The organism is Snodgrassella sp. W8135 (assembly GCF_016101225.1).
In the GTDB taxonomy this organism is placed as follows: Bacteria; Pseudomonadota; Gammaproteobacteria; order Burkholderiales; family Neisseriaceae; genus Snodgrassella; species Snodgrassella alvi.
This window is the reverse complement of sequence record NZ_JACFQX010000006.1, coordinates 1-57,671: the sequence shown is the minus strand read 5'-3', so window position 1 is coordinate 57,671 and position 57,671 is coordinate 1. Positions and strand designations below refer to the sequence as shown.

The window sequence follows — 57,671 nt, the reverse complement described above, 5'->3', positions numbered from 1 at the left end:
CTATGCTTTCCGCGAGCGGGAAGACCTGATGGATATCTATGAGGCGGTATCAGGTGCGCGCATGCATGCAGCTTATTTCCGCCCGGGTGGTGTATACCGGGATTTACCGGATTTCATGCCTAAATACGAATCCAGTAAATACCGTAATGCCAAAGTTTTGCAAAAACTGAATGCCAGTCGTGAAGGTACCTTGCTGGACTTCATTGAAGACTTTACCAACCGCTTTCCCGCCTGTGTGGATGAATATGAAAATCTGCTCACGGATAACCGTATCTGGAAGCAGCGTACAGTCGGTATCGGTGTAGTATCCCCGGAGCGTGCTCTGCAAAAAGGATTTACCGGTGTGATGCTGCGCGGTTCCGGTATTGAGTGGGATGTGCGTAAGAAACAGCCTTATGATGCTTATGCTCAGGTAGATTTTGATATTCCGGTAGGGATTAATGGTGACTGCTATGACCGTTATCTGTGCCGTATTCATGAAATGCGTCAGGCCAACCGTATTATCCGTCAGTGTGTTGACTGGCTTAAAGCCAATCCCGGTCCGGTAATTATTGATGACCATACTGTGGCCCCGCCGCACCGTACCGCCATGAAAGACGGTATGGAAGAATTAATCCATCACTTTAAGCTGTTTACCGAAGGTATGCATGTACCTGAGGGTGAAGTTTATGTGCCCACCGAGCATCCTAAAGGCGAGTTCGGGGTATATCTGATTTCTGATGGTGCCAATAAACCTTACCGGATGAAGATTCGTGCTCCGGGGTTTGCTCATTTGCAAGGGATGGACGAAATGGCACGTGGTCACATGCTGGCTGATGTGGTGGCTATTATTGGTACACAGGATATCGTATTCGGGGAGGTGGATAGATAATGTTGTCCCCTAACAGCTTAAAACAAATTGATATAGAACTGGCAAAATATCCGGCCGATCAGCGCCGTAGTGCCATTATGTCTGCCTTACGTATTGCGCAGACCGAGCTGGGCTGGCTTCAGCCGGAAACTATTGAAGAAGTGGCTGATTACATTGGTATTCCGCCGGCGCAGGCGTTAGAAGTTGCTACTTTTTATAATATGTATAACCTTAAACCGGTAGGTAAATATAAACTTACTGTGTGTACAAATCTGCCCTGTGCCCTGCGTGGCGGAGTAAATGCAGGTGAGTATCTGCAAAAACGTCTGGGTATCCGCTATGGTGAAACCACAGCCGATGGTAAATATACTCTGGTTGAAGGCGAATGTATGGGTGCCTGTGGCGATGCGCCGGTAATATTAGTCAATAATCATAAAATGTGTAGCTTTATGAGCGAAGAAGCCATTGAAGCAAAACTGGCGGAGTTGAACTAATGGCAATGTACCAGAATGGCGTGATTTTTGATCAGGTTGATACTTCAGACTCTAATTGCTGGACACTGGAAGCTTATATTGCTCGCGGCGGATATCAGGCATTGAAAAAAATTATCAGCGAAAATGTATCGCAGGATGATGTAATTGCCGAGCTTAAAACTTCCGGTCTGCGCGGTCGTGGCGGTGCCGGTTTTCCTACCGGGCTGAAATGGAGCTTTATGCCACGTTCTTTTCCGGGTACCAAATATATCGTGTGCAATACGGATGAGGGTGAACCGGGTACATTCAAAGACCGCGATATAATCGACTACAATCCGCATGCCCTGATTGAAGGCATGATTATCGGCGGCTACGCTATGGGCGCTGCTGTAGGCTATAACTATATACACGGCGAAATCTTCGAGAGCTATCTGCGTTTTGAAACGGCTTTACAGCAGGCGCGCGAAGCAGGATTACTCGGACAAAATATTCTGGGCAGTAATTTCAGCTTTGAGTTGCATGCTCATCATGGTTATGGTGCCTATATCTGTGGTGAAGAAACTGCTCTGTTAGAGTCTCTGGAAGGTAAAAAAGGACAACCGCGTTTCAAACCGCCGTTTCCGGCTTCATATGGCTTATATGGTAAGCCGACAACAGTTAACAATACTGAAACTTTTTCTTCTGTACCGTTCATTATCCGCGACGGCGGTCAGCTGTTTGCTGATAAAGGTATTCCTAATAATGGTGGTACCAAGCTCTTTTCAGTATCCGGTCACGTAGAACGCCCGGGTAACTATGAAATTCCGCTGGGGACGCCGTTTAAGGATTTGCTGGAAATGTGTGGTGGTATGCGAAATGGCAAAAAACTTAAGGCGGTTATTCCCGGAGGTTCTTCTGCACCGGTATTACCGGCAGACATCATGATGGAACTAACCATGGATTATGATGCCATAGCCAAGGCAGGTTCTATGCTGGGTTCCGGTGCGGTCATTGTCATGGATGAAGATGTATGCATGGTCAGAGCACTGGAACGACTGAGCTATTTCTATTTTGAAGAATCATGCGGGCAATGTACGCCGTGCCGTGAAGGAACCGGCTGGCTGTATCGCATTATTCACCGTATTACCTCCGGCAAAGGCCGGCCGGAGGATCTGGATTTGCTGGAATCACTGGGTAGCAATATTTCGGGACGTACCATCTGTGCACTGGCAGATGCGGCTGTTATGCCGATACAGGGCTTTATGAAACATTTCCGCCCCGAATTTGAGCACTACATCGAACACGGCAAACCCATGAAAGAACATCGCTGGTGCTAAGGCACTATCTGCTTAGTTAGGATTGCGAACCTATGTTACAAATTCAAATTGACGGTAAACAACTTTCTGTCGAGCAGGGCAGTACGGTGATAGAAGCCGCCCATAAGGCCGGTACATTCATTCCGCACTTTTGCTATCACAAAAAATTGTCCATCGCCGCCAACTGTCGTATGTGTCTGGTTGAGGTAGAAAAATCGCGCAAGCCATTACCTGCCTGTGCTACGCCGGTCACCGATGGTATGGTTGTTAAAACCAATTCGCCCATGACTAAAGATGCCCAGAAAGGGGTAATGGAATTCCTGCTGATTAACCATCCGCTGGACTGTCCTATTTGTGATCAGGGTGGTGAATGCCTGTTGCAGGACTTGTCAATGGGCTATGGTAAAGGTGCCAGCCGTTATACTGAGGCTAAACATGCTGTGGCCGGTAAAGAAATGGGGCCACTGGTTTCTGCTGCTGAAATGAGCCGCTGTATTCACTGTACCCGCTGTATCCGCTTTACTGAAGAAATTGCCGGTAAGCAGGAGTTGGCCATGATGAATCGTGGTGAATGCTCTGAAATTACACCGTTTAACGGTAAAACACTGGAAACCGAATTGTCTGGTAACGTGATTGATTTGTGCCCGGTGGGCGCACTAACCAGCAAACCATTTCGTTATGACAGCCGTTCATGGGAATTAAGCCGGCGTAAATCTGTGTCTGCTCACGATGCACTGGGCAGTAATCTGATAGTGCAAACTAAAGACCATACCGTGCGCCGGGTACTGCCACTGGAAAACGAAGCCATCAATGAGTGCTGGCTCAGTGACCGTGACCGTTTTGCCTATGCAGGTTTGTATCAGCAGCGTTTAACTCAGCCGCAAATTAAACAGGACAACCAGTGGCATACAGTTGACTGGCAAACTGCGCTGGATTATGTGGCTAAAGGTTTGCACGGTGTCAGCCATGATTTTGGTACCGATGCAATTGGTATGTGGGTCAATCCGGCCAATACTGTTGAAGAAATGTACCTGACCCGTAAACTGGCTAATGCGCTGGGCATAAATGCCGTTGACAGTCGCCTGCGTCAGCTTGATGAACGTTTTGGTGCTGCTACTAAAGGCGCCCAGTGGCTGGGACAGAGTATTGAACAGCTGGCAGAAAATGAGGTGATTTTGCTGGTTGGCGCACGCTTACGGCAGGAACAGCCCTTATTAACAGCCCGTATCCGTCAGGCGGCTAAAAACGGAACTAAAGTAGCAGTGGTGGCTGCTGCTGATGAAGAACTGTTTATGCCGTTACTGGCGCAGCTTAGCCTGCATCCTTATCAATGGATTGACTGGCTTAGTGATGCGCTTAACAGCGAAGTAGGTCAGGCCTTATTAAAAGCTGAAAAAGCCAGCATTATTCTGGGTGCGGATGTTTTGAACCATCCGGATGCAGCGGCAGTTTATGCAGCGGCACAGGATCTGGCCGAAGCCACCGACAGTATACTGGGCGTCTTGCCACAGGCGGCCAACAGCATTGGAGCTGAAATCGTAGGCGTGGCTGCCGGAAAAGCAACAAATACCATTGCCGCACAAATTAAGCAGCCTAAACAGGCAGTAATGCTGCTCAATGTTGAACCGGATATGGATGTAGCCAACGGAGCTGCTGCCATTGCAGCCCTGAAACAGGCTCAGACAGTAATGGCATTCACTGCTTACGATAGTGACGTATTGCGTGAAGTTGCAGACGTATTATTGCCAATTACGCCATTCACAGAAACCTCAGGCAGTTTTATCAGCATGGAAGGGCGATTACAGTCTTTTCATGGTGTTGTACAAGCTTACAGAGAAGCCAGACCTTTATGGAAGGTATTACGCGTACTGGGTAATGTACTGGAATTGCCGGGCTTTGAATATGAAAATACCCAGCAGATTCTGGCTGATGCAGTTACCAAAGATCAGATACCGGCTTTGCTGAACAATCGTATACAACCGGTTGCTACCAGTGATCCCGATATCAGTCTGGTACGTGTTGGCGGCGTTAGTCTGTATGCAACTGATGCGATTGTGCGCCGTTCCGAACCCTTACAGAGTACAGTTCATGCCGCAGTACCGGTTGCACGTACCAACAGTGTGACACTGGCCCGGTTTGGTTTGAGTAATGGAGATACCGCACAGGCTAAACAAGGCAATAGTACCGTATCGATTACCATCACTACGGATGATACCTTGCCGGAAAATGTACTGTTTTTGCCATTACATCAGAGTAACTGGCACTTAGGCGCTTTATTGACCACTGTTGAATTGAGTAAAGGATAATCATGCAAGCGTGGTTTCAACAATTACTGGGCAACGACTTCGGTTTACTGGTGTCTGTCATCGTCAAGATTGTCATCATCATGCTGCCGCTGATTATTACCGTAGCCTATCTGACTTATTTCGAACGTAAAGTTATCGGTTATATGCAACTGCGGGTTGGGCCGAACGTTACCGGACCGTATGGCTTAATCCAGCCGTTTGCCGATGTATTAAAATTGCTGTTCAAGGAAGTTACCCGCCCGTCGCAGGCTAATAAGGCACTGTTCTATATCGGACCGATGATGTCACTGATGCCGGCTTTTGCTGCCTGGGCAGTTATCCCGTTCAGTGAAACATGGTTTCTTACCCGAATTAATGCCGGTTTACTTTATATTCTGATGATTACTTCACTGTCTGTATATGGTGTCATCATTGCCGGCTGGGCTTCCAATTCTAAATATGCTTTTCTCGGTGCCATGCGAGCTTCTGCGCAAACTATTTCCTATGAGATTGCCATGGGATTTGCGCTGATTGGTGTGATTATGGTTTCCGGAAGTATGGATTTTCATGACATTGTTATGTCTCAGGCAAAAGGTTATGCCGGTGGTTCCATTTTCTCATGGAACTGGCTGCCTTTATTTCCGCTGTTTGTGGTGTATCTGATTTCCGCTGTGGCCGAAACCAACCGTGCGCCATTTGACGTAGCCGAAGGTGAGTCGGAAATTGTTGCCGGTTTCCATGTAGAGTATTCCGGTTTTGCTTTCGCGTTATTCTTTCTGGCCGAATACATTTTCATGATTCTGGTGGCTGCTCTGACGGCTCTGCTGTTCTTTGGTGGCTGGTTATCTCCCTTTCCGCAAAGCTGGGGCTTTATTGGTACCCCGAGTGTATTGTGGATGTTTCTGAAAATGGCACTGGTGTTGTACTTTTATCTGTGGATACGTGCAACATTCCCGCGTTACCGTTATGACCAGATTATGCGTCTTGGCTGGAAAGTATTGATTCCGGTAACCATTGTGGCAGTAATTGTATTGGGTTTGTGGATGATTTCACCCCTGAATTTATGGCATTAAGCAGGGAAAGGCTCTGATATGGCAAATATAATTAAAACCTTTCTGATGACCGAGTTGCTTTCGGGTATGAAAGTAACTCTGAAAAACTTCTTTGCGCGCAAGGAAACCATATATTTTCCTGAAGAAAAAACTCCGCAATCAGTTCGCTTTCGTGGTTTGCATGCACAACGGCGCTATCCCAATGGTGAAGAACGCTGTATTGCCTGCAAACTGTGTGAAGCTGTCTGTCCGGCCATGGCAATCAATATAGAATCTGAAAAACGTGAGGATGGTACACGCAGAACCACACGCTACGATATTGATCTGACTAAATGTATTTTCTGTGGTTTCTGTGAGGAAGCTTGCCCGGTTGATGCTATTGTTGAAACCCGGATTTTCGAATATCACGGTGAAAAACGCGGTGATTTATATTTCACTAAACCCATGTTGCTGGCTATTGGCGATCGCTATGAAGAAGATATCGCTAAATGCAAAGCCGCAGATGCGCCATATCGTTAAGAGGTGGTCATGAATTTACCATTAATTCTGTTTTATGTATTTGCCGCTGTGATTTTGTTTGGCGCGATAAATACAGTTATTGCCAAAAATCCGGTACATGCGGTTTTGTTTCTGGTTCTGACATTCTGTGCCAGTGCCATGATGTGGATTCTGATGCAGGCTGAATTTCTCGGCATTGTACTGGTAGTGGTGTACGTGGGTGCGGTGATGGTACTGTTCCTGTTTGTCATCATGATGCTCAATATTGATGTTGAGCAGATGCGCGCTGGCTTCTGGCGGCATGCACCTGTTGCAGCACTGGTGGGTATCCTGACTGCTGCCTTGCTGATTGTTATTCTGGTAAATCCGCAGCTCAATCTGGCGAGTCTGGGTAAGGATTCTCCGCTGCCCGCAGACTACAGCAATGTGCATGATCTGGGGATGCAGATTTACACAACCTATCTGTTACCGTTTGAACTGGCGGCTGTATTGCTGGTGCTGGGGATGGTGGCCGCAATAGCTCTGGTTCACCGGCAGACATACAATCCTCGTCGTACCAATCCGGCCGAACAGGTTAAAGTACAGGCAAAAGATCGTTTCCGTATGGTGAAAATGCAGCCTGAAATCGCTACACCGGTAACTGAAGAAGCAAGTAAAGAAGCAACTGAAGGGGAGCAGAAAGCATGATTACCTTAACCCATTATCTGGTGCTCAGCGCAATACTGTTTGCTATTTCTGCCATGGGTATATTTATGAACCGCAAAAACGTACTCGTATTACTGATGTCAATCGAGTTAATGCTATTAGCGGTAAATTTTAACTTTGTGGCTTTTTCCCGTTATCTCGGCGACACCGCCGGACAGATTTTTGTCTTTTTTATTCTGACGGTTGCTGCGGCCGAATCTGCTATTGGTCTGGCAATTATGGTTCTGATTTTCCGTAACCGTCAGAGCATTAATGTACAGGATCTGGATAGCCTCAAAGGCTAACAGGTGAGAGGAACGAGAGAAAAATTATGAGTGTTTATCTGATTATTGCTTTGGCTCCGCTCATCGGTTCATTACTGGCCGGTTTATGCGGTAAGCTGATCGGCCGTAAAGGTGCGCATAGCGTTACCATAGCAGGCGTAGCCGTTTCGGCAGTACTGTCTGCCTGGGTACTCTATGGTTTTATGACCGGAACCCGTCAGCCCTTTGATGAAAATGTGTATACATGGCTGACTATGGGCGGTCTGGACTTCTCAGTAGGGTTTCTGATTGATACCCTTACTGCCACTATGCTGGTGATTGTGACCAGTGTATCGCTGATGGTGCATATCTATACTATCGGCTATATGAGTGATGATGACGGCTATCAGCGCTTTTTCAGCTATATCTCACTGTTTACTTTCTCTATGCTGATGCTGGTAATGAGTAATAACTTCATTCAGTTGTTCTTCGGCTGGGAGGCTGTAGGGCTGGTGTCTTACCTGCTGATTGGTTTTTACTTTAAACGTGACAGTGCTATTTTTGCCAATCTGAAAGCATTTCTGGTTAATCGTGTCGGCGACTTCGGTTTTGTACTGGGTATTGGTCTGGTACTGGCTTATTTCGGCGGCAGCCTTCGCTATGCTGATGTTTTTCAGCATATTGATCAGGTTAAAAATGCCACTATCGAACTGATTCCCGGTCATCCGTGGTCTTTGATTACCGTTACCTGCATTTTGCTGTTTGTGGGCGCAATGGGTAAATCGGCACAGTTTCCGTTGCATGTCTGGTTACCGGATTCAATGGAAGGTCCGACACCGATTTCAGCTCTGATTCATGCGGCAACCATGGTAACAGCCGGTATATTCATGGTATCTCGTATGTCACCCCTGTATGAGTTGTCTGATACTGCTCTGGGTGTGATTATGGTATCCGGTACCATTACTGCGCTGTTTATGGGCTTTCTGGGTATGATTCAGAATGACATTAAACGGGTGATTGCTTATTCAACCTTGTCACAGTTAGGTTATATGACGGTAGCCTTAGGTGCCTCTGCCTATAATATTGCTGTTTTCCATGTCATGACCCATGCTTTCTTCAAAGCACTGTTATTTCTGGCCGCCGGTAGTGTGATTATGGGTATGCACCATGATCAGGATATGCGTCATATGGGCGGATTGCGTAAATACATGCCGGTAACATGGATTTGTATGCTAATTGGTTCATTATCGCTGATTGGCACACCATTTTTCTCCGGTTTCTATTCCAAGGATTCAATTATTGAGGCAGTAAAAGCGTCAACGCTGCCATTCAGCAGTGTGGCCTATGTAGCGCTGGTAGCCAGTGTGTTTGTCACCGCATTTTACTCATTCCGATTGTATTTCTTGGTATTTCATGGCGAAGAAAAATGGCGCAAAGCCGAACATAGCGAACATCATCATGCAGAAGAACATCATGGTCTGAAACCACAGGATAATCCGCATGAGAGCCCGCTGGTGGTAACCATTCCGCTGATTCTGCTGGCTATCCCTTCAGTATTTGTAGGTATGTGGGCAATGAAGCCGATGCTGTTCAGTGATTTTTATCAGCATGTGATTTTTATTAACAGTGCTGCACATCCTGCACTGGCAACCGTAGAAGAAGAGTACCACGGCATATTTGCTATGGCTCTGCACAGTCTGACAACTCCTGTGTTATGGCTGGTGATTGCCGGTGTTGTACTGGCGTGGTTCTTCTATATGAAAAAACCACAGATTCCGGCCAGAATTGCTGCATCTATACGTCCGGTTTATACCCTGCTGGATAATAAATACTATCTGGATACTATTTACTATAACGTGTTTGCCAAAGGCAGCCGTCTGCTGGGAACGTTGTTCTGGAAAGTTGGCGACGTTTTCATTATTGATAAATTAATTGTTAATGGTGCTGCACGCGTTGTCGCTGCTGTAGCAGCGCTGATACGGCGTATTCAGACCGGATACATCTATACCTATGCTACAGCAATGGTTGTGGGTGTATTTGTACTGGTGGCATGGACTTTCTGGCCGTTGCTTAAAACAATGTTTGGCGGTTAATTGCGGGCATTCAACTTGGTATCTTTAGGCTATAAATATGTACGATAACTTACTCAGTTTGGCGATTTGGCTGCCTGTAGTGGCTGGCGTCGCAGTGCTGGCTACCGGCTCAGACAAGCACGCAGGTATAGCCAGAGTGCTGGCCTTAATCGGGGCGCTGGTTTCTTTTCTCATAACCTTACCGCTGTTTTTTAAATTCGACCGTTTAAATGGCGGATTTCAGTTTAAAGAATTTCATGTCTGGATTGAGAGTCTCAACATCAACTATGCATTAGGTGTGGATGGAATGTCAGTTCTGTTTGTGATTCTGAACAGTTTTACTACTTTACTGGTTGTTCTGGCCGGCTGGCAGGTAATCCAGAAACGGCCTGCGCAGTATATGGCCGCTTTCCTGATTATGTCAGGACTGATTAATGGCGCATTTGCAGCAATGGATGCCATCGTATTCTATGTATTCTTCGAAGGCATGCTGATTCCGATGTATCTGATTATCGGTATCTGGGGCGGTCCGAGACGGGTATATGCATCAATCAAATTCTTTCTGTATACCTTAATGGGTTCATTACTGATGCTGGTTGGTTTTGTCTATCTGTCTAATCAGACCGGCAGTTTTTCTATTGAAACATGGCACAATATCAAGCACCTTGCGATGACGGCGCAAATTCTGCTGTTTATCGCTTTCTTCCTGTCTTTTGCGGTTAAAGTGCCGATGTGGCCGGTGCATACATGGTTGCCGGATGCCCACGTAGAAGCGCCGACCGGTGGTTCAATGGTACTGGCGGCAATTACTCTGAAAATAGGTGGTTACGGATTCCTGCGCTTTATTCTGCCTATTTTGCCGGATGCAGCACGTTATATTGCGCCGGTAATCATCGTGCTCAGCCTGGTAGCGGTAATTTACATCGGTATGGTGGCACTGGTACAAACTGATATGAAAAAACTGGTGGCGTACTCTTCCATCAGCCATATGGGATTTGTCACTTTAGGCTTTTTCCTGTTTACCGGCGGCTATCTGAATGACTGGGCCTTTAAAGGTGCCATTATGCAGATGATTTCGCACGGTTTTGTTTCAGCCGCTATGTTTATGAGTATCGGTGTGATGTATGACCGGATGCACACCCGCGATATTTCAGCTTACGGCGGTGTCGTAAACAGTATGCCGGTATTTGCTTCTTTCATGCTGTTCTTTGCTATGGCTAATGCCGGTTTGCCCGGTACATCAGGATTTGTGGGCGAATTTATGGTCATTGTCGGTGCAGTAAAAACCAATTTCTGGGTTGGTGCACTGGCGGCGTTAACCCTGATTTATGGTGCAGCATATACCTTGTGGATGTTTAAACGGGTTGTTTTTGGTGCCATCAAAAATCCGGAAGTTGCGCAATTAAAAGATGTAAACAAACGCGAACTGCTAATTCTGGTGATTCTGGCTGTAGCGGTACTGGGATTTGGTTTGTATCCGGAACCGTTTATCGCTGTCGTGCATCAGGCAGCAAATGATTTGATAGTCCAAGCGGCACAAAGCAAACTGTAAGGAAATGTGAATGAACTGGACAGATTTAACAATATTTCCCGCTGCACCGGATATGGTGCTGACTGTAGTACTGTTTACAGTATTGCTGGTGGACTTATGGCTTAATGACCGGCAACGCTGGATAACCTGTACCCTGTCAGTTATTGGTCTGATACTGACCGCCGCAGTACAGTGTCTGGTATGGAAAGAACAGCCGCAATATGCCTTCCATGATATGTTTGTACTGGACGGCATGGCTCAACTGGCCAAGTTATGCATGTATGTACTGGTTATTGCCTTGTTTATTTACAGCCAGACTTATCTGCGTGCTAAACATATTTATCAGGGTGAATTCTATACGCTAACCCTATTTGCACTGCTGGGCATGAATATTATGGTTTCAGCCAGCCACTTCCTGACTTTATATGTCGGGCTGGAGCTGCTTTCGCTGGCGCTTTATGCTTTAATTGCCCTGCAGCGCGATAGTGGCCGTGCTGCTGAAGCTGCATTGAAGTATTTTGTGCTTGGTGCACTGGCCTCAGGTTTACTGTTATACGGTATTTCCCTGATATACGGTGCAACAGGTACATTACAGCTGCAGCAGGTGCTTGCTGCCAGCCAGGAAACAACCAATCCGTGGTTATTGAAACTCGGGCTTGTATTTATTGTTGCCGGTATTGTATTTAAACTGGGTGGTGTACCATTTCATATGTGGGTGCCGGATGTGTATCAGGGTGCGCCGACTGCAGTCGTTGCACTGGTGGGTACAGCACCGAAAATTGCGGCCACAGTCTTCGCTTTCCGTATCCTGGTTTACGGTTTGCTGACTCAGTGGGAAAGCTGGCGTGAATTACTGTTGCTGCTGGGTATCGCTTCGCTGTTTGTGGGTAATCTGGCTGCTATCATGCAAACCAACATTAAACGTATGCTTGGTTTTTCAACAGTAGCCCATATGGGTTTCATTATGCTGGCTCTTCTGTCCGGTCAGTCTGGCTGTGCTGCAGCTATGTATTATGCAATAACCTATGCTTTAATGGCCTCTGTAGCGTTTGCTATTCTGGTTCTGCTCTCCGGCAAGGATGTTGAATGCCAGAATATCAGTGATCTTGCCGGTCTGAACCAGAAAAATGCATGGTATGCATTTTTAATGCTGCTGGCGATGTTTTCAATGGCCGGTATTCCGCCATTGATGGGCTTTTATGCCAAGCTGGCCGTTATTAAAGCATTATTGGCCAGCGGCTATCTGTGGGTTTCTGTGTATGCAGTAATCATGTCGCTGATTGGCGCTTTCTATTATCTGCGTGTGGTTAAAACCATCTATTTCGATAATCCGGATTCTGTTGCCGAACCAGTATTCAATATGACTTTTCTCGGTAAAATCGTTTTATCTGTTAATGGTTTATTATTGCTGTTATGGGGTATTTTGCCTGATGGCGTAATGAACTGGTGTGTACAGGCATTACTGCATAGCTAATCTGAATTTATTCTTTCAACAGCAGCCACTACGGCTGCTGTTTTTATAACAGCCGTACACACTTATCAAAACAAATGCGCACAGGTAAAATAACTGTTCAACCGTTGACATAACAACTGCATAATAAGCATGAATAACTCAGAATTTGATATCTGCCAGACTGAATGTGTGGTAGTAAAAGTAGGTTCCAGTCTGGTGACCAATGGCGGACATGGGGTAGATCAGAATATTCTGAAAAACTGGGCACAGCAGATTGCGCAATTACGTGCAAATGGTATTCAGGTAGTACTGGTATCCAGTGGTGCTATTGCAGAAGGTATGAAACGGCTGGGCTGGCAGATACGTCCTAAAGCAATTAATGAATTACAGGCTGCCGCCGCAGTGGGGCAAATGGGACTGGCTCAGGCATACGAGATTGCGTTTGAATCACTGCATATCCGGACAGCACAGATTTTGCTGACACATGATGATTTGAGTCACCGTACCCGCTATTTAAATGCCCGTAGTACTATCCGCACTCTGCTGGAGCAGGGAGTAGTACCGATTATTAATGAAAATGATACAGTTACCATTGATGAAATCAAACTTGGCGATAATGATACCCTTGGTGCTCTGGTAACTAACCTGATTGAAGCTGATGTACTGATTATTCTGACAGATCAGAATGGTCTGTATGACAGAGATCCGCGTAAGCATACTGAAGCCAGACTGATTCATAAAATTGCTGCTAATCATCCAGACCTGGAAAGTATGGCCAGCGGAGCAGGCAGCAGCGTGGGCACCGGAGGTATGTATACCAAAGTACTGGCTGCAAGACGGGCTGCTTTAAGCGGTGCTGCAACCTGTATCGCCAACGGGTATGCTGAAAATGTATTAGTCCGGTTACTGGAAGGCGCACAAACGGGTACTTTATTTACCCCGGCCGGTAGCCGGTTGAGCGCACGCCAGCAATGGTTACTTGGGCAGGTACAACTGGCTGGTAAGTTAACCGTTGATGAGGGTGCGGAACAGGCACTGAAAACACAGCACTCCAGTCTGCTGGCTATCGGTTGTGTTGCTGTCAGTGGTCATTTTGATCGTGGCGCATTAGTGGCAGTATGTAATCAGGCCGGTAAAGAAATTGCCCGCGGACTGGTTAATTATAATGATCATGAAATTGGGCGTTTATTGCGGCAGCCGTCTCAGGCTATAGAAGAATTATTGGGCTATGTGGCAGAACAGGAACTGATCCATCGGGATAATATGGTATTACGTCGTGATTGAAGCGGATATTGAAAAATTCTGCCAAATCCGATAAAGAGATAATATTTACCAGCAGGCTGTAAGCTTAAACAGCAACCAATCTAAGATTTGTTTTTAATAAAGCAGATTAAAGTAGCCTGATAAATATATATACCATCATTAAATTTGTCTGTATTATCAAAAAGTGCCGTTTTCAGTATCAGGTAAATTTATAGATATCTGAGCATAATCTGCCATGTAGACAGATTGCCACTATAAAGGTAGTAAATATCTTCTCAGGCTATGGATGCTGAGTTTATCGCTATGGTGCGATTATTACATGACAGAATCATAATAACAAATGTCTCCAGTTTTTGAATCAATAATTTTCATGTAACCACCTGTAAGTATTTCTCCTTCTGTGAAAAAACTAGGTTTGCTTATTAACACCACTTTACCCTCGAGCTGATGTCTCCAATATAAATATCCATCTTTAGTAATTTTATAATTCTTATCGTCAAGTCCAATGATACCGTATTTGCAGGAACATTTTAATTTCGGTTCTCCAGAATGTGACTCACACCTATCGGGTCGCCAGGCAAACTTCACTAATATATTCTGATAAGTTGTATCATACAAATAATGTTTGGCAAATTTCCAGGCACATGTCAAAGGAAGAAATAAAATAAAAGCCATAAGCAGAATATAAAGTAACTTATTTATAATATACTTTTTTCTGTTAGATTTTTGCTTATTCATCTAGATTAGTAAGTTATTGTCAAATAGATAATATATCATTAATAAAAAATTATTAGTCATAACTACCATCAAAATTAATGTAGTGTTGCGCCTGATCAACTAAACCGGTGCTGATTTTATTAGTGCTATAAATAAATTATTTAGAATAAATTCATACTAACCAATTAATTTTTTCTTTCTACACTAAAAGAAAATCAGCGGATGCTGAAATTATGAGCTAGGAATTAATATTAAATCCGGAATAATGCATAGCATTGAATTGTTTTAAGTAATATAAAATGAAAAAGATGATAATAATGCATATTGGTTATTCTGCATATACCAGAATAACCAATATGATTTGTATTGTTTTTTTACAAAGAAAAAAGATTCAGTTTGGAAATAATTACCAGTTTCTTTATTTATTAAGCCTTACCAGTTAATCTTTAATCCGACAGAACCATTTACCGGCGCTTTGGTATGTGCATCACCACCATTAGACCATGTATGGCCGATTTCACCATAAGCTTTTACTTTGTTTGTAATATCGTAAGTACCGCCAATTGCCAGCTCAGTGCTGGCATGAGAGGCACCGGCATTTAATCTGGTTGTGGCTACATTAGTAATGTAACTAGTATGGTCGGCACCACCAGGTGAGTAAAAGAAATTTACCCGGGCATAGGGTCGCAGATTTCCTTTATTCAGTTGATAGCTGCCTTCGAGTCTTCCGCCAAGGCGGAAGAGCCAGGCATTATTGTGTGAGTGACTGACTGTAGTACGTCCGCTGATATCAGAATCATTTAAATCCAGCCACTGATGAATAATCTGAGCCTGCGGTTCAAGCTTCCAGTTGCTGCTGCCCAGAGTAAACGGCTGACCTATTTCTACTGAAGCCGTAACGCCATGACCTTTCTGTTTGCCGGTCGGATTGTTATCCGGTTTAATATCAACATGATGGCGGGCACCCTGTACTACAAAATCTGCATAAGCACCATTTTCACGGGTGTAATTACCATATGCGCCAATAAAGTAAGATTTGGTTGTGTTTTTACCTGCTCTGGTATCAATACCGCTGGTAAAGCCGTCAACATCGAGATTACCGTGCAGATAGCCGACATATCCGCCGGCACGCCAGCCGTTGCTGCTCCAGATATCACTGCCCAGTTGTAAACCGGCATAATTACCGGTAGTACGGGCATTGGCCGACCCGTTTTGCTGAATATCAGTACGGCTGGCAATCACTCTGCCCCAGCTCATACGTTCATCAGGCAGAGGAGTAGATCCGATACGCTGATGCATATTAGCGAGCATAAGGCTGTCAGCCTGTCGTAACTGAGAGGCAACTGCGGCAAATAATGGTACTTCTTTACGGTATAGCGGTCTGAGTTTTGATGGTTTAGTTGTCGTACCACTATTGCCAGAGCTGCCGTTACTGGCGTTATTGCCACCGGAGTTGTTACCACCAGAGTTATTGCCACCAGAGTTATTGCCACCAGAGTTATTGCCACCAGAGTTATTGCCACCAGAGTTATCGCCACCGGAATTATCATCACCAGGGTCTGTTTGCTTTTGAGAGCGTAAATACCAGTTATTCCCGTTTTGCTGCAAATCACCTTTAAACAAATGGTATTCATATGCACCTCTGTCTAAATGATCGCCTTCCAGTGCAAAAGCATCCCCAGTACTGTTACCGTTAACTTGGACTAATTCAATGCCATTAGTATTTCCGGTATCGCCGCCAAGACCATCAATGCTTGCAAACCTGATGGTGGTTTTACCTGTCACATTACCCTGAACAGTCAGTTTATCGGCAGTATTGTCAGCAATGCTGTCATTATCTTTTAAAGCAGAATTAAGTTTCAGATCCAGAGTCAGTTTACCGCCATTACCCTGATAATTTCCGTTAATCGTTAAATTGTCTCCGGTGAAATTACTATGGAGATTAATATTGCCTGAGTTAAACACATCGCCATTAATCTGTGCCTGTCTTAGAGAGTCGATAAGATTGACTGTGGTACCATTCCCGATATTAAGCTGATTAGTATTCAAATCTCCACTCAGGCTGAGGGTACTGTTTTGAGCCAGATTTATTTTTTCCCAGTTACGAATAGCAATATTTCCAGCAATACCATTATTATTACCCGTGGTAGAACCAGTCAGAGACTGATTAATATTCAGTATATCAGTCATTCCGTCATTACTGCTGGTATCGTCCCCGCCATCGACTACAGTAATATTACTGATAATGGCTCCGCGATTGATAGAAAGAGTGTCACTACCGTTACCCAGATCAATACTCCCGATGACGTTTGAACCGCTATTCAGCGTAACATTGGCATTACCATCACCATCACGAATAGCCCGACCAGAAGTTGCTGAAACACTGGTACCGGTATTAAGGGTAATAGTTGTTGTACTGTTTGGTTTATCCAGAACAACAATACCTGCTTCCGTACCTCCGCTTATTTGATTGGTCAGGGTAAGTGTAGTACTACCTGAACCAGAATTGTGTATCTCAATTGCGCTGATTCCTCCGCTAATTCTTCCATCTAACTGAGTAATTTTGACATCCGTGGCCTGTTCTCCGTTTTCAGCCCAGATTCCATATCCGTTTGTAGCTGTAATTGATCCGTTAGAAGTAATTTCTGTTGCACCATACGCATGATTCATTGCATAAATACCGTTAGTTCCGGCATTGATAACCGCTGATTCAATATTTAATCCCGTAGCCTGGTTTGCATTTACTACACTGATACCGGTATTACGGGTTGCTGTTACGGATGTCTTATTGTGGATTGTCGTTGCGCCTGTACCATTATTGGTTGCATATATGCCATTATCAGCACCTGATATAGCATGAGTGTTAATAGTCAGGTCTTTTGTATTATTGCCATTATTAACAAAGATTCCGTTACCGGATGTAGCGGAAATATTACCTTCAGACGTAATTTCAGTAGAATCTGTACCAGAATTGATAGCGAAAATACCGGTATTTGTACCTTGAACACTTTTACTGGTAACAGTTAATTTCTCACCATGATTTTCTGTATAAATACCATTACCATTATTTGCATATACATCGCCGTTAGTGGTAATGGTTGTAGAACCTTTACCACTATTGTATGCATAAATACCGTTGGTATTGCCTTTTACGGTATCTTTGGTTGTAATAGCTATGTTTTTGGCTGATACATTCGCATTATTAACCCAGATAGCATCGGTAGTGCCTGATTCAATAACTTGGTTAACGATAAGTGTCGCTGATCCTGTACCATTGTTGTATGCGTAAATGCCATGTGCTTTACCAATAACAGCTCCGGTAGTAATAAATAAATCTTTTGCTGCAGTATTATTCATAGCATAAATGGCATCATCATTATCAGATATAATGGTGCCATTAGCTGTTATTTGTGTGGAACCGCTGCCTCCGTTATAAATGCTAATACCTTTGCGCTGTTTGCTATGAATAGAGGCTGTTGAAAGTTTAGCATCGGTACCGGCATTATTAATATAAATACCACTGACAGAGTCAGATAACATATCTTGGGTGGCATTAATGATAATCGAACCTGTCTGGCTATTATTTGTTGCATCAATATTAGTGATGTTTTTATTGTTTGCGTTTACGGTTAAATTTCCTGCGCCATTTTGATTAACGATGGTAAGTGTCTGATTTAATTCATCGGTAGATGTATTGATAGTCTGACTGGAAGGATCCCGGTTTTCAATACGGTTATTGCTGATAGTGGTATCCGCATATGTACTGATACCAGGTGTATTTGACCTGAATGTTGTACAAAATTTGCTGTTTTGAAACGAAAGCGGACATTGTGCATAAGTCAGACCAGAGGTTGCTATGCTGATACCTATAATGCTTACCAGCCTGGGCTGTGCTGCTTTACCCACTTTACGAGCTAGTTCTGAGGTAACAACATATGCCTGTACTTGTGCATTCCAGATAAGTTTGTAGATTTTATTCATATTAATAAAATAGTCAGGTTAAAAAATAATGATGCTTTAGTTACAGCAATTAGTTACACAATCATTTAATCGGACATTAAGAAATAAGACATATCCAGTATTAATTCGACAATAAAAAATCAATTAAGTCAAAAATTTAACTATTTGATAATTAATAAAAAAATGTTATTATTTGTTAGTTATATAAATAATAATAATGATTAAATAAAATATAAAAATTAGGATTTCTATGAGATATGGCAGATAACTGAAGCCTTAGCCTGATATTTTATGTTTATGGTATATTTATTTATATTAATATATTTGTTGAAATGTATGTTTTAGTAAGCAGATTTGGGAGTAAACAGTTATATTTTATGAAGATGGAATTAGATTAAAATAATAATCAGGTAATTTAAATCTTTGATTTGTTGTAAATTGGTTTCAAAAGTATCTGCAGTATTTTTAATAACGTTATTGTTATACCCGTAGAACAACGTAACCGGTTACATATTATTTAGTAAATGCAGACGGCTGAAGATTTATAGTAAACTGATTGAGAAAATCATACTATTAATCACGATAAATCAAAATTTATTAATTACTGATGTTCATAATAAGAAATTAAATGGTGGAGTTTGCTCAATACAATTAATATGGGATGGCTGTGTATATTGCTTCTTAATGTATTGTAAGCTTATATTGTATTGCTAGCCTTGCAATAGTCAGTCCGGCACTCAATGTAGGCAACAGAATGTTGTGGCACAGGTTTTGGCTGAGTTGCTGGCTTTATATTTTCTTAATCTGTCACAATAGATAATTAATCTGGTCAGGAAATATATATGGCAGAAGTTATGGTATTGGTTGTAGAAGATGAAGCTGCAATTTCTACTCTGATTCAATTTACTCTCGAGCAGGCCGGCTTTGTTGTTCAATGTGTACCTAGTGTAGAAGCAGCACAGCCGTTATTGCAGGCCAGGCTGGCTGACATGCTGCTAGTGGACTGGATGTTACCCGGACTTTCCGGTCTTGATTTTATCCGGCAGCTGCGGAATGATATTCGCAGTCGTGATTTACCCATTATTTTATTAACAGCACGCGGTGAAGAAACAGATAAAGAGCAGGGGCTGAATCTGGGTGCAGATGACTACATTACTAAACCTTTCTCACCACGAGAACTGATTGCGCGAATTAATGCGCTTTTGCGCCGACGTGCACCGCAAAAAACCAGTGTACCACTGCGTATTTATGGTCTGGAACTCGATCCGCAGCAGCAGCGTGTACAAGTAAACGGACAAACCATTCCCTTCGGACCCAGTGAATTTAAGTTATTACATTTCTTTATGACACATCCGGATCGGATATACACCCGCAGCCAGCTTCTGGATCTTGTATGGGGTGATCATGTGTTTGTTGAGGAGCGTACGGTAGATGTTCATATCCGCCGTTTAAGACGAGGACTTGAAACAGTGGGGCATGACCACCTTATACAAACTGTGCGTGGCAGCGGCTATCGCTTTTCACCATAGCCGGAAATACTTCTTAAATTTATCTTCTGTGAAATAACATGCTTCTGTCTGAACTGCGCCATCATTTATATTTAATACTGGCAACCATGATTGTGGTTGTCGTAGCGTCATTGCTGACTGGCGGTCTGCAATTCATGCTGATTAGCTTGTGCTGCCTGTTTTTTTTGTGGTTGGCGGGTTACTGGTATCATTTATTTAAACTGGTTCGGTGGCTGGAAAGACCGAAATTACGTAATGTGCCACAGGGGATCGGGATTTGGAACAATATTTTCAATACTTTGATGCTACAGGCACGTAGCCGTAAAAAGCGTAAACAGAAACTGGGTGTCGCCTTGTTACGCTTTAACCGTATTGCTGAAACCATACCAGAGGGCGTATTAATCCTTGGAGAGGATGGACATATTCAGTGGCTGAACCATCTGGCTGCAATCCATCTGAATCTGGTTGCTGAACAAGACAATAACAGTATGCTAGCTGATCTGATTGAAAATAGTGATTTCCGGCGATTTCTGGATGAGCCGGCAACAGAGTCAGTGAATATAAAGCTTACACTTGAAAATATAAATAGCGGATTACCACGAGTATTGAATATTATCCGTACTCCGTTTGACGAACAGGCAACACTGATTATTACTCAGGATATTACTGCTGCCGAACAATTGAATGCCACCAGAACGGCATTTGTGGCCAATGTTTCGCATGAGCTGCGTACTCCTTTAACTGTAATCAACGGCTTTCTGGAAACCTTAACGGATATGCCGGATTTGCCGCAGGAGCAGCGTCAGTCATTTATTGCACTGATGAGTAAAGAAGGAATCCGCATGAATCAACTTCTGGCAGATTTATTAACCTTATCACGACTGGAAAATCAGATTACTGCATCTTTACGTAAACAATCATTGTGCCTGAGTACTCTGGTTGAGCAGGTAGTATATGAAGCTGAAATTTTGTCTGAAAATAAACATCATTTTATTTGTGAAATAGCTGCAGATATCTGGATAGAGGGGATTCAGCAGGATTTATATAATGCATTCAGTAATCTTCTGTTTAATGCTGTACGCTATACTCCGCAATGTGGAACTATAACTATCCGGCTCTATAGTGAACAAGACGAAAACAACTATCAGCAGACTGTATTTCAAGTGAGCGATACGGGTCCCGGTATCGCTGCGGAGCATATTCCTCATCTTACCGAACGCTTTTATCGTGTAGATTCAGGCCGCTCACGCGAAAGCGGGGGTACAGGTCTTGGGCTGGCCATTGCCAAACACGCTCTGGCAGAACATGGCGGCAAATTACAGATTGAAAGTATTACTGGGAAAGGCAGCTCTTTTAGTGCCATATTACCGCAAATGAATAATAGCAAAGTACTTGACAGCAGCCGCACTCCTGCCTAAAATGCGCGCTCTTGGGTCGTTAGCTCAGTCGGTAGAGCAGCGGACTTTTAATCCGTTGGTCGAGCGTTCGAATCGCTCACGACCCACCATTTTTCCTCCATATATTCTAATACTCTACGCATTTTATCGTTTCTTCCTTTGTATTATTTGTTGTGACAAAACTGTAACATTTTGATGTCATGATATTGTTAATCTTTAATGTAGGCTGGATTAAATGCTTCAGTACTAAATGAGCATATTTTTGCACCTATCTCTAGAGATTTCTAGCCACTCATATCTAATGCCATGCATTGAAACACCATCTTCAACTAGCCTGGTAGCCCATGTATGTCATGAATCATGCTGGCTGAATTCTCACTCAAAGCTTCTGCTGGTCATGTATTCCTGATTTCAGTGCTACCAGTAATAGTATTTCTAGATCCGAGCTGTTTAAGCTCATATTGTATTTTTTAAGTAATAATCAAAATTCGCTACACTTGTTTGTATGCCGTTTAACTCCAGGTATGTCTACATTAGATACTTTAGCCTGTATCAATTTAAGAATGTCACCTTTAAATCTCTAAAATTTAAAAGATTTTTTCATATTAATTTTATAAATTCTTCAACTGAAATACCCATAACCTAATTCTCAGTTATAAAAATTTAAAAAATATATCGTTAAAATAGATAAGATAATTAAATTGATTTGAACTCAAAAAATTTGCTGATTTAAGTCTTTATTTCCTGAGTATTTTGAAAAATGATTAAAAAACAAATTAAGAATAAGGACTTTTAAACTAAATCCGCTCACGCTCCGGATGGGCAACAGCCAGTAAAGCAGGGCTATTTGCCAGATACTGCTTATGCTGAAGAGCCGGAGAAGGCTAAATTACTGGTTTTTTATTATTTGAAGGTTTCTGCTGGAATATGGTTCTGATTTGATTAATACAGTAGTTGGAATGATTAAGAATGATTAATTTTATCAGCTACTACTTTGACTAGAAAATTGGAACCTTTGTTACAGAGCAGTAGAACCGTAAAATTTATTAATAAGAATAATATTAAATATACCAAGTATAGACTGAATGTTGTATAAATAATTTCTTAATAATTAAAATTTAAAATTATATAAATAATTTGGTTGAAAATTTGATTTTTATAATAAACATATGTTAAAAATTATTTATATTTTAATTATGTAAATTGCGGAGAAATTATGCTAAAAATCAGTAGCAGATTTGCCATGCTTTTCTTATGCTTTTTTCTCACAATCAGGATTTGCAAGAATCACAACTAATGCAAATGATCCGGAAGTGAAGTCAAAATGTGCAGATGGCACATATTCAACTTCAACCGGAAGGGGTACATGTTCTCATCATGGCGGGGTTGTTTATGATGATTTGCCAACAAGAAGAAAATCAAATAAAAAACCAAAAACTGAACAACCTAAAAATACTATTAAATGTAATGATGGAACTTCAACTAAAGCAGGAAAAGGGGCTTGTTCGCGACACGGTGGAATAGCACGATAGAAATTTAAGCAATAGTGTGAGAATAATATTTTTAAAGTAGTATTCTGCACTTAAAAATATTTAATTTTAAGAAAGGCTACTGCCGCTTTTATACAATTACTTAGGTTGCCTGTGCAACCTAAGTAATTAGTAAAAGTATAAAGAAATTTAAATCCTGATAAGTTTAATTAAAAGTACATCTAAAGCTGATTTAATGTGGATTCATTTTTACCATTGACTACCTGGTAAATAAATATCATTGTTAATTTTTAGCCTTCAATATCATAAACAATATTATTGTGTGATTGATGTTGAATTAAATCATTGCACAAATTTATCAAAAATTGCTTGCGCCTGTATAGTAAATTCAATATTAGAGATTTTAGATGTTAATTTACTGATAATTCTGGATCTGTTCTATATTAATTCTTATACAATTTTCTGGCTATTTGGGCAGATCGTTGCTGACGATTTAAGTTTGAATTGTAACAGCTTCCTTTAGAAAGTGTGAGCTGGTCTCCCATTGCGTTGTATCGCCTCAATAGGCTATTTTACTATTTATTTAGGAGCATTGCTTACGTATCCATATTTATGTATGGAATATGATATAGATTCTTTTCTTTAATGATTACTTCTCTATGCTGGCAGTGCGTAGTCGCACAGGGTATAACTTATTCACGCATTTTTCTGCAAAGTGAAAATGCTATACATATAAATCATTTTTATGTAGATTAAACCTATAAATAAAATTCATATACCATAAAATTACAATGATGTATATGTGAAATGGCAGTTCATCTGTTTGATATTCCTACATATGTAAGGCAAATAAATACTGATGATCTTTAACTGTAAAATTATTTTACTGCCATTCTTGATGGTATTTGGCAGTGCTCTGGCGGATATAGAGAGTACAATATTAAGTACTTCACGCTTTTTGCTGAGCTCGGTCTTTTAGGTTGCTTCCTATAATAAATTATCTATCTGGTGACGTATTTCTTTTATCTTGAAGTTTCTCTTCATTCTGATTTTCCACGTCTGCTTCATCGTTCCGGCTGGATCAATTGAGTTGATCATGTATACCTTTTAATTCGTTGGTCGAGCGTTCGAATTGCTTATCACCCATCAATTATCTATTATATTAAAGATTTAACTAAATATTTTATAATATAAATTCATTATTATAATTTTCTTAATTTATCAATGACTATTTATTTTTGAATTGTCAGTTTGATGATTAGTCCTTTTTTGTCAAAATTTATATACTTAATTATAGTATTTGTAATCATTATTAAGTTGATTCTATATATTATAGAATATTTAGATTTATTAAAATCGTTTCTAACTATTTCAACACAATATTTTATTTTTCTGTTCATTAAATCTCAAAATTTTTTTATTAAAGAATAAAGAGTATTTATAAAGTTATACACTACTAAGCAATAAAATAATTTCATTTATCAAAATTTATAATTAAATTTATTAAATTCAATAAATTAATGATGTAAATTACATTTTACTCTCTATTTTTCCACTATTTTATTCTTTATTCGGTGAAATTATTTTTAATGAGATAAATATAATGTCATTTGTCATAAAAATACAACTTAATAAATATAAATATTTTAAAACAATATAATTTTACCTATGACAAAAAAATACCTAATTTTGTCTATATAGGAAAATTAATTACTAAAGTAATAAAGTGTTAAATTTAAAATGCATTATATTTGAGTTTCGTTAACTTAACTTAATTTATTAAAGATTGATTGCCAAATGAATAAAATATACAAACTGATTTGGAATGCCAGAGAACAGGCTTATGTTGTGACTTCTGAGTTGGCTCGCAAAAGCGGGAAAGTAGTGGGAGCCAAGGTTGTCACAACAGTGATTGGTGCACTGGCTTTAACTGCAAATGTAGCTCAGGCTCAGTGTGTTTCTACTTCTGAGTAAAATCAAATATTTACTAATGCAGCAGAGAAAGTTGTCATTTCAGATCGGGACAGACCTGATGGCAAGGATATTGCATTCATTGGTATTCCTTCCGATGATCCAATTACTTCACAGGAAGGGGTTTTTGACGTTCTTGGTTTGGCAGATGGTCAAAATATAAGAGTTGAAAGCGAGCGTACCGGCCAGAAAGGTAGTCTTTGGGGAATAAACTCCGGAACAGGCGAAACAACAGTTGATATTTCCGGAGATGTCATTTCATCAGGTAATGAAATGATACCAGGTGATACAGATACGCCAAAATTTGACGATGCTGTTTCAATAACCAATTCTGAAGATGCTACCAATTTGACTGTAAACCAGACTGCAAGCAGCAGTACTATTAAGGGTGAAAATATTGGTATTACAACTTCTAATAGCGGTAAAGGATCTACCAATATAAATGTTGCTGGTACGGTACAAGCTAAGGCGGGTATTTATGCAGATAATGGGCAAAACTCAAAAGCAATTAATATTACTCAGGCTGAAACAGGCAATATTGAAGGTTCAGTTAATGGAATCGTGGTGAATAATCAGGGTATTGATGCTATCAATATCAATATTAGCGGAAATGTTACAGGTAAAGGAACGGGAACCGGATCAGTACCTGTGGATACTGATGATACCATAGATCCGATGAATCCGAATGGTGACATATTTAATACTGGTAGTGGAATTATTGCTGAAAATCAAGAAAATGCGACTGATATCAATATTTATCAATTAAAAGAAAGCAGTAAAATTCAGGGTACAGCAACAGGCATCAGTGCGGTAAATTCTAGTACCGGATCTACAACTATTAGCACAGTGGGTACGGTGATTGCAGATGGACCGGAGAAGAATGGTACAGGCATTTCTGTTTTCAATGGTGAAACAGCGAATGCAATCAATATCACTCAGACAACAGGTAGTATTGAAGGTAAAGAAACTGGAATTGCTGCGACAAATTTAGGTAAAGGTGATACCAAAATCACAACCGGAGGTGATGTAACAGGTACTAGTGGTGCTGGTATACAGGCAACTAATATTGACTGGGCGGATTCTGGTGAGAAAAGATGTATAGCAGTAAATCAGACCGGAGGAAGCATTACAGGCGGTACTGATGGTATCAGTGCAATAAATATGACCGGCGGTGCTGTGTCAATAGAAACGTCAGGTAAGGTGGCGGGTGGTACCGGTGCAGGCATCTCTACCAATGGTTTACCAGCTTCAAACAGTAGTATTATCCTTAATAAGGGAGCAGATGTTTCTGCTGCATCAGGTATTGCAATTGAAGATGGCGATAGCAACTCCTTAGTTACTATTAATAGCGGAGCAAAAGTAACCGGTAATATTAATCTGGGTCATGGTAGTGATATTCTCACTATCAATAATGGTGCTGATATTACTGTTCTTACTATGCTGGACGGCGGCAATGATATAGATAATGGTAAAGACAGCAGTAATGACCAACTCTACCTTAATACTAATCTTCGCGGTTCTTCTACCAGTAATAGTGCAGGTGATGTTGGTATTGTTAACTGGGAAAATATCCATCTTGGACAATCAGCCAGACTAACTCTAACCGGTGACCTTAATACACAAAACCTGAATATCGGATCTGGGGCGGAAGTACAACTTGATAAGATTGATAATTCTTCCGGTAAGAACGAAGTTGCTATTTCAGGTAATGTAAACAATGCCGGTAATATTAATCTGGTTAACGATAATGTTGGTGACCGTCTGACCATTCAGGGTGACTATCATGGCGAAAAGGGCAGTAAACTGCTTCTGGAAGTAACACCTGAGCAAAATAATGCTGATAAATTACATATCGGTGGAAATGCGAGTGGTGAGACAGCCATTGATCTAACTGAAGTTAGTGGTTTGGGTGCAAGTACAGCCGGTACAAATGGCATTGAAATTGTCTCCGTTGATGGTACTGCTGATGGCGATATTTTCACATTACTGCGCGATCATGTTGACGCCGGTGCATATGAGTACAGGCTGCAAAAGAGTGAAGATAATAAATGGAATCTTTACTCTGAAAAAATGCAGGAAACCGGTACAAAAACAACTTATCGTAGAGAAGTACCTTTATATAGTGCAGTTAGTGCCCAGTTACATCAGGCAGACAGTCTGATGCTCGGTGATATGCATAAGCGTATTGGTGCTACTCCTACTCCTGATGAACGGATGAGCTGGGGCAGAGTAATTGCTAATCGTAGCGATATTCGTCAGAATGGAACAGCTAATACCCGTAGTAAAGGTAACTATTCCGGTTTGCAGGTTGGTAGCGATATCTGGAGCAATAATGGTCTGCGTATTGGTGGCTACTTAGGTTATTTACATGGAAATCTTGATGTAAATGGTTTTGCCAGCGGCATTAATGGTAAGGTTGGTAAAAATAGTACTAAATCTTATTTCCTGGGTGCTTATGGTAATTACACCCGAGATAATGGTGCCTATATGGATGTTGTATTACAGGGTGCACGCCATAATGTAGATATCAAACCTGATGGCACCTCAAATAGTAAGCAAAAAGGTCATGGTGTTACTGCTTCTATTGAGGTCGGTCAGCCATTTGCTATTGGTAGCAGCAGCTGGAAATTTGAACCTCAGGCACAGATTATTCATCAATGGCTGGATTTAAATGATACTGATATCAGTGGTAATACCACGGTTAAACAGGATCATGATAATGCGTGGTTATTCCGTCTGGGCGGTCGTCTGGAAGGTAATTATCAAGTAAATAAAGGTATGCTCCATCCTTATGCCCGGGTTAATTTCTTCTACTCACCAAATGGTGCAAATCACACTACCTTTAAAACAAAGGCAGCATCAACTACATTGAATGCCGGTGCTTCGCATGCTAATACTGAAATGGCTATTGGTGGTAGCTATGATATTACCGACAAGGTGAAAGCTTATGGTGAAATTGGCCATACATGGTCTAATGGCGGAGATTCACATGTGAAATCACCTGTAAATGGTTCTGTAGGATTAAAGGTTAACTGGTAATAAAGTTGTGATAATTTAATCAAAACAGGGTTGATCGTTTATGATTCAATCCTGTTTTTTTATTAATACTTTAAATTAAAGACTTATTTTTTATAAAAGTTATTACTTCTATACTTTCTGAATAATTATGATGAACAGGCTTTACCTGAATAAGCTGATTACTAAGAATTCTGTACTAGCGCCAAACGATGCAAAATATTATTAGATCAAATGTTATTAAGGTATGATTTAATAGATTATTTACCCACAACATGAGGGGTATATTGCTATCAACAATAAAGTAAAAGATAAACAGGATTTATTTGAATAAAATTATAAGATAATGTAATTAATTTAAATGAATAAATTAATACAATGGAATTTTAAGGCAAGAGTGTAATTAAATTTATTATATGATAAAAAATAATTTAATTGTAATAAACAAATATTAACTTAATTTATAAATATTGTGATATTATTTTTTTATTTGTGTTAAAAGATTAATTTATATGATGAAATCAATACACCCGCCATTAAAGTTAAAAACTATTCTGCTAGTTGTTCTGGGATCATTGTCAGCTTATAGTGTAGCTGCTAATACTTGTCATGCTATAGACGGATGTAAGGTGCCAGATACGGAAAATAATAAAATTACTATTACAGCTGATCAATATTATAATGGCATTCCTACTGAGAGTGAATTTAAAGAGTTGTTTACCGGAGCTCCCGGAGAAGATGGTCATAACTTGTCGATGTTCCGGATTCATGAATCAAATAATGCGGCACATTCATTAACGGCAGAATTTTCTCCAAATACTGAAATTACAATAGATACCTCGTATTTAAATAATAAAAAGTACGGAGATCATCGGGAGGATATAGACCATACAGGTGTCAGTTTTGAATCAGAAACGGGCAATGCACGGTTTGTGATGCCTAAGGGTGTTCATTTTAGCTTGCAGGGGCAGCCAAAAGAATTTGACGAAGGTATTAAAGGAATTGAACTTAGCGGAGGATATCTGGATTCACAGGCTGATTTTACAATCACTGCTCCTCATTCTGATGCATATTATATAGCGGCTACTGGGGCTGGTACAGCTGCCAGCACAGCGAATATTCATGATTCAGAAATAAAATTAGGTAAAGATAGTGATTATTCAGCTGCAATTTCTATAGAAGTTTCGGATAATAATAATGCACTCGTCAATGTCAATAATATGAAAATACAAGGTGATGGATATATTAATTCTGGCATAGATATAGTGAATCAGAGTTCAGAGAATCATGCTGTTGCCAATGTTAGCAATACAGAAATAAATCTTACTAATCCGCTCAGTTCAGGTTTTTATCTGAATAACGGAAGTGAAGTAAATGTTAAAAATAGTACTATAAGGTCAGGTATTGGCATTATGCTGGCAACTACTCAGACGGAAGCGGATAAACATACATTTACAATTAAAGACAGTAAGTTAATCGGGCAGGATGCTTTACTGGGTGTCAATGATCATCGTTATTATGTTGAAGATGCTGAAGAGGATGATGCTATAGGAGATGAGCAGGTTGCTGCATTACAGCCATTTACTTTAACTGCGGATCATTCTCAATTGGCAGGACGTATTTATATTGATCAGGATCCGAAGCGGGCACCTGAAATAACTTTTAATCTGAATAATGGTTCTTCATGGACAATCAATGGTAATAGTGTCCTGGATGAGCTGAATATTCATGATTCAGTTGTTTCTTTCAGTCAGGGTGGTAAATTTAAAACTCTGACAATAAATGGCGATTTAAATGGTAGCAATAGTCTGTTTAATATGAATACCAGTCTGGCCGATGGACAATCTGATAAGATTAAAATTCATGGTCAGGTTCATGGTGAACATAAAATCAGTGTGGCAGATAGTCGTAAACAGCCCAAAAAACCGAATATTCAGATAACTTTGGTTGAGTCTGAAGGTGGTGACGGGTCATTCTCTATGGTTCAGAATTATGTTGATATTGGCAGATATCGCTATTTCTTCCATCAGGACGGAAATGACTGGATTCTGAGTAATGATAATGGTGCCGCATCAGCCGGAGGCGGTCATTATGGCCCCCGGCATGAAATCAGTGATTTTGCCAATTCGCTTATCAGTATGCGTCAGGCGGCCAGCCAGTTTGTATATCAGATGCAAAAACCTTTAAATGCACGCTTCAACAGTCTGAAAAATGAGTCACATGTTAATAATATGTGGTTGGACAGTAATTATACCAATAATCATTTTGACAGTACTGGCTCAAGCTATGGGTTGACTACCTCTGGTTTTAAGCAAAAATCATATAGTTTGCAATTAGGTTATGATCATTTGTTACCATTGGGTAATGACAGTAATCAGACTTATTTGGGTGCTTTTGTGGGACAGGGGCATTCTAGTGTAGATTTTAATGGTAATTATAAGGACGGTAATCTGAAAGCACTTACTACTGGTGTTTATGTCGGCTGGTATAATACAGCAGGCTGGTTTGCCGATGCGGCTTATCGTTACAGCCATCTGAAAGCTAATGCCAACAAAATGGATAAGGCTACATGGCATAGTAATAGTCTGAGTGTTGATGCGGGTAAAGATTTCAGCCTTTCTGATAAATGGGTAATCACACCTAAAGCTGGTATAACTGCCGGTCGTTTATCCGGTGATGATTATACGAAGAGTACGACTTTTTATCGTAGTCAGTTAGGTGCGGCAGTTAAAACTACTCTGGCACTGAATAAGGTGAATCTGCACCCGTATGCAGGTGCTTACTGGTTACATGATAAAAACAGTCTGGGGCATGCTATTGTTGATGATAGCAATATGCGTATTACCGGAGCTGGTAACAGTGGTCTGTATGAAGCAGGGCTGGGTGTGGATTTTAATTCAAATAATCACGCTGACTTCAAGCTTGATTATGCGAGCGGTCAGCATACAGAGCAGAAATTTGGCATTAATTTTAATTATCGCTATTCCTGGTAATTATGCTCAATTTAGTCAATGCGCCGGTTTTACCCGGCGCATTTTTTATTGAGCCAGATAAATCTGTAATGGCAGTTTCTGCTGATGCAGAACAGCTCTGATTGGCATATCGTTACTATTGATTCCGGCAAGTGCCTGTTGTAGTACCTGTTGTTGTTTTTTGCCGGAAAGTTGCAGATATAGATGTTTACTGTTTAATATTACCGGTAAAGTCAGGGAGATACGATCATGCGGTGCAGTCAGGGGTTTCATGTCTATTACCATTCTCTCGGATTGCATATCCAGGCCTTTGGATAAATTTTCAGCATGAGGAAAAAGTGATGCAGTATGTCCGTCGTCTCCCATACCTAATACCAGTACATCTATGGGTAAGGGTAATAGTTGCTCCAGACGTGCCTGAATTTCATCCACACCATCATATGGATTTTCAGCTACGGTTTTTAGGCTGATAAAGTGTGCTGCTTTAGCTTTATTTTGTAGTAAATGGGTATGAATCAGCCGTTCGTTGCTGTCTTCGTGGTGTTTATCAACCCAGCGCTCGTCCACGAGAGTAATATAAACTTTCTCCCATGCCAGTTGCGCTTTGCTTAGTATCTGAAACAGCTCTACCGGATTCGGACCGCCTGAAACGGCAAGAGAAGCGCAATCGCGCAGATTAATTGCATTTTGCAGGTTGGCAATAATAGCTGTAGCCAGAGCTGTATTCATCGCAATAGGTGTGTCATAAAGATGTAACTGATACATGTTCATCTCCTGAAAGATATATCTGGGTTTTATTGGTGATACAGCGATAAGGTTGTTAAATTCAATATTAAAATTATTATTCGCTGGTAATGGGTTAATGAGTTGTATTTCAATGTAATTGTTGTTAAAACAAATAATAGACTGTTGGTATTTTCGTATGCGCTAACGGATATGGCACAGGCTGACGGTTAATATTTTATTGTTATTTTTATGCTATTTTAATAAATAATAAAGAAATATATATCCGATATTGGCTATTTATAGATTGCTGCTGATAAATTTATGTTCAAGTGTGCTCTTCTGTTTAGCCGATATCAGAAATATTGCTATCGTTAATTTACCCGGGCAGGTTTATGTGCTTTGGTTACAGTTTGGTAATAGTTTATTTCTTTGGGATGATATTTAAAGTTTTTGCTGCTGGGTAAAGAAATTTGTTATGGCAATATGGGATTGCTATAACTGAATCAGGTGTTTTAGATGTCAAACTGGCTGTTTTGACTTAAAATAGGCAGTTATTTTTAATTTTTTATTGCCTGAATTTAATACTATGCTCAATGGTGTCAGGCGGGCAGTTGTTAGTTGATAACAATTGCATATAGTATGAGGATGCATATGAGTGAACAGCAGAATGCGCCGGTAGCTGCCGCGCAAGAAGAACAACTGGATGAAAACCAGATTATGGCACACCGCCGTGAGAAGCTGACGGCGATTCGTGCTGAGGGAATTGCTTTTCCGAATGATTTTAAGCGGGATGCTTTTGCCGGAGATTTGCATCAGCTTTATGATGAGTCTGATAAGGATGCGCTGGCAGAAAAGGCAATTCCGGTAAAGGTAGCCGGGCGTATTATGCTGAAACGTCATATGGGTAAAGCCAGCTTCGCGACCATTCAGGATATGACTGGCCGTATTCAGCTGTATATCAACAATCAGGGTGTTGGTGAGCAAGTTCATGATACATTCAAGCACTGGGATCTGGGTGATATTGTGGGTGCTGAAGGTGAACTGATGAAAACCAATCACGGTGAGCTTACGGTACGGGTGTCTGGTCTGCGGCTGCTGACTAAGTCTTTGCGACCATTACCCGATAAGTTTCACGGTTTAGCTGATCAGGAACAGAAATATCGCCAGCGCTATGTAGATTTGATTACCAACGAGCAGACGCGTGACACTTTTGTGAAACGGAGTCGGATTATTCAGGCAATACGGAATGTGATGGTAAGTGAGCGCTATCTGGAGGTGGAAACACCGATGATGCATCCGATTCCGGGCGGAGCTACAGCAAAGCCGTTTGTCACGCATCATAATGCTCTGGATATGGATTTATTTTTACGTGTGGCACCCGAACTTTATCTGAAACGTCTGGTGGTAGGTGGTCTGGAGCGTGTATTTGAAATTAACCGCAATTTCCGCAATGAAGGGATGAGTACGCGTCATAATCCGGAATTCACTATGATGGAGTTTTATGAGGCTTATGGTGATTACCGGCGCATGATGGATATGACAGAAAAGGTAATCCGTGCTGCTGCTATTGAGGCAACAGGCAGTGCGGTGGTGAGTTATAACGGTAAGGAGGTGGATTTAAGCCAGCCGTTTGCTCGTATGACTATTGTAGAAGCAATTAAACATTTTAATCCGCAGTATACGGATGAACAGCTGACGGATGAGGCCTGGCTGAAGGCTGAAATTAAAAAACTGGGCGGAGCTTTACCTATGGCTCAGGGCCCGGGCAGTTTGCAGCTGGCTTTATTTGAGGAGTGCGCGGAAGCGCAATTATGGCAGCCTACATTTATTGTGGATTATCCGGTAGAAGTGTCACCACTGGCACGTGCATCGGATACTAAACCGGGTTTAACTGAACGTTTCGAGTTGTTTGTGGTCGGACGTGAACTGGCTAACGGCTATTCGGAATTAAATGATCCTGAAGATCAGGCTGCGCGTTTCAAAGCTCAGGTAGCACAGCTGGATGCTGGTGATGATGAAGCAATGCATTACGATGCGGATTATATTCGTGCTATGGAATATGGTTTACCGCCAACCGGCGGCTGCGGTATTGGCATGGATCGTCTGATTATGCTGCTGACAGATGCTCAAACAATACGTGATGTTATTCTGTTTCCGCAAATGCGTTTAGAGTAGTGAGAATCGTCTTTCTGTAATTTAAAAGCCGCCAGATTGATTCTGTGCGGCTTTTGGGTTTTATTATTCGGTTATTTATGTGGAAGATTTGATTGTGTGCCGGCGTGAGCTGTTTGTTCGTTATCGGTTTCTACAGTGTATTCACCCTCGATAATGTCCGCCTGTTGCGGTTGTGTTGAACGGGAGAAGGATTGGGTTGTGCCGGTCAGAGGCTTGCCGCTAATAGGTAGTAATAACAAGGCAGCAAATATATCTGAGACAAATCCGGGGCTAATAAGCATGATGGAGGCGAATATGTAGCGCACTGGCCATAATAGCTGGTAAAGCGATACATTGTTGCCAGTACGAATGGTAGCCATTGCAAGAAATAAGCCAGACACGCCAATATTACGCAGCATAAAAATACCGCAGACAATTGACAGTAAGATGATAAGCAGTGTCCAGCCGCCACCAATCAGATTGCTAACCAGAATAATGGAAAGGACTTCCAGTACTGCCAGTATCGGTAATGCCCAACCTATGTAACGCATGTAAGTTACCCTTTTAAGCTATAACATTTTTAACAGATGGTTGCAGGATCGAAGAATTCAATATAGCAGTTGTGAAATGGATTTCTCTGCCTGTCTGAAAAGAGGGGCTTACTAGTCAATGAGGCGGGAAAAGCTATGTTAATATCAAGCTAAGGTTAACTAAACAAGCTATGCTATACAGATTCTTATTAAGATTTTGGTAAATCAATGATACAGATATGGAAATTGAGCGGGATATTATGGCGTTCCGGTTTAAGCGTGTTGCTGGGCGGCTGTTTGTTGCTGGGTGGCTGTGCCAATAATAATCCGGCTAAAGCGCCGGTAATGAATGGCAAGGCACAAAATGGTTATTACCGGGTACAGCGCGGAGATACGTTATATCGCATTGGTTTGCGATTTAATCAGGATGTGAATACGCTTGTTCGCTGGAATCATCTGGCTAATCCTCATGCTATTGAAGTAGGGCAGTTGATTCGCGTACGCAAACCAACTACTGCCTCAGGCTCAGGCAGTTCTTCCGGCAGTTCTTCCGGCATTAAACGACACCCTGGTCGTGTTGCACCTAAACCGGATACCGGAACGACTACAACAGCTGCTCCTGATATTCGTTTGCGATGGCCGGTGCAGGGCAAAGTAATCAGTACATTTAATGGTCAGACGCAAAAGGGTATTGATATTGCCGGTAGCCGTGGTACGCCGGTTAAAGCAGCGGCAGCGGGTATCGTAGAGTATGCCGGAGAGGAACTGCGCGGATATGGCAAACTGGTACTGATTAAGCATAGTAACAGTACGATGACGGCCTATGCATACAATGATTCCTTGAAAGTTGTAAATGGGCAGAAAGTTCAGGCCGGACAAACAATCGCAACCATGGGCGACAGTGGAACCACTGGTGTAAAACTGCATTTTGAGGTTCGGGTGAATAGTAAGGCGGTTAATCCTTTACGTTATCTGTCAAATTAACGTCAGATTACTGAAAGCAGATGTTAACAGGAAAGTTGTACTGATTAGTCTGGTAAGTTGAGAATGGTGGTTTTATTTTATAATTGGGCAAAATTGAAGGAAGTATTATGAAAGAACATCGTGCCCGCAAACGTTTTGGTCAGAATTTCCTGCAGGATAAAAGTATTATTCAGGATATTGTGCGTGCGGTTCGCCCTCAGCCTGAGGATGCGGTAATTGAAATTGGTCCGGGTCTGGCCGCAATTACGGAACCTCTTGCTATGGCTGTCAATAAACTGCATGTGATTGAGATTGATCGTGATATTGTAGCCCGGTTACGTACGCTGCCATTTGCATCAAAGCTATTAATTCATGAGGGCGATGTCCTGCAATTTGATTTTAATACTGTACCCGGCAAAAAAAAGATTGTTGGTAACTTGCCGTATAATATTTCCACGCCGTTGTTATTTCGTTTTGGTCAGTATGCTGATGATATTATAGATATGCACTTTATGCTGCAAAAAGAAGTGGTTGAACGTATGGTGGCAGTAGCAGGCAGTAATGATTACGGGCGTTTAAGTGTCATGTTGCAGTATTTTTTTGAGATGGAAAATTTACTTGATGTGCCGCCTCAGGCCTTTATACCTGCACCAAAGGTAGATTCAGCTGTGGTACGAATGATTCCGCAGTGTGGTCGCATTGGTATTGCTGAGGATTTTAATCATTTTGCTGCATTGGTCAAACAGGCTTTTCAACAGAGACGTAAAACTATTCATAATAATCTGAAAGAATCAGTAGATGATGCAGCATTGATGGCTGTAGGTATTGATCCCGGCAGCCGGCCAGAACGGGTTACGCCAGAGCTTTATGTGGCATTAAGTAATCATTTGTTGCACAATGGCGCTTCTGTCTGAATGATTAATGCAGACAGTTACAGGATGTGGGGAATACATGATTGAATTTAAGAATGTCCATAAATGGTTTAAAGATTTGCATGTTATTAATGGTGTGAATCTGACTGTTAGTCAGGGGGAGGTGGTAGTGGTATGCGGTCCTTCTGGCAGCGGTAAATCTACGCTGATTCGTACTGTAAATCAGCTGGAAAAAATCCAGCAGGGTGAAATCTGGGTTGACGGAATTAATGTTGCTGATCCGAAAGCTGATTTAAATCGGGTACGAACTGAGGTTGGTTTTGTATTTCAGCATTTTAATTTATATCCGCATCTTACAGTTCTGGAAAATATTATTTTGTCACCGATGAAGGTGAAAAAAGAAAGTCGCGCGCAGGCTGAAGCCAAAGCTAAGGAACTGCTGGCTAAAGTAGGGCTGGCGCATAAGTGCGATGCTTTTCCGCAGCAGTTGTCGGGCGGTCAGCAACAGCGGGTTGCGATTGCCCGCGGTCTGGCTATGGAACCAAGAGTAATGCTGTTTGATGAGCCGACTTCTGCCCTGGATCCGGAAATGATAGGTGAAGTGCTGAAAGTTATGAAAGATCTGGCGCTTAGTGGTATGACAATGATGGTGGTCACGCATGAGATGGGTTTTGCCCGTGAAGTAGCTGATCGGGTAGTATTTATTGATCATGGTGAAATTGTTGAAGAGGCTACTCCGGAAGAATTTTTCCAGCGTCCGCAACATGAAAGAGCTCAGCAGTTTCTTAATCAGTTGTTAACTCATTAGCTATTAATTATTTTGCTGTGATTAATTTAAATTAGACAGTCATATAATTTCGCTGATAAAAAAGTAATCAGATTTTACAGCCCTTATCATTAAGACGATAAGGGCTTATTTCATTTTTACTGTATTAAAAAATTTATATTTTAATTTTATTTATTATTCAGTTTTAGTAACCTAATCGCTGACAGATAGTTGATACAAGTCCGGCCTGATTCAGGGTATAAAAATGCAGGCTGGGTGCTCCCTGCTGAAGCAAATGGTCGCACATTTCAGTTACTACATCCAGCCCAAGTGCTTTAATTGATGCTGTATCATCTGCATAAGACTGAAGTTTTAGGCGTAACCAGCGCGGAATCTCTGCGCCACAGGTTTCTGAAAAGCGTGCCAATTTGGAAAAGCTGGCAATAGGCATGATGCCGGGAATAATGGGAATATCTATTCCTCTGCCCTGTACTTCGTCCACAAACCAGAAATAACTGTCTGCATTGAAAAAATATTGGGTAATTGCTGAGTCGGCACCAGCCTGACATTTACGTACAAAATGATTGATATCATCTTCAGCGCTGCGTGATTGAGGGTGAAACTCCGGATAGGCAGCAATTTCAATATGAAACCAGTCACCAAACTCCTGGCGGATAAGAGCAACCAGCTCATTTGCATAGCGCAGTCCCTGATGTCCGAAGCCCACGCCTGACGGAACGTCACCACGTAAGGCTACAATATGACGGATGCCCATGTCTTTGTAGGTTTGGAGCAGGCTGATCATTTCTTCACGGCTGGCGCCAATACAGGCCAGATGAGGAGCGGCTGCTACTCCATCATTCATAATATCGGTAATTGTTTGCAATGTACCGGCTCGTGTAGTTCCACCTGCACCATAAGTACATGAAAAATATTCAGGTTGATATTGGCTTAACTGTTTGCGGGTGATGGCCAGTTTGCGCCGTCCCTCTTCAGTACGCGGCGGAAAAAATTCAAAGCTCAACTGGGTAAAACTCATGATTAAACAGTTTCTCCGTAGGTTATGGTTAGATATCTAACCATAACGTTTCAGACATGCTCAATCAATGTTTTATTGCAGATTTTCTTTGAAAAATCCGCTAAATAATATGAATAAAATTCATAATAAAATTTGCAGAGAATTTATTATCCGGTTTATCTGATTTATTTTTCAGCTTGCCGGCGCGAAAACTGAATACCAAGCTGTTTAAGTTTGCGATAAAGATGAGTTCGTTCCAGCCCTACTTTCTGAGCCACTTTACTCATGTTATGTCCTTCCTGAGCTATGTGGTATTCGAAATAGCGTCGTTCCAGATCCTCTCTCAGTTCACGCAGAGGCAGATCAAAATTGAAGCCGTTCATGGTTTCATGAGGCTGGTTATGTTTGAACTGATTCAGAATAGTACTGACAACATTAACGTCAATTTCGTTATTTTCTGCTGTGAGCATCAGGCTTTTAACAACACTGCGCAACTGTTCCAGATTACCCGGCCAGTCGTACTGACGCAATTCATTCAAGGCAGCAGTAGTGAATTTTACTGGCGGAATTTTCTGGCTTTCTGCCAGTTCGGTTGTTATTTGTTCCACCAGAAATACCATATCATCCAGTTGCGAACGCAACGGAGGAATGGCAACAATTAGTGATGACAAGGTATTAAGCAGCTTGTTATCCTGTAACGGATCGGTAATCATTTCTTTAATTGATCTGCTGCAAACGCAGATAATGCGTGCGTTGTAGCGGTCTGCTTTAGTCAGAATGAAACCGATACTTTGCTGGGTACTTTTACCATACTGGGCTATATCGCCCAGATAAAGTATGCCACCTGTGGCTTTCTGCAATAATTCAATAGGAGCGTCAACGATTTGTTCTACTTTGGAGGGTTCTACCCAGGGAGTTGAGCTTTTATGAAATGAGCGTGCTACCAGTTCAAAAGGAGAGCCCAGTTCACCGGTTAGTAATACCGGAGTACTGAATTTAGCTATACGTTCCAGTTGCTGATTTAATTCTTTAATTGCAGGGCTGTGACCGAGCTTATCCAGTGTCAGATTAGAAGCAGCCTGCATTTGCCCGTATTTTAAAGCACGGTCTACAGTACTAAGCAGTTTTTGCAGGGAAATAGGTTTTTCCAGAAAATCCAGTGCGCCAATTTTTGTGGCTTCTATGGCAGTGTCAATGCTGGCATGGCCGCTCATCATCACTACCGGCATAGTTAACTGCCCGGATTTTGCCCATTCTTTAAGTAAGGTAATCCCATCGCAGTCAGGCATCCAGATATCCAGTAATACCATCGCAGGGCGTGTTTGCTGGCGTAGCTGGCGGGCAGTATCGGCATTTTCGGCTGTGGTGACGGTATAACCTTCGTCCTGCAAGATTTCCGATAATAAATCGCGGATACCTATTTCATCATCAACAATTAAAATATCACTGCTTCGCATTTCTATTCACCTGTAATGGTAAGGTTATTTTGACACAAGCCAGTCCGTTTTTCTGATTACTGATTTGGATCCGCCCGCCGTGTTCTTCAATGATTTTTTTTACTACCGGCAATCCCAGTCCGGTACCACCGGGTTTGTCTGTTACATAAGGGTCAAATGCATGTAATAACATCTCCTGACTAAATGTTTTACCATTATTACTTACGTAGAAAAGAATATGTTCGCTATTTAATTCAGTTTGTATGCTTACTTCAGGAGAGTCAGATGCTGCAGCTGCCTCTACTGCATTTTTCAGCAGATTATGAATAACCTGACGTAAAGCTCCGCTGTCAGCGTTAACATTCATTACTATCTTACTCAAATTAACTGTAAATGTACAATTACTACCTTCATAAAGTACCAAAACCTCGCGTATTAGTTCATTTAAATCAAGGTTTGTGAATTTTAATGCCGGTGAACGGGCATAATTGCGGAATGCCTCAACCATATCTTTCATTGCTGCTACCTGACGGATAATGGTATTAGTAGCACGGCTTAAAATTTGTTTATCCGCTTCGTTTAATTTATCACTGAGCTTCCACGCCAGCCGTTCGGCGGATAGTTGAATTGGTGTCAGGGGATTACGGATTTCATGTGCCAATCGTTGGGCAACTTCACCCCATGCTGCTTCTTTCTGAGCACTTACCAGAGCTGTAACATCATCAAACACCAGTACAGTACCGCCACCGCTGTCTTCGGGCAGAGGTGTGGCCTTCCCTAGTAATATCAGAGCCTCATCTTTGTGATTATAGGTAATTTGCGCCGGTTTGTTCTGATATTCTGTAGTCAGTATCTGTTGAAATACATCAGCCAGCATTGCTGTTTGCGGGCTTTGTTCTGTAAGTTGGCTGATATTTTGCCCGAGTATCGGATTCAGATTCTGGCCAAGGATGTTCTCCGCCATTTGATTAAAGGTAATCAGGCATCCTTCTGGATTGAGGGTAACTACACCAGTGGTCAGGCTGTTGAGTATATGTTCCAGATAATGTCTGGCCGCTTCCTGTTGTTCACGTGAATGGCGCAGCTGTATTGTCATGTGATTAAACAGACCGGTTAATTTTCCCAGCTCATCATTGCGATAAATAGTTTGTTGTACGTCCAGATCACCTTTGGCCACTGCACGGGCACCATCGGCAAGTGAAAGAATAGGAGCAACAAATTGCCGGGCAAAATATAACGCTACCAGCAGAGCCAGAATAATGGACAGCAGGGTAGCCATTAGTAATGTAGCCAGAAAAAAGGTTTGCAGACTTTGTTTAGTAAAGCTCAGCTCCCCATATTTTGCCCGTGCCGCTTCAATCAGAGTTGCATCCCGTGCTACTTTAGCCGGAATTGGCTGGCGAAAAAACAGGGCTTTATCGCTGTTGTGTCCGGGTAAAAGCAGCCAGCCCTGTGCATAAAGAATATTATTGATACTTTCAATCTCACGGACAGAGCCTGAATTATGCAACTGCTGAATCAGATTCGGGTTAAGTTCAGGAGTGGACAGGTGCTGAGGATTATATTCGGCTTCAAGCCGTTTATTGTTTAAATTATAAATATCTAACTGACTGAACTGTCTGCTTTTGCCATTTTTCTCTAGAACGGGTACTAGTGGTTGTTCCAGACCATTGGCTGCAATCAGGGCTATCTGAATATTGGCCGCCCGGCGAACTGTGTTGTCCAGCTCATAATCCAGAGCAGATTTACTCAGGCTGATACTGCGGTTTAGTGCTTCTTCTGTATCGTTACCAAACCACGAATGAATACTGTGCGAGATAAACTGTGCAGATACTCCGAACAGAAATAAACCGGGTAATACAGCTACCAGGGTAAACATGGAAGCCAGACGCAATGCAATTTTGGAACCGAACTCCTGTCTGTGCCGGCTTTGCAGCAATTTCCACCAATAAGAACCGGCCATCAGCATCAGTGCCAGTACCAGTAGTGAGGCAAATCCAAAAGCAAACCAGAAATATTTTGAGAAAACATTAGTGTTGCCGGTAGCGACAGCCAGAACATACAGGGTCACTACACAGAGTACTGCCATGACCAGAATCAGCCGTCTCATTGTGGTCAGTCCGCGTTAATGACTAGACGATGCCAGCCGGAATCCAATTGCCAGCTATGGGAAGTGAGAGCATTAATCTGAAATGGCTTGGGTAACTGGCTGATACTCAGACTAAGGCGAACATCAGCACGCACTTCATTCGCAGAGACACCACTGAGTGTGCCATTGCTCAGGACGCGCCAGTTGGCTACAGCACCAACGGCTCTAAGTGCGGTATCAAGGCTGTTGTATTCGGTAGAGAACGTGGAACCCATGCTGACACGGTAGCGGTTAGTCAGCGGGTGATAAGCGAGTTTGTACTGTATAAGGTTATCACCGCCAATCAGGTTATTAATCCGATTACGGTAAGAAGCGAGCGTGGGGGCTGTTAACTGATAGTTCAGATCAAAATTTAATGGTACGCCTTGAGTCAGAGCCTGTTTCAGTTGGTCGGGCAGCTGGGTATTAAAACGTGTATTGATGGAAAGCTGACCATTACTGGTAATATTAGCCTGAGCACGGGTGGTGCTTATGCCTTCGGCCAGTGCTGCAGTAATGCTCAGGCAGAGGAGACAGGTAAAAAGTAGACTAGATTTTATCGATAAGCGCGTAAAAAAAGCCATCTTGTCTGCTGTTCGGTAATAAAATACGTGAGAGACGCTCGCGGGCATCCGCATGTCGGGTTAAAAAACGGGTTACTTGTTGCTGGTTTTCTTCTGTAAAAATCGAACAGGTGGCCAGAAGCAGGCGCCCACCTGATTTTAAAGTAAGCCACAGATTATCCAGTAAAGCTTCCTGCTGTAGTGCAGTTTTTTGTCCGTCCTGAGGCTGACGTAACCATTTGATGTCAGGATGACGTTTTACTACACCTGAAGCTGTACAGGGAACATCAGCAAGAATGGCATCAAAAGTGTTGCCATCATACCATGAGTGCAGATCTTTTGCGTCGGCACAATGCAAATGTGCCTGCTGATGCAGGCGTTGCAGATTCTCCTGTACGCGCTCAAGACGCTGCGAATCTATATCCAGTGCGGTTACATCGCAGTCTGCCCATTCAAGCATATGTCCTGTTTTACCACCCGGTGCAGCACATGCATCCAGAATGCGCTCACCGGATTGCGGATTGAGCAAAGGAATGGCTTGCTGAGCCCCAAAATCCTGTACAGACACATGTCCTGAAGCGAAATCCGGTAGCTTTGATACGGCTACTGCCTGTTGCAGCATAATGCTGTGTGTATCGAGAATTCTGGCTGGTATACCGGCTGCGGCCAGTTTGGTTTGATATTGCTCAGCATCAGTATAGCGACGATTAACTCGCAATGTCATAGGCGGATGCTGAGCCATTGCTGTAACCATATTATGCCAATGCTGAGGATAATGCTTTTTAAGATAGTTTAACCACCATGCAGGCAGATTGAAACGGGCTGTATCCTGTTTAAGTGCATTGGCTAATAAGTCCTCATGCTCGCGTAGAAAGCGCCGTAACAGAGCATTAACCAGTTTCTGGTAACGACCACCGTGCAATCGGCGTGCATGATTCACAGCTTCATTCACGACGGCATGATGTGCATTGCGAGTAAAATGTAATTGGTATAAAGCAATGATAAGAAGATGGCGAATATCTGCCGGTGGTGAAGCTGTGGTCATTTGCTGTACAAGTTGTTGCAACAGACCTAAATAACGCAGGCTACCATGAGTAAGATCTTGCAAGGCAGCTCTGTCAGAGGCTGACAGTTCAGAATGTTGCTGTATTACCTGAATCAGAATTTCATTGAGATTACATCCGTTTAGTACTTCGCCGATGATATTTGCTGCCAGTTGCTGGGCGCGAGCCATACTCATGCATCAGTCTCCGCTGAAGCGAGTAATGTACCCTGTTGCAAGATATTACCGGCTTGGAATGAGGCTACAGACATGGCTTTGCTACCCGCTTTCTGAATTTCTTCAATACTGATGGAGTTTTTGCCACAGGCTACAATCAGTTCATGTTCATTACTGTGTAAAACCATTCCCGGTATGCCTGTATATGAAACTACCTTAGCGCGCCGGATTTTAAGCGGTTTATCCTGCCAGACAGTCCATGCTCCGGGTACTGGATTGAAAGCACGAATTTTTCGTACAATTTCTGCAGCAGGTCGGGTCCAGTTAATTTGTGCTTCAGCTTTGCTTAATTTATGAGCATAAGTAACACCTGTTTCACTTTGTGGAATTGGCTGTAGCTGGTTAATTTGTTGTAAATCAGCAACAATTGCATCAGCACCCAGCTGCATTAATGCATCATGTACTTCACTCGCTGTATCGTCTGTTTTAATAGTATATTTATGACAGCTGATTACTGAACCGGTATCCAGACCGGCATCCATTTGCATGATACATACCCCGGTTTCGTGATCGCCGGCTTCAATTGCACGCTGAATCGGTGCGGCACCACGCCAGCGCGGCAACAGCGACGCATGAATATTGAGACAGCCGTATCTGGGAATATTAAGCACTGCCTGTGGCAGTAATAGCCCGTAAGCAGCTACAACCATGACATCAGCCTGCTGATTTTCCAATATCGCCTGAATTTCGGCCGTTTTTAATGTAGTTGGCTGCATTACGGTAAGGCCGTGTGTCAGTGCTGCTTTTTTAACTGCACTGGGTTGTAACTTTAACCCGCGGCCGCTAGGGCGGTCTGGCTGGGTTAGTACCAGAGGCACGTTAAAACCGGCTGCAACAATAGCATTGAGTGCAGCCGCAGCAAAATCAGGGGTTCCGGCGAAAATAACAGAAGGCTTCATGCAATAAATCCACAACAGGCATAACAGCTATCGCTATGCCAATAAAAAATTCCGACAACAGGTTTTGTTACATTCTTTCGCGTGCGCGTTTTTTAAGCTTAGTTTTGATACGGTTCTGTTTCAGTGGCGACAGATATTCTACAAATACCTTGCCGGCAAGGTGATCCAGTTCATGCTGAATACAGATGGCTAGTAATCCGTCTGCTTCCAGTGTAAATTTTTCACCATGTTCATCATAGGCTTCAACGGTAATGCGCTCAGAGCGGTGCACCATCTCGTAAATACCGGGAACAGATAAACAGCCTTCTTCGTACTCGGTATCACCTTCTCTGTAAGTAATAACCGGATTAATAAATACACGCAGCTGATTACGTTCTTCAGACAGATCCATTACTACTACACGTTCATGCACATCAACCTGAGTTGCCGCCAGTCCGATACCGCGTGCCTGATACATAGTTTCCGCCATATCCTGTACCAGCGTGCGAATTCTGTCATCAAATTTTGTAACAGGTTGCGCAACAGTATGTAAACGCTCATCAGGATATTGTAAAATGTTTAAGAGAGCCATTATGTGTTTAATTCCTTGTTCAATCAATCTGACCTGAGTACATGATGGCAATATGGATTTTTTAAAGATTGTTGATATGGATTCAGGTAAACTGATACTAATATCCATACTATGTCATATCACAATCATTTAAAATAGCAAACTCCCTAAGGATACCTTACATGCATAAACATATTATAACTCTGCTGTGTGCACTAAGTATGGCAATATCTGCACCGGTAATGGCCAAATTAAAATTACGTCCGGATGCACCGGCACAATATGTAGTGAAAAGTGGTGATACTTTGTGGAGCATATCCGGTAAGTATCTTTACAGCCCCTGGCAATGGCCGCAACTGTGGGGTTCTAACCGGGATCAGATTCGGAATCCGCAAAAAATTTATCCGGGACAGGTTTTAAGTCTGCGCTATGTTAACGGGCAGCCGCGTCTGGGTTTTGATAACAGCGGAGGTATTCCAACCATTAAACTGCAGCCACAAATACGTAATCTGTCTTCTGGTTATGGCATCAGTACCATAGATGTCGATTTTTTCCGTATGTTTATGCAGCACCCGCAAGTAATTAGTAAAGAACAAACCAGAGAGGCACCACGTCTGATTGCCGGACCGGATAACCGGGTTATTTATTCTACAGGTGACCGTATCTATGCGGATCGTCAGTTAGAGCCTGGTCGCTATCTGATTTACCGTATAGAACAGAATATTACTGATCCTGATACCCATAAATACCTGGGACAGCTGGTACGCTTTAGTGGTGAAGCAGCAACACTGGCCGGACAGAACACTGCTCTGGCTGAACGCAGTCCAAAGGATGCGGCCAGCTTACCCGAAGATGAGTATTATACCCGTAAGACACCACTGATTAAGGTTCCTACGCGTACAGCTCAGCCAATGGTTATTACCAATTCAGCGTCAGAAATTAATAAGGGTGATTATCTGTTAAAAATTACAGATGAGCATGATCCGTTCCAAATGATGCCTCATGGGCCCACTACTCAGATTAAAGGTAAAATTGTTTCTGTAATGGACGGTATTCAGGAAGCAGGTCCTTATCAGACAATTACTTTGAATTTAGGTACTAATGACGGAGTTGATAAAGGTACCGTAGTTAGCCTGTATAAAAAAAGTCGCCAGCTTAAGGCTGATTTATCTAATGAGCCTAAGAAATCACGCAGTGTGGTTAAATATCTGAGTATTCCGGCAGAGGAAGTTGGTCTGGCACTGATTTATCGGGTAAGTGATAATTTGTCTTCAGCTCTTATTATTAATGCATCTCAAGCTGTGCAGATAGGAGATTTAGTAATGAACCCGGGTCATGATCTGGATGATGTTACACAGGACTCAACTTACCTAATCAATTCATTCAAAGAAATTCACTAATTGAAACAGCGAATAATATATTGGTAAAAAATTTATTGCTGATGAAATGAATCGAATAAAAGTGCGGATATATCCGCACTTTTATTTTATAGTTTTATCTATTGCTCTCTATAAGCATAGATATCAAAATTCTCTGCTGCTAAAAATAGCAGTTATGCTTATTATCCGATATTTATCAGAATAATAAATATCGGATAAACAATTGTTTGTTTCTGAATAGCCTTTGCTGAGAATCCGTTCTGATTATTTTATGCCATTTGATTTAAATAAATTATCTATATAATTTAAATTATTGTGAAAAAATAACAATTATTAGCTTACTTCTTTCCAATATTGATATTGCATTAAGTATGCTTAAATCCAGTCAGTTTAATTTCTGGTGGAAATGTTTTAAAATAGATCAATTATTCGGTTAAAATATCTAGACATATCAGCTATCTGTATAGATTAGTTCTGTTGTGGACAGATTTGGCGGCTTGGTATAGCAGACAGGTAATCTGAGTTTCAGCAAAGTATAAGATACATTTCTGACATGTATTTTCGTTTATTTTATATTAAACTGAAATTAGTGTTCAAAGTGAACGGGTATTATTCTATTGATAGAATATATATTTAGTACCCTTAATCTCCGATCTATCAGCCATATTTAGCCAATTATCATGTTAGGGTAATTGGCTAAAATTTAGTGAAATTATTTACGTTTAGCCTTTACACACTAAGATATTCAAGCATCTTGCATTATCTTTCATTTTCCTTGTTACAATGCCAGCCTGTTTTCATTTGTAATTTTTATATGGAACAATATGAGTTGTTTCTTCCCCGTTGCGGAAAGCCCGCAAAATCATCAGTCACTTTTTTATGCTAACGATTTGACTCAGTATTCAGTATTGTGTGACTTTGACGGAACCATCAGTGAAAAAGATGTTACTGATACCTTACTGAATCATTTTGGTAATGAGAAATGTGCCTTATTTGAGCAGCAGTGGCAGGAAGGTATTATTGGTTCGCGGGAATGCATGTATCAGCAGATTGCTAATATGCAGGCCAGTAAGGCTGAGTTGGACAGTGTGCTGGCACAAATTAAAATTGATCCTGCTTTTAGTGAGTTTATCAGCTTTGCACAAAGCAGAAATTTAAATGTACATATTGTCAGTGATGGACTGGACTATGCCATTCAGTCCATCCTTAAGCGGTATAATCTGAACTTTTTACCGGTTTTTGCCAATCGCTTATTGCATAATCAACAGCAAGACTGGGCACTGGATTTTCCTTATGCCAATGATCACTGCCTTAAGGCCAGTGGTAATTGTAAATGTCAGCACCGCCGGAAACTGACTGGTTTTCAAAAGATTTTTTATGTTGGTGATGGTACATCGGATTTTTGTGTGGCAGATAAAGTAGATATGGTATTTGCCAAAGATAAATTAATTGATTTTTGTCAGCAACAGCGGATTGCGTATTATCCAATCAAGAATTTTGGTGATGTTACTGCTATTTTGCCGGAGTTGCTGAAAGCTCCGACCGAGAATAGCTGCCTGATTCCAGCATAAGGCATTAATACCTGATTTATAATTATGATTCAAGACTCTTCCTATTTTTTACCCGGTAATCGCAATGGTGTTCTGCTGGTACATGGTCTTACCGGTACACCCAATGAAATGCGTATTCTGGCCAAAGGGCTGCATCAGGCAGGTTTTACTGTCTATGCCATGCAGTTGGCCGGCCATTGCGGTGATGAAGCTGATTTATGTCAGACTACCTGGCATGATTGGTATGCCAGTGTGCAGGAGGCTGCGCAATTTCTAAAACAAAAAGTCGATTGTCTGTTTGTAGCAGGATTATCGATGGGTGCGCTGCTGGCATTGAAACTGGCGGCCGATCAGCCTGAGCTAGTAAAGGGTGTGGGTGTCTATGGTGTAACATTCAGCTATGATGGCTGGTCTATTCCATTCTGGGCAAAACAATCTTTTGTGCTATTACCGTTTTTTAAAAAATTTCATTTATTTCAGAAAACCTCATTTATAGAGAAACCACCGTATGGGCTGAAAGATGAACGTATTCGTGCAACTGTTGCTGCCAGCATGTTCAGTGGCGATAGTGCCAGTGCCGGTCTGGCCGGTAATCCGTTTCCGGTGCTGGCAGAAATGCAGGCACTGGCCAAAATAGTGCGGCGACAATTGCCACAGGTTACAGCTCCCTGTCTGATTATGCATTCCGGTCATGATGATATTGCCAATATCAAAACTAATGCGCGTCTGGTAGAAAAGTATGTCAGCGGAGTAACAAAATTTATTGTTCTGGATGAAAGCTATCACCTGATTACCATTGATCGCCAGCGGCGCGAAGTAATCAATGAATCAGTTGCCTTTTTCGAGCATATAGCGCAAACAGCGTAAGTGAATATCTATCTCGCAGCAAAGGAAATATTATATGACGATGCTTGTATTCATTTTATGGTTTGCCAATATCTGTTTTGATACGCTCGGGCAAATAGCATTTAAATATGCAGCCATTGCGCCAGATAACCGCAATGGCTGGTATTACTGGATTGATCTGTTCAGTAATTACTGGTTGTGGATTGGGATTGGTTCCTATGTCGCTGAATTTTTGCTTTGGCTGGCATTTTTAAGTCAGGTACCATTGTCACAGGGTATTTTACTTGGCTCAATTAACATTATCGTGCTGATGCTGGTAGGACGGGTTTTGTTTCAGGAAAAGCTTACCCGTTTCCGGTTAGCCGGTATGTTTTGTATTACCATCGGAGTAGTACTGGTAGGAGCGTCATAATGCGTAAATTTTATATAGTTGGTTTTGCGCTCTTATTATTGTTTGATACATTGGGGCAGAGTAGTTTTAAATTAACTGCTATTCATGCGCAGCCACTTGCTGCGGATTGGGACTGGATTTCCCGCGTATTTACTCAGCCGTGGGTATATATTGCCATTGCCGGTTATATTGGCGCTTTTTTTACTTGGATGATGTTGTTGAAAAAAGCACCAGTTGGTCCGGCATTTGCTGCATCGCATCTGGAAGTGGTTACAGTAATGCTGGTTTCAGCTTTTCTGTTTCATGAGCACATCACAAACATTCGTATTCTCGGCGCGATATTTATTGTGGCTGGTATTATCTTTTTAGCACTGGCTGAAAAAGAGATCATGGAAACCGAGAAACATAGTAAAGATGATGAGCCGTGTTAACTTTTCCGGTTCAGAAGATTAGTATTATATATGTCATACTACTATGAGAACCCGCCCACTGCCGGATTACCGCTAAAGTGGTCTGACTGGTGGCCGGCTGGTCAGTCACTTACGAGCAGAGTCAGCGAACAATTGCATCTGCCGCCCGTACAGCTTACCTGTTCAGGTACAGCAGCACTGATTATTGCGTTAACAACACTGGCACAGCAACAGCCACAGCGTAAAATCGTAATTGTACCGGCATATACCTGTCCGCTGGTTGCGCTGGCCGTTCATCATTGTGGTTTACAGTTACAGTTATGTGATTTAAAACCCGGTAGTATCGATATGGATATCGCTCAGTTAAGTACTCTGTTAAATGAGCAGGTATTGGCAGTGATACCTACACACTTGGGCGGCCGGGTGACAGATGTCAGTACCGTTAAACAGCTGGCTCAGTCCTATCAGATTAGTGTGATAGAGGATGCAGCGCAGGCATTGGGTGCAGAAGTAGGGCAGCATGGCGATATTGTGCTGTTCAGTCTGGCAGCCGGTAAAGGGCTAACTATGTATGAAGGCGGTTTGTTAACCGCCAGTGATATGCAATTACGCAGTAATTTACAAGGTATGTCCGAAAAATTATTGCCACGCCGGTGCAAATGGGAGTTGCTGAGAACCCTGGAATTATTTGGATACACTGCTTTGTATAATCCTGCTGGTTTACATTTTGTTTATGGGCAAGGCAGGAGAAAGGCATTGCGCCGGCAGCAATGGATTGCAGCCGTTGGAGATGATTTTGATTTTGATATTCCAATGCATCGGGTTAGTCGCTGGCGCCAGCATGTAGCTGCTAATGCTTTCCTGCGTTTACCGGCATTTTTAGATGCTTTGCAAAAGCAGGCCTACCAGCGTAGTGAACAATTGCAGAGTATTTCTGGAATAGACGTGATCGTCGATCAGCATGGGCGGGGTATATGGCCTTTTCTAATGGTGTTATTGCCTACAGGCCAACATCGCGATGCTGTATTAAAACAGCTATGGACTAGTCCGCTGGGGGTAACACGGTTATTTATTCACCCACTGTCTCAATACGATTATTTGCAGCCGATTTTACCTGCTTCATCCATGCCGAATGCAGAAGACTTTGCTGCACGTATGTTCACTATTACCAACAGCCTGTGGCTTACTGATGCTCAATTTTCCCAGATATGTGAAGTTATTCAGGATGCTGTGCGCTGATTCTGAGCCAGAGCGGCAAGCAATTGTTGATTAACAGCATGATGTTTTTCTTGCCATGTAGTCAGTGTAGTAGCCGGAATAGGTTCCTGTTTGTCCATTGCACTCAGTAAGCGTTTTAGCAGGCTGGTATATTCCCACTGAGATACTTCACCAGTAATATCGCTGCCAATAATCCGCTGATTCATAGCGTTAATCACAGTTAATAAGTGTTCCAGTTGCATGCGCCCCTGATCCCAGTTGGTTTGTACTACGTCTTTACCCAGAACATCTTTGTCTATCGAGATATATACAGGTTCATTAGTTTGTTGCTGAGTCTGGATAAAGGCGCTTACCAGTTCTTCTGGTGAGGAGAATGCCCGAAAAGCCTGTTTCAGACCAATTGTTCTTGCCCAGCCAACCCGTACATCCATACACCAGTAAGTTAATTTACCCTGAAATAATGGCGCCAGCCGGTTTTCCCAGCTGTGTGCCACCCCTATATCATTTGAAGTAATACCTAATACATGTACATGGCTGACAAAAGGTAATTGCGCCACATAGCTGACCCACGAACCACAGTGAATTCCGAACAGATAACGCATATTATCCGGATGATTATCAAAAATAATAACTTGTATCGGATTGGAGGCACTAAAAAATTGCTGTAAACGGTTAATCAACAATAGTGAAATATGATGATAGTCGCCACTGCCGGTTAATACCGTACCATAATGTTCGGGTAATTGCTGATTTAGTTCAGCCTGTAATTTCTTAAAACTGGTCTGAGAGCAACCAAAACGAATAACTTCCTGCCATTGACCAAGTTCAATTCTTACTGCATCTGGTATAGATCCTGTACTGTGGTCAAAATCCAGAATTACCGTTTTATTCATGTTTTTTACTATCCTGAGTAGGCTGATTGCTATTTTCCTGCCAGATTTTATCCTGTTCGAAACGAGTACTGATTTTTGCCAGTAGCTTTCTTAAAACAGGATTGCGGACATACACCATATGTTTGGTAAAAGTAAATTGTGCACCTAAAGATGCTTTAACTTGCGGATCCGTCCAGCCGGCGACATAAACTTTAAGCCCATGCTCTTTGGCATAATTTAGATTGTAAAACCAGCTCAGATAATACAGATTCAGTTCCCGTGCCTGAGGGTAAACAAAACCGATATATTTATCTACCAGCATACCGTTCAGAACAAAACAGATATTGTAACCAATTAGTTCTTGCTGATAATGGTAGGTAAAAATTCTGGCCTGATTGCTGCTGTCCTGTAACAGGCGCACAAAAAAATCTTTGGTTAATAAATCAAAATGGATTTCACTTTGATTATAAACATTCAAATATAACCGATAGTACTCATCTAAAACGGCCTCATTCTGAAAATAGGCATCACCACTATGCAGACAACCAATTTCTACCAGCGATTGCGTTTTTAATTTACGCCGGAAGTTTTTACGCCGCTGATAAGACAGACGGCCTAGATATTCATCAATATCATTAAAATCTATCGATACCCAGGCTAATGCCTGACCTTCTACTGCAATAAATCCTTCTTGTTGCAATACCTGTATCAGCGATGCAGCATATTCATTTGCCTGATGATCCAGTAATGGTGATTGCTGAGGAATATCTTTCACAATCAGCAGCGGATATTTTTTGCCATAATGCTGTTTAATTTCCGTAGCTAACTGCTGCACAGATTGTTGTTGAGTAAACAGCGCATATTCCGATACAGTAGTACCAATAAAACAAGTTTCAGGTTTCAGAAACTGCTGCCACCAGTTAAATAACGGCCAATGGCGAATTTTTTGCTGAAAATCTGATTCTGCGGTAGTCAGTAAATCAAACCGTGCAGCAAATGCCGGTACCCCGCTAGTTAATTGCCATGCTGTAAAATCCTGAGGCGGACTGGTCAGAAAAGTGTCGACCAGTTCATTCGGTTCCAGTTGAGTCAGATAATTCATAATTTACTAATACGGCAGCCAGCCTGAATATCAGCCGGCTGCCATTACCAGCCCTAAGCTGTTAACTCTTTTTTAGCACGTGTAATCAATTGATCCAGCAATTCAATACCCTGATCAATTTCCTGTTTAGTAATATGTAATGAAGGCGCGAAAGTAATGACATTTTTGTAATAACCGCCAATATCCAGTACCAGCCCCATTTTCTGACCCTGCCAGTCCAGATCGCCGGACATACCAATATCCACCATTTTATCTACCAGAGCTTTATTCGGAGTAAATCCGTCTTCTGTGCAGATTTCGGCACGTAATGCCAGCCCCAGACCATCTACTTCACCTATTTCCTTATGGCGCTGTTCCAGTGTTTTTAAGCCCTCAAGGAAATACGCTCCACTTTCCATAACCATTTTTTCATAATCAGTTTCGGCCATCATCTTGAATACTTCCAGACCTACCGCTGTTCCTAATGGATTTGAGGCAAAAGTAGAATGAGTAGAACCAGCCGGAAATACCTGAGGATTAATCAGTTCTTCCCGCGCCCACAGACCACCAAGCGGATTCATGCCATTGGTCAGTGCCTTAGCGAATACCAGCATATCGGGTTTTACATCAAAGTGTTCAATTGACCATAATTTACCGGTGCGATAAAAACCCATCTGAATTTCATCAACAACCAGCAAAATACCATATTGATCCAGAACTTTTTTCAGTCCTTTAAAGTAGTTGCGTGGCGGTACAATATATCCGCCTGTTCCTTGCAGTGGTTCCACATAGAATGCTGCATATTCAGCTTGTCCGGCTTTCGGATCCCACACACCATGGTATTCTGTTTCAAACAGGCGGGCAAAATCTGCCACCAAATGTTCGCCATACTCTTCTGCCGTCATTCCTTTAGGGCGGCGGAACGGATAAGGAAACGGAATAAACATAGCGCGATCACCAAAATGGCCATAACGCCGGCGATAACGGAAGCTGGATGTAATCGAAGATGCACCTAAAGTACGTCCATGGTAGCCACCTTCAAACGCAAACATTAATGAACGCCCTTCAGATGCATTACGGATAATTTTCAATGAATCTTCAATACACTGAGAACCACCGACATTGAAATGCACACGACCATCATGACCAAATTTACGTTTCATATCCAGAGCAATGGTTTTAGCCAGCTCAATTTTAGTAGGATGCAAATACTGGCTGGCACATTGCGGTAATGTATCAACCTGTTGCTTCAGCACAGCATTCAGCCGTTCATTTGCATAGCCAAAATTACAGGCCGAATACCACATCTGTAAGTCCAGATAAGGCGTACCATTTTTATCGTACATATAGCTGCCTTCGCAGCCATCAAAGATTTTTGGCGGATTCACATAATGTACCGTATCACCAAACGAACAGTACTTTGCTTCATCTGCCAGTAACTGTGCATCATCAGGACGATTTACAAGTATTTGAGCACTAGGCTTACTCATCATTTATTCCATTCATTTAAAATAAAACATCTTAATAAAAAGTACATAATTAATACTATTATATCCTGCTAAAGCATCAAAACCGTAACAAACAAAACCTAATAACCTGATAAAACCATTATCTGCTCAATATTCAATTATCTTTGCACTTAATTTAAAAAAAGAAAATGTGTAAAACATATTGGCTTAGCAATTCACTGACAATATATAGATTGCACCCTAACCAAATAAAATTTTATATTCACAAAACTAAACAATATTTAATGATCCGCAATAGACTTATGCAAAAAAACTAAAATCAATTTTTACTAATATTTCTCAATCAGTTAGACTTAAATCACAATAAACACACAATATTACTGGCTACTATTGATCAGCCTAATCACACAACTATGAACACAGAACCTAATCGCATTCCTCATCCCCGCTGGCTTTTATTTGCTCTTGCTGTTGGCGGTTTTGCAATCGGCACTACAGAATTTGCCACCATGAGTGTTTTGCCCTATATCGCCAGTGGTTTAAATATAAGCGAACCTATAGCAGGGCATCTAATCAGCATTTATGCACTGGGTGTTGTCCTAGGCGCTCCGGTTATTGCCATATTTGGTGCACGCTTTAGCAGGCGCAGCCTGTTACTGGTGCTTATGGCATTTTTCTCTCTGACACATCTCGGCACGATGCTGGCTCCAGATTACCGCAGTATGATGTTATTTCGCTTTTTAAGTGGCTTGCCGCATGGTGCCTATTTTGGTGTTGGTGCACTGGTTGCTGCAGCTATGGTGCCTCCAGATAAGAGAACTCAGGCTGTAGGATTAATGATGATCGGTTTAACCATTGCTACCACCATCGGCGTACCTTTGAGTAGCTGGTTGGCTCAAGCAGTAGGCTGGCGGGTTGTTTTTCTTATCGTTGCCATACTGGCTGCTTTAACAGTGATACTGGTAGCTCTTTTTTTACCGGCAAATTGTATGCAGGGAGGCGGTAGCAATGCGCTGCGTGAACTTAGTGCACTGACCAACCGGCAAATATGGCTAACACTGGCTATAGGAGCCATTGGTTTTGGCGGCATGTTTGGCATATATGCTTACATGGCTTCAACACTCGAAGATATTACCGGTATGTCACCTAAAAGCGTACCACTAGTGATGTGTCTTTACGGTGTAGGCATGACTCTTGGCAATATTATCGTGCCACGCATGGCCGGTCGCCATGTAATGGGTGGATTAGCATGCTTACTGGCCTGGTCTGCTGTTATGCTGGCCTTATATCCTTTTGCAGTGCATCATCCTTACTGGATATGTATTCAGGTTGTATTAATCGGCATGAGCGGTGCTGTAGGTACATTATTACAAATTCGTTTAATGGATGTAGCTAAAGAAGCTCAGACACTAGCTGCGGCACTCAACCATAGTGCTTTTAATGCTGCCAATGCCTTAGGACCCTATTTAGGCGGTTTAACCATTGCCGCCGGCTGGGGATGGGCAAGTACAGCGTGGGTTGGCGTTGCTCTTGCTATCATCGGTTTAATCGTATGGTGGTTTACAGTAAAAGATGAACAGCGCACTGCTGCCGCAAATCTGCAATAACTAAGTTTATTCATGTATACAGAACAGTAAATAATATTGTAAAAACATGTAACTGATGTTGCAAACAACTGTTAACATTAATAATCTGTTAATATTAAATTTACTTTAATTATTAATAACAATAGATAGGGGAAGTATTATGACTGCAAACCAGCAGCAATCTGAAACCAAAATACCTGATACTGAGCAGGGAGAAAGCCAGAATAACACTTGTCCGAATAAAAGTACCAAACATAATCAAGATAAAAATACCAAACATAAAAAATTATCTCAAAAGAAATACTACAAAGAGCTGGAAAAACTTCAGGGTGAAATGGTTGCCCTGCAAGAATGGGTAAAAGCCTCCGGACAAAAAGTATGTATTATTTTTGAAGGTCGCGACGGAGCAGGTAAGGGTGGTGCAATTAAAGCTGTCACAGAGAGAGTTAGTCCTCGTATTTTTCAAACTATTGCCTTGCCGGCACCAAGTGAACGCCAAAAGTCACAAATGTACATGCAGCGCTATATTCCTCATTTACCTGCGGCTGGAGAAGTCGTTATTTTCGACCGTAGCTGGTATAACCGTGCTGGTGTAGAACGCGTGATGGGATTCTGTACCGAAGAAGAAAGTAAGGAATTTCTCGAAGTTATTCCATTCATGGAAAAAGCTATAGTTAATTCCGGTATCATCTTGCTTAAATACTGGCTTGAAGTGAGTATGGAAGAACAGCATAGACGCATGCTTGGTCGAATTAACGACCCACGTAAAATCTGGAAGCTTTCTCCCATGGATATCAAATCCTACAGCCGCTGGTATGACTACTCCCGGGCTCGTGATGAAATGATCATGGCGACTGATACCTCATGGGCACCGTGGTACGTGGTTGATTCTAACGACAAAAAGAAAGCGCGTCTAAATATCATCAAACATATATTGAGTGAAATTCCGTATAAAAAGACACCACGGAAAAAGGTCGAATTACCAAAACGTCAGGATAAGGGTGATTATCAGGAACCAAATTATCCTTATCGTTATATACCAGAAGAATATTAATACAAAACCAGCCAGATAGCAGACTAAACTGGCTGGTTTTATTATCAGTTCCGGATTTTTCTAATTTACCCGCGAAAGTCTCCCCATAGCAACTGCATTGCCGCAATAGCTGCTAAAGATGCTGTTTCTGTCCGTAATACTCTGGGTCCTGTGCTGATTGCATTAAAGCCATGATTAATTGCCAGCTCTTCTTCAGCCTGGCTTAATCCGCCTTCAGGACCAACCAGCAATACTACTGCCTGTGGCTGTGTAAACTGATTTAATGCTCGGGGCTGGTTTAAACTCATCAGCAGTTTTAAATCATCCACACCCAGAGCACACAATGCATCTGACAATCCCGATATCGGTTGAATTTGAGGTATTACCGTTCTGCCGCATTGTTCACAGGCACCAATAGCAATATCCAGCCAGCGCTCAAGTTTTTTCATTGCCCGTTCACCACTTAAGCGTTGGCTACTGCGTTCCGTAAGTACAGGCTGAATCACAGTTACGCCCAGTTCCACAGCCTTTTGAATAGTTAAATCCATACGATCACTACTTGATATGGATTGCATCAACGTAATATTTAATGGCGACTCTAAATTAATATCTGTACTTTCACGAATCAGTACATCCACATTTTTCTTACCCATTGACATAATTTCAGCCTGATAGACCTTTCCAAGCCCATCAAAAAGCTCAATTACCTCACCTGGCTGGTAGCGTAACACCTGTACATGGCGAGCAGCCGTATCAGGTAAAGAGAATGCATCTGAAACTAAAACACTGGGTGGTAAATAAAAACGGGGCATAATAGTAGTAAAAAAATCAATCAATAATCCAGCGAATAAAAATAGCCGGATTAACATTTAAAAAATTAAATGACTATTCTAATTATTTATAGAAATACAAAAACGAGTATAAAAATACCTAATCTATAAGCCATACATTTAAATAAGTCTGCAAACACCTATTCTTATATCAGCAATACAAAATATAAACAATGATACCTTTTCGCAATCTAAAGAGTATTAATCTTTAGAACTAACGAATATGAATACACAACTCATTTAATAAACACACAGACAAAGCAAGTCATGAAAGTTTGAAAAATAATCAAACTGAGTCAAAGGCACCAAAAATAAACTCAGGAAAAACAGTTGAATGAGGAGGAAGTCAAAAATAAATGCAGGCAGGAGTTGA

General features: G+C 41.8%; 44 protein-coding genes and 1 tRNA gene (1 of these 45 running past the window's edge). 31 read left to right on the top strand and 14 right to left on the bottom strand.

All coding sequences use genetic code 11. The features are described 5' to 3' along the window. The 12 genes from H3T75_RS10130 to proB all read left to right on the top strand — a co-directional run. On the top strand, positions 1–871 hold the 3' portion of the coding sequence (locus H3T75_RS10130; RefSeq protein ID WP_025329725.1) for an NADH-quinone oxidoreductase subunit D. 383 nt of this gene lie to the left of the window's left edge; 871 of the gene's 1,254 nt are visible here — the last part of the coding sequence; its start codon lies off the left edge, out of view; the stop codon is at positions 869–871. Next, positions 871–1,344 (top strand): NADH-quinone oxidoreductase subunit NuoE, encoded by a 474-nt coding sequence (gene nuoE / locus H3T75_RS10125; protein WP_025329726.1) that lies wholly within the window; start codon positions 871–873, stop codon positions 1,342–1,344. The genes H3T75_RS10130 and nuoE overlap by 1 nt, the downstream gene beginning before the upstream one ends. Further along, positions 1,344–2,639: an NADH-quinone oxidoreductase subunit NuoF gene (nuoF, locus tag H3T75_RS10120; RefSeq protein ID WP_078474500.1), complete on the top strand. Its 1,296-nt coding sequence runs from the start codon at positions 1,344–1,346 to the stop codon at positions 2,637–2,639. Before nuoE ends, nuoF begins: the two co-directional genes overlap by 1 nt. A 32-nt stretch (positions 2,640–2,671) precedes the next feature. After that, a complete protein-coding gene (nuoG, locus tag H3T75_RS10115; RefSeq protein WP_198211658.1) occupies positions 2,672–4,924 on the top strand; it encodes an NADH-quinone oxidoreductase subunit NuoG in 2,253 nt (750 codons plus the stop codon). 2 nt (positions 4,925–4,926) lie between these two features. After that, positions 4,927–5,976, top strand: coding sequence for an NADH-quinone oxidoreductase subunit NuoH (gene nuoH / locus H3T75_RS10110; protein ID WP_025329729.1), 1,050 nt, complete (start codon positions 4,927–4,929; stop codon positions 5,974–5,976). Positions 5,977–5,994: 18 nt separating this feature from the next. Then, positions 5,995–6,474, top strand: a complete 480-nt coding sequence (gene nuoI, locus H3T75_RS10105; RefSeq protein WP_025329730.1) for an NADH-quinone oxidoreductase subunit NuoI — start codon at positions 5,995–5,997, stop codon at positions 6,472–6,474. A 9-nt stretch (positions 6,475–6,483) separates the two neighbouring features. Then, positions 6,484–7,140 (top strand): NADH-quinone oxidoreductase subunit J, encoded by a 657-nt coding sequence (locus H3T75_RS10100; RefSeq protein WP_084564427.1) that lies wholly within the window; start codon positions 6,484–6,486, stop codon positions 7,138–7,140. Continuing rightward, complete coding sequence (gene nuoK, locus H3T75_RS10095) at positions 7,137–7,442, top strand: NADH-quinone oxidoreductase subunit NuoK (RefSeq protein WP_025329732.1); 306 nt, start codon at positions 7,137–7,139, stop codon at positions 7,440–7,442. Before H3T75_RS10100 ends, nuoK begins: the two co-directional genes overlap by 4 nt. A gap of 26 nt (positions 7,443–7,468) precedes the next feature. Further along, the gene (gene nuoL, locus H3T75_RS10090) at positions 7,469–9,493 is read left to right on the top strand and encodes an NADH-quinone oxidoreductase subunit L (RefSeq protein ID WP_100117301.1); all 2,025 of its coding nucleotides are present in this window, start codon (positions 7,469–7,471) and stop codon (positions 9,491–9,493) included. A 37-nt stretch (positions 9,494–9,530) separates the two neighbouring features. Then, complete coding sequence (locus H3T75_RS10085; RefSeq protein WP_198211657.1) at positions 9,531–11,024, top strand: NADH-quinone oxidoreductase subunit M; 1,494 nt, start codon at positions 9,531–9,533, stop codon at positions 11,022–11,024. Between the two features lie 10 nt (positions 11,025–11,034). Then, positions 11,035–12,477: an NADH-quinone oxidoreductase subunit NuoN gene (nuoN, locus tag H3T75_RS10080; RefSeq protein ID WP_198211656.1), complete on the top strand. Its 1,443-nt coding sequence runs from the start codon at positions 11,035–11,037 to the stop codon at positions 12,475–12,477. Between the two features lie 129 nt (positions 12,478–12,606). Next, positions 12,607–13,740 carry a glutamate 5-kinase gene (gene proB / locus H3T75_RS10075; RefSeq protein WP_198211655.1) on the top strand — a complete coding sequence of 378 codons (1,134 nt, stop codon included), beginning with the start codon at positions 12,607–12,609 and terminating at the stop codon, positions 13,738–13,740. Positions 13,741–14,868: 1,128 nt separating this feature from the next. Here the strand turns inward: proB and H3T75_RS10070 are convergent. Beyond that, positions 14,869–18,417, bottom strand: coding sequence for an autotransporter outer membrane beta-barrel domain-containing protein (locus tag H3T75_RS10070; protein ID WP_198211654.1), 3,549 nt, complete (start codon positions 18,415–18,417; stop codon positions 14,869–14,871). A gap of 821 nt (positions 18,418–19,238) precedes the next feature. On the opposite strand from H3T75_RS10070, the gene phoB reads away from it, so the two are divergent. From phoB to H3T75_RS10035, 7 genes are all read left to right on the top strand, one after another. Further along, entirely contained in the window at positions 19,239–19,925 is a 687-nt protein-coding gene (phoB, locus tag H3T75_RS10065) for a phosphate regulon transcriptional regulator PhoB (RefSeq protein ID WP_198211653.1), read from the top strand. A 38-nt stretch (positions 19,926–19,963) separates the two neighbouring features. Continuing rightward, complete coding sequence (gene phoR, locus H3T75_RS10060) at positions 19,964–21,322, top strand: phosphate regulon sensor histidine kinase PhoR (protein ID WP_198211652.1); 1,359 nt, start codon at positions 19,964–19,966, stop codon at positions 21,320–21,322. Positions 21,323–21,335: 13 nt separating this feature from the next. After that, positions 21,336–21,411 (top strand) — tRNA-Lys (locus tag H3T75_RS10055). Positions 21,412–22,614: 1,203 nt separating this feature from the next. Next, the gene (locus H3T75_RS10050; RefSeq protein WP_370570089.1) at positions 22,615–22,833 is read left to right on the top strand and encodes a hypothetical protein; all 219 of its coding nucleotides are present in this window, start codon (positions 22,615–22,617) and stop codon (positions 22,831–22,833) included. Between the two features lie 1,755 nt (positions 22,834–24,588). Further along, complete coding sequence (locus H3T75_RS10045) at positions 24,589–24,765, top strand: ESPR domain-containing protein (protein WP_084550124.1); 177 nt, start codon at positions 24,589–24,591, stop codon at positions 24,763–24,765. Positions 24,766–24,903: 138 nt separating this feature from the next. Continuing rightward, a complete protein-coding gene (locus tag H3T75_RS10040; protein WP_198211650.1) occupies positions 24,904–27,801 on the top strand; it encodes an autotransporter outer membrane beta-barrel domain-containing protein in 2,898 nt (965 codons plus the stop codon). 488 nt (positions 27,802–28,289) lie between these two features. Next, the gene (locus H3T75_RS10035; protein ID WP_198211649.1) at positions 28,290–30,770 is read left to right on the top strand and encodes an autotransporter outer membrane beta-barrel domain-containing protein; all 2,481 of its coding nucleotides are present in this window, start codon (positions 28,290–28,292) and stop codon (positions 30,768–30,770) included. A gap of 45 nt (positions 30,771–30,815) precedes the next feature. Here the strand turns inward: H3T75_RS10035 and pgl are convergent, their stop codons facing one another. Then, the gene (pgl, locus tag H3T75_RS10030; RefSeq protein WP_198211648.1) at positions 30,816–31,514 is read right to left on the bottom strand and encodes a 6-phosphogluconolactonase; all 699 of its coding nucleotides are present in this window, start codon (positions 31,512–31,514) and stop codon (positions 30,816–30,818) included. 612 nt (positions 31,515–32,126) lie between these two features. Here pgl and lysS point away from each other — a divergent pair. Then, a complete protein-coding gene (gene lysS, locus H3T75_RS10025) occupies positions 32,127–33,650 on the top strand; it encodes a lysine--tRNA ligase (protein ID WP_198211647.1) in 1,524 nt (507 codons plus the stop codon). Positions 33,651–33,721: 71 nt separating this feature from the next. Here the strand turns inward: lysS and H3T75_RS10020 are convergent, their stop codons facing one another. Next, on the bottom strand, positions 33,722–34,180 hold the full coding sequence (locus H3T75_RS10020) for an FxsA family protein (protein WP_198211646.1): 459 nt from the start codon (positions 34,178–34,180) through the stop codon (positions 33,722–33,724). 207 nt (positions 34,181–34,387) lie between these two features. On the opposite strand from H3T75_RS10020, the gene H3T75_RS10015 reads away from it, so the two are divergent. The 3 genes from H3T75_RS10015 (at position 34,388) to H3T75_RS10005 (ending at position 36,802) form a co-directional block, all read left to right on the top strand. Then, a complete protein-coding gene (locus H3T75_RS10015) occupies positions 34,388–35,143 on the top strand; it encodes a peptidoglycan DD-metalloendopeptidase family protein (RefSeq protein WP_232339987.1) in 756 nt (251 codons plus the stop codon). 107 nt (positions 35,144–35,250) lie between these two features. Next, positions 35,251–36,036, top strand: coding sequence for a 16S rRNA (adenine(1518)-N(6)/adenine(1519)-N(6))-dimethyltransferase RsmA (rsmA, locus tag H3T75_RS10010; RefSeq protein WP_198211645.1), 786 nt, complete (start codon positions 35,251–35,253; stop codon positions 36,034–36,036). Positions 36,037–36,073: 37 nt separating this feature from the next. Next, on the top strand, positions 36,074–36,802 hold the full coding sequence (locus tag H3T75_RS10005; protein ID WP_025329798.1) for an amino acid ABC transporter ATP-binding protein: 729 nt from the start codon (positions 36,074–36,076) through the stop codon (positions 36,800–36,802). A gap of 163 nt (positions 36,803–36,965) precedes the next feature. Here H3T75_RS10005 and metF read toward each other — a convergent pair whose 3' ends face one another. From metF to def, 7 genes are all read right to left on the bottom strand, one after another. Continuing rightward, complete coding sequence (metF, locus tag H3T75_RS10000) at positions 36,966–37,799, bottom strand: methylenetetrahydrofolate reductase [NAD(P)H] (protein ID WP_025329799.1); 834 nt, start codon at positions 37,797–37,799, stop codon at positions 36,966–36,968. A 164-nt stretch (positions 37,800–37,963) separates the two neighbouring features. Further along, entirely contained in the window at positions 37,964–39,235 is a 1,272-nt protein-coding gene (locus H3T75_RS09995) for a sigma-54 dependent transcriptional regulator (protein ID WP_025329800.1), read from the bottom strand. Continuing rightward, positions 39,222–41,324 (bottom strand): PAS domain-containing sensor histidine kinase, encoded by a 2,103-nt coding sequence (locus H3T75_RS09990; protein ID WP_198211644.1) that lies wholly within the window; start codon positions 41,322–41,324, stop codon positions 39,222–39,224. Before H3T75_RS09990 ends, H3T75_RS09995 begins: the two co-directional genes overlap by 14 nt. A 5-nt stretch (positions 41,325–41,329) precedes the next feature. Next, positions 41,330–41,926, bottom strand: coding sequence for a DUF4390 domain-containing protein (locus H3T75_RS09985; RefSeq protein ID WP_084547518.1), 597 nt, complete (start codon positions 41,924–41,926; stop codon positions 41,330–41,332). Beyond that, complete coding sequence (gene rsmB / locus H3T75_RS09980) at positions 41,892–43,145, bottom strand: 16S rRNA (cytosine(967)-C(5))-methyltransferase RsmB (protein WP_198211643.1); 1,254 nt, start codon at positions 43,143–43,145, stop codon at positions 41,892–41,894. Before rsmB ends, H3T75_RS09985 begins: the two co-directional genes overlap by 35 nt. Beyond that, positions 43,142–44,083 carry a methionyl-tRNA formyltransferase gene (gene fmt / locus H3T75_RS09975; protein ID WP_198211642.1) on the bottom strand — a complete coding sequence of 314 codons (942 nt, stop codon included), beginning with the start codon at positions 44,081–44,083 and terminating at the stop codon, positions 43,142–43,144. The genes rsmB and fmt overlap by 4 nt, the downstream gene beginning before the upstream one ends. A 67-nt stretch (positions 44,084–44,150) precedes the next feature. After that, positions 44,151–44,654 carry a peptide deformylase gene (gene def / locus H3T75_RS09970; RefSeq protein ID WP_025329805.1) on the bottom strand — a complete coding sequence of 168 codons (504 nt, stop codon included), beginning with the start codon at positions 44,652–44,654 and terminating at the stop codon, positions 44,151–44,153. A gap of 161 nt (positions 44,655–44,815) precedes the next feature. Here def and H3T75_RS09965 point away from each other — a divergent pair, with 161 nt between their 5' ends. From H3T75_RS09965 to H3T75_RS09940, 6 genes are all read left to right on the top strand, one after another. Further along, positions 44,816–46,033 (top strand): LysM peptidoglycan-binding domain-containing protein, encoded by a 1,218-nt coding sequence (locus H3T75_RS09965; RefSeq protein ID WP_198211641.1) that lies wholly within the window; start codon positions 44,816–44,818, stop codon positions 46,031–46,033. Between the two features lie 803 nt (positions 46,034–46,836). Beyond that, entirely contained in the window at positions 46,837–47,583 is a 747-nt protein-coding gene (locus H3T75_RS09960; RefSeq protein WP_198211640.1) for an MtnX-like HAD-IB family phosphatase, read from the top strand. A 24-nt stretch (positions 47,584–47,607) separates the two neighbouring features. Beyond that, positions 47,608–48,429 carry a carboxylesterase gene (locus H3T75_RS09955; RefSeq protein ID WP_198211639.1) on the top strand — a complete coding sequence of 274 codons (822 nt, stop codon included), beginning with the start codon at positions 47,608–47,610 and terminating at the stop codon, positions 48,427–48,429. Positions 48,430–48,463: 34 nt separating this feature from the next. Beyond that, the gene (locus H3T75_RS09950; RefSeq protein WP_037392850.1) at positions 48,464–48,820 is read left to right on the top strand and encodes an EamA family transporter; all 357 of its coding nucleotides are present in this window, start codon (positions 48,464–48,466) and stop codon (positions 48,818–48,820) included. Beyond that, positions 48,820–49,230, top strand: coding sequence for a multidrug efflux SMR transporter (locus H3T75_RS09945; protein WP_174829681.1), 411 nt, complete (start codon positions 48,820–48,822; stop codon positions 49,228–49,230). The genes H3T75_RS09950 and H3T75_RS09945 overlap by 1 nt, the downstream gene beginning before the upstream one ends. A gap of 30 nt (positions 49,231–49,260) precedes the next feature. Next, positions 49,261–50,448 (top strand): DegT/DnrJ/EryC1/StrS family aminotransferase, encoded by a 1,188-nt coding sequence (locus tag H3T75_RS09940; RefSeq protein ID WP_198211638.1) that lies wholly within the window; start codon positions 49,261–49,263, stop codon positions 50,446–50,448. Here the strand turns inward: H3T75_RS09940 and H3T75_RS09935 are convergent. The 3 genes from H3T75_RS09935 to H3T75_RS09925 are packed head-to-tail and all read right to left on the bottom strand — an operon-like array spanning position 50,430 to position 53,870. Continuing rightward, a complete protein-coding gene (locus H3T75_RS09935; protein WP_037475171.1) occupies positions 50,430–51,320 on the bottom strand; it encodes an arginase family protein in 891 nt (296 codons plus the stop codon). The genes H3T75_RS09940 and H3T75_RS09935 overlap by 19 nt on opposite strands. Then, positions 51,313–52,401 carry a GNAT family N-acetyltransferase gene (locus H3T75_RS09930; RefSeq protein ID WP_198211637.1) on the bottom strand — a complete coding sequence of 363 codons (1,089 nt, stop codon included), beginning with the start codon at positions 52,399–52,401 and terminating at the stop codon, positions 51,313–51,315. Before H3T75_RS09930 ends, H3T75_RS09935 begins: the two co-directional genes overlap by 8 nt. A 53-nt stretch (positions 52,402–52,454) precedes the next feature. Continuing rightward, the gene (locus tag H3T75_RS09925) at positions 52,455–53,870 is read right to left on the bottom strand and encodes an aspartate aminotransferase family protein (RefSeq protein ID WP_025329813.1); all 1,416 of its coding nucleotides are present in this window, start codon (positions 53,868–53,870) and stop codon (positions 52,455–52,457) included. 392 nt (positions 53,871–54,262) lie between these two features. Between H3T75_RS09925 and H3T75_RS09920 the strand changes: the two genes are divergently transcribed. Both H3T75_RS09920 and ppk2 read left to right on the top strand, forming a co-directional pair. Continuing rightward, positions 54,263–55,456, top strand: a complete 1,194-nt coding sequence (locus tag H3T75_RS09920) for an MFS transporter (RefSeq protein ID WP_198211636.1) — start codon at positions 54,263–54,265, stop codon at positions 55,454–55,456. A gap of 139 nt (positions 55,457–55,595) precedes the next feature. Continuing rightward, entirely contained in the window at positions 55,596–56,489 is an 894-nt protein-coding gene (gene ppk2, locus H3T75_RS09915; protein ID WP_025329815.1) for a polyphosphate kinase 2, read from the top strand. Between the two features lie 65 nt (positions 56,490–56,554). Here the strand turns inward: ppk2 and H3T75_RS09910 are convergent, their stop codons facing one another. Further along, positions 56,555–57,280, bottom strand: a complete 726-nt coding sequence (locus tag H3T75_RS09910; RefSeq protein WP_198211635.1) for a 16S rRNA (uracil(1498)-N(3))-methyltransferase — start codon at positions 57,278–57,280, stop codon at positions 56,555–56,557. Positions 57,281–57,671: the final 391 nt, after the last annotated feature.

Coding starts and splice junctions, on each gene's coding strand:
- nuoE (WP_025329726.1), top strand. CDS start 871: ATGTTGTCCCCTAACAGCTTAAAACAAATTGATATAGAACTGGCAAAA.
- nuoF (WP_078474500.1), top strand. CDS start 1,344: ATGGCAATGTACCAGAATGGCGTGATTTTTGATCAGGTTGATACTTCA.
- nuoG (WP_198211658.1), top strand. CDS start 2,672: ATGTTACAAATTCAAATTGACGGTAAACAACTTTCTGTCGAGCAGGGC.
- nuoH (WP_025329729.1), top strand. CDS start 4,927: ATGCAAGCGTGGTTTCAACAATTACTGGGCAACGACTTCGGTTTACTG.
- nuoI (WP_025329730.1), top strand. CDS start 5,995: ATGGCAAATATAATTAAAACCTTTCTGATGACCGAGTTGCTTTCGGGT.
- H3T75_RS10100 (WP_084564427.1), top strand. CDS start 6,484: ATGAATTTACCATTAATTCTGTTTTATGTATTTGCCGCTGTGATTTTG.
- nuoK (WP_025329732.1), top strand. CDS start 7,137: ATGATTACCTTAACCCATTATCTGGTGCTCAGCGCAATACTGTTTGCT.
- nuoL (WP_100117301.1), top strand. CDS start 7,469: ATGAGTGTTTATCTGATTATTGCTTTGGCTCCGCTCATCGGTTCATTA.
- H3T75_RS10085 (WP_198211657.1), top strand. CDS start 9,531: ATGTACGATAACTTACTCAGTTTGGCGATTTGGCTGCCTGTAGTGGCT.
- nuoN (WP_198211656.1), top strand. CDS start 11,035: ATGAACTGGACAGATTTAACAATATTTCCCGCTGCACCGGATATGGTG.
- proB (WP_198211655.1), top strand. CDS start 12,607: ATGAATAACTCAGAATTTGATATCTGCCAGACTGAATGTGTGGTAGTA.
- H3T75_RS10070 (WP_198211654.1), bottom strand. CDS start 18,417: ATGAATAAAATCTACAAACTTATCTGGAATGCACAAGTACAGGCATAT.
- phoB (WP_198211653.1), top strand. CDS start 19,239: ATGGCAGAAGTTATGGTATTGGTTGTAGAAGATGAAGCTGCAATTTCT.
- phoR (WP_198211652.1), top strand. CDS start 19,964: ATGCTTCTGTCTGAACTGCGCCATCATTTATATTTAATACTGGCAACC.
- H3T75_RS10045 (WP_084550124.1), top strand. CDS start 24,589: ATGAATAAAATATACAAACTGATTTGGAATGCCAGAGAACAGGCTTAT.
- H3T75_RS10035 (WP_198211649.1), top strand. CDS start 28,290: ATGATGAAATCAATACACCCGCCATTAAAGTTAAAAACTATTCTGCTA.
- pgl (WP_198211648.1), bottom strand. CDS start 31,514: ATGTATCAGTTACATCTTTATGACACACCTATTGCGATGAATACAGCT.
- lysS (WP_198211647.1), top strand. CDS start 32,127: ATGAGTGAACAGCAGAATGCGCCGGTAGCTGCCGCGCAAGAAGAACAA.
- H3T75_RS10020 (WP_198211646.1), bottom strand. CDS start 34,180: ATGCGTTACATAGGTTGGGCATTACCGATACTGGCAGTACTGGAAGTC.
- H3T75_RS10015 (WP_232339987.1), top strand. CDS start 34,388: ATGATACAGATATGGAAATTGAGCGGGATATTATGGCGTTCCGGTTTA.
- rsmA (WP_198211645.1), top strand. CDS start 35,251: ATGAAAGAACATCGTGCCCGCAAACGTTTTGGTCAGAATTTCCTGCAG.
- H3T75_RS10005 (WP_025329798.1), top strand. CDS start 36,074: ATGATTGAATTTAAGAATGTCCATAAATGGTTTAAAGATTTGCATGTT.
- metF (WP_025329799.1), bottom strand. CDS start 37,799: ATGAGTTTTACCCAGTTGAGCTTTGAATTTTTTCCGCCGCGTACTGAA.
- H3T75_RS09995 (WP_025329800.1), bottom strand. CDS start 39,235: ATGCGAAGCAGTGATATTTTAATTGTTGATGATGAAATAGGTATCCGC.
- H3T75_RS09990 (WP_198211644.1), bottom strand. CDS start 41,324: ATGAGACGGCTGATTCTGGTCATGGCAGTACTCTGTGTAGTGACCCTG.
- H3T75_RS09985 (WP_084547518.1), bottom strand. CDS start 41,926: ATGGCTTTTTTTACGCGCTTATCGATAAAATCTAGTCTACTTTTTACC.
- rsmB (WP_198211643.1), bottom strand. CDS start 43,145: ATGAGTATGGCTCGCGCCCAGCAACTGGCAGCAAATATCATCGGCGAA.
- fmt (WP_198211642.1), bottom strand. CDS start 44,083: ATGAAGCCTTCTGTTATTTTCGCCGGAACCCCTGATTTTGCTGCGGCT.
- def (WP_025329805.1), bottom strand. CDS start 44,654: ATGGCTCTCTTAAACATTTTACAATATCCTGATGAGCGTTTACATACT.
- H3T75_RS09965 (WP_198211641.1), top strand. CDS start 44,816: ATGCATAAACATATTATAACTCTGCTGTGTGCACTAAGTATGGCAATA.
- H3T75_RS09960 (WP_198211640.1), top strand. CDS start 46,837: ATGAGTTGTTTCTTCCCCGTTGCGGAAAGCCCGCAAAATCATCAGTCA.
- H3T75_RS09955 (WP_198211639.1), top strand. CDS start 47,608: ATGATTCAAGACTCTTCCTATTTTTTACCCGGTAATCGCAATGGTGTT.
- H3T75_RS09950 (WP_037392850.1), top strand. CDS start 48,464: ATGACGATGCTTGTATTCATTTTATGGTTTGCCAATATCTGTTTTGAT.
- H3T75_RS09945 (WP_174829681.1), top strand. CDS start 48,820: ATGCGTAAATTTTATATAGTTGGTTTTGCGCTCTTATTATTGTTTGAT.
- H3T75_RS09940 (WP_198211638.1), top strand. CDS start 49,261: ATGTCATACTACTATGAGAACCCGCCCACTGCCGGATTACCGCTAAAG.
- H3T75_RS09935 (WP_037475171.1), bottom strand. CDS start 51,320: ATGAATAAAACGGTAATTCTGGATTTTGACCACAGTACAGGATCTATA.
- H3T75_RS09930 (WP_198211637.1), bottom strand. CDS start 52,401: ATGAATTATCTGACTCAACTGGAACCGAATGAACTGGTCGACACTTTT.
- H3T75_RS09925 (WP_025329813.1), bottom strand. CDS start 53,870: ATGAGTAAGCCTAGTGCTCAAATACTTGTAAATCGTCCTGATGATGCA.
- H3T75_RS09920 (WP_198211636.1), top strand. CDS start 54,263: ATGAACACAGAACCTAATCGCATTCCTCATCCCCGCTGGCTTTTATTT.
- ppk2 (WP_025329815.1), top strand. CDS start 55,596: ATGACTGCAAACCAGCAGCAATCTGAAACCAAAATACCTGATACTGAG.
- H3T75_RS09910 (WP_198211635.1), bottom strand. CDS start 57,280: ATGCCCCGTTTTTATTTACCACCCAGTGTTTTAGTTTCAGATGCATTC.